General features: G+C 73.9%; 54 protein-coding genes, 1 tRNA gene and 1 pseudogene (1 of these 56 running past the window's edge). 21 read left to right on the top strand and 35 right to left on the bottom strand.

Going from position 1 to position 55,151, the window contains the following annotated elements; translation table 11 throughout:
* Positions 1-651 carry the 5' portion of a tryptophan 2,3-dioxygenase gene (locus SLP03_RS18280; protein ID WP_319461809.1) on the bottom strand. It extends 252 nt beyond the left edge of the window, so the window shows 651 of its 903 coding nt (coding positions 1-651); the start codon lies at positions 649-651; its stop codon lies beyond the left edge, outside the window.
* A 144-nt stretch (positions 652-795) separates the two neighbouring features.
* Here SLP03_RS18280 and SLP03_RS18275 point away from each other — a divergent pair, with 144 nt between their 5' ends.
* The 3 genes from SLP03_RS18275 (at position 796) to SLP03_RS18265 (ending at position 2,946) form a co-directional block, all read left to right on the top strand.
* The gene (locus SLP03_RS18275) at positions 796-1,269 is read left to right on the top strand and encodes an Lrp/AsnC family transcriptional regulator (protein WP_319461808.1); all 474 of its coding nucleotides are present in this window, start codon (positions 796-798) and stop codon (positions 1,267-1,269) included.
* A gap of 87 nt (positions 1,270-1,356) precedes the next feature.
* A complete protein-coding gene (locus SLP03_RS18270) occupies positions 1,357-1,866 on the top strand; it encodes a hypothetical protein (RefSeq protein WP_319461807.1) in 510 nt (169 codons plus the stop codon).
* Positions 1,867-2,025: 159 nt separating this feature from the next.
* A complete protein-coding gene (locus SLP03_RS18265) occupies positions 2,026-2,946 on the top strand; it encodes a class F sortase (RefSeq protein ID WP_319461806.1) in 921 nt (306 codons plus the stop codon).
* A 7-nt stretch (positions 2,947-2,953) separates the two neighbouring features.
* Here SLP03_RS18265 and SLP03_RS18260 read toward each other — a convergent pair whose 3' ends face one another.
* Entirely contained in the window at positions 2,954-3,490 is a 537-nt protein-coding gene (locus tag SLP03_RS18260; protein ID WP_319461805.1) for an HNH endonuclease, read from the bottom strand.
* A gap of 313 nt (positions 3,491-3,803) precedes the next feature.
* Between SLP03_RS18260 and SLP03_RS18255 the strand changes: the two genes are divergently transcribed.
* From SLP03_RS18255 to SLP03_RS18245, 3 genes are all read left to right on the top strand, one after another.
* The gene (locus SLP03_RS18255) at positions 3,804-4,838 is read left to right on the top strand and encodes a mechanosensitive ion channel family protein (protein ID WP_319461825.1); all 1,035 of its coding nucleotides are present in this window, start codon (positions 3,804-3,806) and stop codon (positions 4,836-4,838) included.
* Positions 4,839-5,085: 247 nt separating this feature from the next.
* Positions 5,086-6,474, top strand: a complete 1,389-nt coding sequence (locus SLP03_RS18250; protein ID WP_319461804.1) for an MFS transporter — start codon at positions 5,086-5,088, stop codon at positions 6,472-6,474.
* 101 nt (positions 6,475-6,575) lie between these two features.
* On the top strand, positions 6,576-6,965 hold the full coding sequence (locus SLP03_RS18245) for a globin (RefSeq protein ID WP_319461824.1): 390 nt from the start codon (positions 6,576-6,578) through the stop codon (positions 6,963-6,965).
* Positions 6,966-6,988: 23 nt separating this feature from the next.
* Here SLP03_RS18245 and SLP03_RS18240 read toward each other — a convergent pair whose 3' ends face one another.
* The 4 genes from SLP03_RS18240 to ettA all read right to left on the bottom strand — a co-directional run bounded on the left by SLP03_RS18240 (position 6,989) and on the right by ettA (position 10,491).
* Positions 6,989-7,573 (bottom strand): YbjN domain-containing protein, encoded by a 585-nt coding sequence (locus tag SLP03_RS18240; protein WP_319461803.1) that lies wholly within the window; start codon positions 7,571-7,573, stop codon positions 6,989-6,991.
* Positions 7,574-7,704: 131 nt separating this feature from the next.
* Complete coding sequence (locus tag SLP03_RS18235) at positions 7,705-8,379, bottom strand: hypothetical protein (protein ID WP_319461802.1); 675 nt, start codon at positions 8,377-8,379, stop codon at positions 7,705-7,707.
* A complete protein-coding gene (locus SLP03_RS18230; RefSeq protein WP_319461801.1) occupies positions 8,376-8,822 on the bottom strand; it encodes a thioesterase family protein in 447 nt (148 codons plus the stop codon). The genes SLP03_RS18235 and SLP03_RS18230 overlap by 4 nt, the downstream gene beginning before the upstream one ends.
* The gene (gene ettA, locus SLP03_RS18225; protein WP_319461800.1) at positions 8,815-10,491 is read right to left on the bottom strand and encodes an energy-dependent translational throttle protein EttA; all 1,677 of its coding nucleotides are present in this window, start codon (positions 10,489-10,491) and stop codon (positions 8,815-8,817) included. Before ettA ends, SLP03_RS18230 begins: the two co-directional genes overlap by 8 nt.
* Before the next feature lie 319 nt (positions 10,492-10,810).
* On the opposite strand from ettA, the gene SLP03_RS18220 reads away from it, so the two are divergent.
* On the top strand, positions 10,811-12,211 hold the full coding sequence (locus tag SLP03_RS18220) for a trehalose-6-phosphate synthase (RefSeq protein ID WP_319461799.1): 1,401 nt from the start codon (positions 10,811-10,813) through the stop codon (positions 12,209-12,211).
* 35 nt (positions 12,212-12,246) lie between these two features.
* Entirely contained in the window at positions 12,247-14,808 is a 2,562-nt protein-coding gene (gene otsB / locus SLP03_RS18215; protein ID WP_319461823.1) for a trehalose-phosphatase, read from the top strand.
* A 196-nt stretch (positions 14,809-15,004) separates the two neighbouring features.
* On the opposite strand, the gene cobA is transcribed toward otsB, so the two are convergent.
* The 3 genes from cobA to cobC are packed head-to-tail and all read right to left on the bottom strand — an operon-like array spanning position 15,005 to position 18,454.
* Complete coding sequence (cobA, locus tag SLP03_RS18210) at positions 15,005-16,273, bottom strand: uroporphyrinogen-III C-methyltransferase (protein WP_319461798.1); 1,269 nt, start codon at positions 16,271-16,273, stop codon at positions 15,005-15,007.
* Positions 16,274-16,292: 19 nt separating this feature from the next.
* The gene (gene cobT / locus SLP03_RS18205; RefSeq protein WP_319461822.1) at positions 16,293-17,369 is read right to left on the bottom strand and encodes a nicotinate-nucleotide--dimethylbenzimidazole phosphoribosyltransferase; all 1,077 of its coding nucleotides are present in this window, start codon (positions 17,367-17,369) and stop codon (positions 16,293-16,295) included.
* Positions 17,369-18,454, bottom strand: coding sequence for an Rv2231c family pyridoxal phosphate-dependent protein CobC (cobC, locus tag SLP03_RS18200; RefSeq protein ID WP_319461797.1), 1,086 nt, complete (start codon positions 18,452-18,454; stop codon positions 17,369-17,371). Before cobC ends, cobT begins: the two co-directional genes overlap by 1 nt.
* Positions 18,455-18,587: 133 nt before the next feature.
* Between cobC and SLP03_RS18195 the strand changes: the two genes are divergently transcribed.
* Positions 18,588-20,720: a transglycosylase domain-containing protein gene (locus tag SLP03_RS18195; RefSeq protein ID WP_319461796.1), complete on the top strand. Its 2,133-nt coding sequence runs from the start codon at positions 18,588-18,590 to the stop codon at positions 20,718-20,720.
* A 149-nt stretch (positions 20,721-20,869) separates the two neighbouring features.
* Here SLP03_RS18195 and SLP03_RS18190 read toward each other — a convergent pair whose 3' ends face one another.
* The gene (locus tag SLP03_RS18190; protein ID WP_319461795.1) at positions 20,870-21,439 is read right to left on the bottom strand and encodes a GNAT family protein; all 570 of its coding nucleotides are present in this window, start codon (positions 21,437-21,439) and stop codon (positions 20,870-20,872) included.
* The gene (locus SLP03_RS18185) at positions 21,436-22,812 is read right to left on the bottom strand and encodes a cobyrinate a,c-diamide synthase (RefSeq protein WP_319461794.1); all 1,377 of its coding nucleotides are present in this window, start codon (positions 22,810-22,812) and stop codon (positions 21,436-21,438) included. Before SLP03_RS18185 ends, SLP03_RS18190 begins: the two co-directional genes overlap by 4 nt.
* A gap of 178 nt (positions 22,813-22,990) precedes the next feature.
* Here SLP03_RS18185 and SLP03_RS18180 point away from each other — a divergent pair, with 178 nt between their 5' ends.
* On the top strand, positions 22,991-23,815 hold the full coding sequence (locus SLP03_RS18180; RefSeq protein ID WP_319461793.1) for an SURF1 family protein: 825 nt from the start codon (positions 22,991-22,993) through the stop codon (positions 23,813-23,815).
* 27 nt (positions 23,816-23,842) lie between these two features.
* On the opposite strand, the gene SLP03_RS18175 is transcribed toward SLP03_RS18180, so the two are convergent.
* The 4 genes from SLP03_RS18175 to SLP03_RS18160 form a co-directional block, all read right to left on the bottom strand.
* Positions 23,843-25,435 (bottom strand): ATP-dependent DNA ligase, encoded by a 1,593-nt coding sequence (locus tag SLP03_RS18175; RefSeq protein ID WP_319461792.1) that lies wholly within the window; start codon positions 25,433-25,435, stop codon positions 23,843-23,845.
* Between the two features lie 86 nt (positions 25,436-25,521).
* Positions 25,522-25,728 carry a hypothetical protein gene (locus tag SLP03_RS18170; protein WP_319461791.1) on the bottom strand — a complete coding sequence of 69 codons (207 nt, stop codon included), beginning with the start codon at positions 25,726-25,728 and terminating at the stop codon, positions 25,522-25,524.
* Positions 25,729-25,797: 69 nt separating this feature from the next.
* Positions 25,798-27,159, bottom strand: a complete 1,362-nt coding sequence (locus SLP03_RS18165; RefSeq protein ID WP_319461821.1) for a dipeptidase — start codon at positions 27,157-27,159, stop codon at positions 25,798-25,800.
* Between the two features lie 115 nt (positions 27,160-27,274).
* A complete protein-coding gene (locus tag SLP03_RS18160; RefSeq protein ID WP_319461790.1) occupies positions 27,275-27,898 on the bottom strand; it encodes a hypothetical protein in 624 nt (207 codons plus the stop codon).
* A gap of 227 nt (positions 27,899-28,125) precedes the next feature.
* On the opposite strand from SLP03_RS18160, the gene SLP03_RS18155 reads away from it, so the two are divergent.
* Positions 28,126-28,527 (top strand): rhodanese-like domain-containing protein, encoded by a 402-nt coding sequence (locus SLP03_RS18155; RefSeq protein WP_319461820.1) that lies wholly within the window; start codon positions 28,126-28,128, stop codon positions 28,525-28,527.
* Between the two features lie 127 nt (positions 28,528-28,654).
* On the opposite strand, the gene SLP03_RS18150 is transcribed toward SLP03_RS18155, so the two are convergent.
* The 3 genes and pseudogenes from SLP03_RS18150 to ssb all read right to left on the bottom strand — a co-directional run bounded on the left by SLP03_RS18150 (position 28,655) and on the right by ssb (position 32,109).
* On the bottom strand, positions 28,655-30,193 hold the full coding sequence (locus tag SLP03_RS18150) for a cobyric acid synthase (RefSeq protein ID WP_319461789.1): 1,539 nt from the start codon (positions 30,191-30,193) through the stop codon (positions 28,655-28,657).
* On the bottom strand, positions 30,190-31,248 hold the full coding sequence (locus tag SLP03_RS18145; RefSeq protein WP_319461788.1) for a cobalamin biosynthesis protein: 1,059 nt from the start codon (positions 31,246-31,248) through the stop codon (positions 30,190-30,192). Before SLP03_RS18145 ends, SLP03_RS18150 begins: the two co-directional genes overlap by 4 nt.
* Before the next feature lie 91 nt (positions 31,249-31,339).
* Positions 31,340-32,109, bottom strand: a pseudogene (ssb, locus tag SLP03_RS18140) (single-stranded DNA-binding protein).
* Between the two features lie 342 nt (positions 32,110-32,451).
* Between ssb and SLP03_RS18135 the strand changes: the two are divergent.
* Both SLP03_RS18135 and SLP03_RS18130 read left to right on the top strand, forming a co-directional pair.
* Positions 32,452-32,892, top strand: a complete 441-nt coding sequence (locus SLP03_RS18135; RefSeq protein WP_319461786.1) for an HPF/RaiA family ribosome-associated protein — start codon at positions 32,452-32,454, stop codon at positions 32,890-32,892.
* An 81-nt stretch (positions 32,893-32,973) separates the two neighbouring features.
* The gene (locus tag SLP03_RS18130; protein ID WP_319461785.1) at positions 32,974-34,002 is read left to right on the top strand and encodes an alpha/beta hydrolase; all 1,029 of its coding nucleotides are present in this window, start codon (positions 32,974-32,976) and stop codon (positions 34,000-34,002) included.
* Position 34,003: 1 nt separating this feature from the next.
* Here SLP03_RS18130 and SLP03_RS18125 read toward each other — a convergent pair whose 3' ends face one another.
* A complete protein-coding gene (locus SLP03_RS18125; protein WP_319461784.1) occupies positions 34,004-34,741 on the bottom strand; it encodes a hypothetical protein in 738 nt (245 codons plus the stop codon).
* A 167-nt stretch (positions 34,742-34,908) separates the two neighbouring features.
* Here SLP03_RS18125 and SLP03_RS18120 point away from each other — a divergent pair.
* Positions 34,909-34,984, top strand: a tRNA-Arg gene (locus SLP03_RS18120).
* Between the two features lie 317 nt (positions 34,985-35,301).
* Here the strand turns inward: SLP03_RS18120 and SLP03_RS18115 are convergent.
* Together SLP03_RS18115 and SLP03_RS18110 are read right to left on the bottom strand one after the other, a co-directional pair.
* Complete coding sequence (locus SLP03_RS18115; protein WP_319461783.1) at positions 35,302-36,174, bottom strand: class I SAM-dependent methyltransferase; 873 nt, start codon at positions 36,172-36,174, stop codon at positions 35,302-35,304.
* Positions 36,175-36,330: 156 nt separating this feature from the next.
* Positions 36,331-36,939 carry a GNAT family protein gene (locus SLP03_RS18110; RefSeq protein ID WP_319461782.1) on the bottom strand — a complete coding sequence of 203 codons (609 nt, stop codon included), beginning with the start codon at positions 36,937-36,939 and terminating at the stop codon, positions 36,331-36,333.
* Between the two features lie 95 nt (positions 36,940-37,034).
* On the opposite strand from SLP03_RS18110, the gene SLP03_RS18105 reads away from it, so the two are divergent.
* Positions 37,035-37,880, top strand: a complete 846-nt coding sequence (locus SLP03_RS18105; protein ID WP_319461781.1) for an alpha/beta hydrolase — start codon at positions 37,035-37,037, stop codon at positions 37,878-37,880.
* A gap of 176 nt (positions 37,881-38,056) precedes the next feature.
* Here the strand turns inward: SLP03_RS18105 and SLP03_RS18100 are convergent, their stop codons facing one another.
* On the bottom strand, positions 38,057-38,575 hold the full coding sequence (locus tag SLP03_RS18100; RefSeq protein WP_319461780.1) for a hypothetical protein: 519 nt from the start codon (positions 38,573-38,575) through the stop codon (positions 38,057-38,059).
* A 428-nt stretch (positions 38,576-39,003) separates the two neighbouring features.
* Between SLP03_RS18100 and SLP03_RS18095 the strand changes: the two genes are divergently transcribed.
* Positions 39,004-39,906, top strand: coding sequence for a septum formation family protein (locus SLP03_RS18095; RefSeq protein WP_319461779.1), 903 nt, complete (start codon positions 39,004-39,006; stop codon positions 39,904-39,906).
* Here SLP03_RS18095 and SLP03_RS18090 read toward each other — a convergent pair.
* Positions 39,869-40,114: a hypothetical protein gene (locus tag SLP03_RS18090; RefSeq protein WP_319461778.1), complete on the bottom strand. Its 246-nt coding sequence runs from the start codon at positions 40,112-40,114 to the stop codon at positions 39,869-39,871. The two genes, SLP03_RS18095 and SLP03_RS18090, sit on opposite strands and share 38 nt — an antisense overlap.
* A gap of 97 nt (positions 40,115-40,211) precedes the next feature.
* Between SLP03_RS18090 and SLP03_RS18085 the strand changes: the two genes are divergently transcribed.
* Positions 40,212-40,619, top strand: a complete 408-nt coding sequence (locus tag SLP03_RS18085) for an SgcJ/EcaC family oxidoreductase (RefSeq protein ID WP_319461777.1) — start codon at positions 40,212-40,214, stop codon at positions 40,617-40,619.
* Positions 40,620-40,697: 78 nt separating this feature from the next.
* Positions 40,698-41,498, top strand: a complete 801-nt coding sequence (locus SLP03_RS18080) for a class I SAM-dependent methyltransferase (protein WP_319461776.1) — start codon at positions 40,698-40,700, stop codon at positions 41,496-41,498.
* A 32-nt stretch (positions 41,499-41,530) separates the two neighbouring features.
* On the opposite strand, the gene SLP03_RS18075 is transcribed toward SLP03_RS18080, so the two are convergent.
* The 4 genes from SLP03_RS18075 to SLP03_RS18060 all read right to left on the bottom strand — a co-directional run bounded on the left by SLP03_RS18075 (position 41,531) and on the right by SLP03_RS18060 (position 44,990).
* Entirely contained in the window at positions 41,531-42,412 is an 882-nt protein-coding gene (locus tag SLP03_RS18075; protein WP_319461775.1) for an NAD(P)-dependent oxidoreductase, read from the bottom strand.
* Positions 42,413-42,616: 204 nt separating this feature from the next.
* A complete protein-coding gene (locus SLP03_RS18070; protein WP_319461774.1) occupies positions 42,617-43,549 on the bottom strand; it encodes a GlxA family transcriptional regulator in 933 nt (310 codons plus the stop codon).
* A 3-nt stretch (positions 43,550-43,552) separates the two neighbouring features.
* Entirely contained in the window at positions 43,553-44,155 is a 603-nt protein-coding gene (locus SLP03_RS18065; RefSeq protein ID WP_319461773.1) for an isochorismatase family protein, read from the bottom strand.
* Between the two features lie 85 nt (positions 44,156-44,240).
* Positions 44,241-44,990, bottom strand: coding sequence for a lysophospholipid acyltransferase family protein (locus SLP03_RS18060; protein WP_319461772.1), 750 nt, complete (start codon positions 44,988-44,990; stop codon positions 44,241-44,243).
* Positions 44,991-45,123: 133 nt separating this feature from the next.
* On the opposite strand from SLP03_RS18060, the gene SLP03_RS18055 reads away from it, so the two are divergent.
* Both SLP03_RS18055 and SLP03_RS18050 read left to right on the top strand, forming a co-directional pair.
* On the top strand, positions 45,124-45,771 hold the full coding sequence (locus SLP03_RS18055; RefSeq protein ID WP_319461771.1) for an alpha/beta hydrolase: 648 nt from the start codon (positions 45,124-45,126) through the stop codon (positions 45,769-45,771).
* 18 nt (positions 45,772-45,789) lie between these two features.
* The gene (locus SLP03_RS18050; RefSeq protein ID WP_319461770.1) at positions 45,790-46,182 is read left to right on the top strand and encodes a VOC family protein; all 393 of its coding nucleotides are present in this window, start codon (positions 45,790-45,792) and stop codon (positions 46,180-46,182) included.
* Positions 46,183-46,230: 48 nt separating this feature from the next.
* Here SLP03_RS18050 and SLP03_RS18045 read toward each other — a convergent pair whose 3' ends face one another.
* Both SLP03_RS18045 and SLP03_RS18040 read right to left on the bottom strand, forming a co-directional pair.
* Complete coding sequence (locus SLP03_RS18045; RefSeq protein ID WP_319461769.1) at positions 46,231-48,294, bottom strand: glycogen debranching N-terminal domain-containing protein; 2,064 nt, start codon at positions 48,292-48,294, stop codon at positions 46,231-46,233.
* Entirely contained in the window at positions 48,294-48,665 is a 372-nt protein-coding gene (locus SLP03_RS18040; RefSeq protein ID WP_319461768.1) for an SCP2 sterol-binding domain-containing protein, read from the bottom strand. The genes SLP03_RS18045 and SLP03_RS18040 overlap by 1 nt, the downstream gene beginning before the upstream one ends.
* A gap of 153 nt (positions 48,666-48,818) precedes the next feature.
* Here SLP03_RS18040 and SLP03_RS18035 point away from each other — a divergent pair, with 153 nt between their 5' ends.
* Positions 48,819-49,931: a DNA glycosylase AlkZ-like family protein gene (locus SLP03_RS18035; RefSeq protein ID WP_319461767.1), complete on the top strand. Its 1,113-nt coding sequence runs from the start codon at positions 48,819-48,821 to the stop codon at positions 49,929-49,931.
* An 88-nt stretch (positions 49,932-50,019) separates the two neighbouring features.
* Here SLP03_RS18035 and SLP03_RS18030 read toward each other — a convergent pair whose 3' ends face one another.
* The 6 genes from SLP03_RS18030 to SLP03_RS18005 all read right to left on the bottom strand — a co-directional run.
* Positions 50,020-50,436, bottom strand: coding sequence for a CBS domain-containing protein (locus tag SLP03_RS18030; protein ID WP_319461766.1), 417 nt, complete (start codon positions 50,434-50,436; stop codon positions 50,020-50,022).
* A complete protein-coding gene (locus SLP03_RS18025; protein ID WP_319461765.1) occupies positions 50,433-51,188 on the bottom strand; it encodes a TMEM175 family protein in 756 nt (251 codons plus the stop codon). Before SLP03_RS18025 ends, SLP03_RS18030 begins: the two co-directional genes overlap by 4 nt.
* Before the next feature lie 143 nt (positions 51,189-51,331).
* On the bottom strand, positions 51,332-51,772 hold the full coding sequence (locus SLP03_RS18020) for a PPOX class F420-dependent oxidoreductase (RefSeq protein WP_319461764.1): 441 nt from the start codon (positions 51,770-51,772) through the stop codon (positions 51,332-51,334).
* A 173-nt stretch (positions 51,773-51,945) separates the two neighbouring features.
* Positions 51,946-52,971 carry an aspartate-semialdehyde dehydrogenase gene (locus tag SLP03_RS18015; protein ID WP_319461763.1) on the bottom strand — a complete coding sequence of 342 codons (1,026 nt, stop codon included), beginning with the start codon at positions 52,969-52,971 and terminating at the stop codon, positions 51,946-51,948.
* An 81-nt stretch (positions 52,972-53,052) separates the two neighbouring features.
* Entirely contained in the window at positions 53,053-54,399 is a 1,347-nt protein-coding gene (locus SLP03_RS18010; protein WP_319461762.1) for a M16 family metallopeptidase, read from the bottom strand.
* Positions 54,396-55,151, bottom strand: a 756-nt coding sequence (locus SLP03_RS18005; protein WP_319461761.1) for a M16 family metallopeptidase, incomplete at its 5' end; no start/stop codon positions are given. The genes SLP03_RS18010 and SLP03_RS18005, both read right to left, overlap by 4 nt.

The following is a 55,151-nucleotide window of genomic DNA, read 5'->3' as shown; positions in this document are numbered from 1 at the left end:
GTGCGACTCGTGCTCGGTCGCCACGTCCCGGTCGAGCAGGTCGGCGGGGAGGTCGAAGCCGCGCCGGGCGAGCAGGGCGACCACGTCGTCCCAGAGGCTCGGCGCGGCGAGGCCGGCGGTCAGCTCGGCGTACACCTCGGCCTGCCGGCGGAACGGCCGGATCAGCGCCGGGTCGCGGAGGCCGAGCAGGAACTCCAGCTGCCGATACATCGCCGACTGGAAGCCGGAGCCCTCGCCGAGCAGGTTGCGGAACCGGTTGAAGTCCGCCGGGGTCATCCAGCGCAGCCCCTGCCAGGCCGCGTTGAGCCCCTCCAGGTGCAGGGCGGCGCGGCGCAGCGACGGCAGCGCCTCCCAGATCCGGTTCGCCCGCAGCTCCCGCTGGGCGTGCCGCAGCTCGTGGCAGGTCAGCCCGAAGTACAGCTCCATGATCTGGCTGACCATCAGGAAGGACATCTCGCCCGGGTCGTCGCTGAGCGGCTGCTGCAACCCGTGCAGCGTGCTCGCCCGCACGTACGCGTCGTAGGGCACCCGCTCGGTGAACTCCAGCGTCGGTTCGCCGCCGTTGCGCGCCGCCCGAGCCGCCCGCTGCTGCGGGGTGACCGGACGCACCGCCGCGGTCACCGTCGGTGCCCGCAGGTCCGTCTGTTCCACTGTCATCTCCCTCCGTACGCCGGGTACCGTCATGATCCCGCGGGTGGATCGGCGAATGGAATGCCTGTTCAACGGCGGTATGACCGGTCGACCTGTCGGTCTGAAGGCTAGACCGGGTCCGGGTTCACGAAGGAAAGGTCACGCATGGACGACATGGACTGGGCGCTACTGCGGGAGCTCCAGGCCGACGCCCGGCTCTCGTTCAGCGAGCTGTCCCGGCGGGTGCACCTGTCACCGCCGGCGGTGGCCGAGCGGGTCCGCCGGCTGGAGGAGTCCGGCGTGATCACCGGCTACCACGCGCACGTCGACCTGACCCGGGCCGGCCGCAGCGTGGTCGCGCTGATCCGGATGTCCTGCTACGGCCCGCGCTGCATCCTGCACGACCCGGAGGTGGCGGGCTGGCCGGAGATCCGGGAGATCCACCGGATCACCGGGGACGCGTGCAGCATGCTCAAGGTGGCGGCCGGGTCGATCGACGAGTTCGAGGGGGTCATCGACCGCCTCGCCCCGTACGGCCAGCCGTCCAGCACGATGGTCCTCTCGACCCCGCTGGAGTGGCACCCGCTGACCCCGCTCCCGCCGCCGGCCGGACCGACCCCGCTCGGCCGCCACCGCTGACCCGGGGTTTGCCCCGACGCCAGGGGGAATGCATGCCCCACTGCCCGTCAGCAGGATTCCGGTGCGCCGCACCGGGAGGGGGGAATCATGCGAGGGCTTGTGTCACATCGCGCCCTGTCGGCCGTGCTGAGCGTGCTCGCGCTGGTCGGGGCGTTCGTCCTGATGACCGTCACGCCGGCCCGGGCCGGGGAGAACACCTTCGTCGAGGTCACACCGAACCCCGCGCAGGCCGGCACCCGGGTGAACATCCGGGCCAGCTGCGACAACGCCAACAACCGGCAGGCCGAGGTGAACTCGGACGCGTTCGGTCGGGTGATGCTGCGCCCGAACAACGGCTTCCTGACCGGCGCGGTCACCATCCCGGGCAACAAGCAGCCCGGTGACTTTCCGGTCGACCTGCGCTGCTCCAACGGCAACACCGCGTCGACCATCCTCACCGTGCTGAACATGGCCCAGCCGAGCAAGGGCCCGGCGACCGGCGGCGGTGGCACCGCGACCGGCCGGGGCGCAGGTTCGCTGCTGCTGGTCGGTGGGCTGGTCACGGTGGCGGTGGTGGCCGGTGTCAGCGCCCGTCGCAGGGCCGGCTCCCGCGGCTGACGAGGTGCGGCCATGGCCCGCTCACGTGACCGGGACGACCGGGCGACACCGGACCGGAACATAGCGGCACGAGGCCGGATCACCGGAACCGCACAAGGCCGGATGGCCGGGACGGCACCAGGCCGGACGGCGGGGACGGCCCGAGGCCGGATCACTGGGATGGCACGAGGCCGCAAGGTCGGGGCCGGACCTGACCGGAACAACCGGGCGACCCGGCTCGGGGACGACCAGACCACGCCGGGTCGGGCGCGGCGGCGGCCGTCCGCCGGCCGGAAGCGGGAGCACACTCGGGCCGGAAGCCGCCTCGCGGCGGGGGCCCGGTTGCTCTCCCGGGCCTCACGCCGGTTCGCCCGGGCCACCGGGCACGCCTTCTCGGCCAGCGTCACCACGGCCGACCCGCAGGCCCGTCCGGTGCCCGCCGCGGCGGCCCACCGCGCGGCGGGCCGGTGGCAGTCCCTCGGGCAGCGGGGGCCGGGCGTCCCGGTGCTGGTGATCGCGGCGCTGATGGTGCTGATCGTGGCGATGCTCGGCGTGGAACGGGTCACCGGGATCAGCGTGCTGCCGGACCGGCTCAGCGCCGGCCTGCGCCCGCCGCCGAAGAAGTTCCCGGTGCTGCCGGGGAGCCCGCCCACGGACATCACGATCGGCAAGATCGACCTGCGGGCGCCGGTGCACCGGGTCGGCATCGCCCCCGACGGCAGCATCGCCGTGCCGGACGTCCGCCAGTCCGGCGAGGCCGGCTGGTACGACCAGGGGCCGACCCCCGGACAGTACGGACCGGCGGTGATCGTGGGGCACGTCGACACCACCACCGGACCGGCGGTCTTCCACGACCTGAAGAGCCTGGACGACGGCGACCGGGTCGAGGTGACCCGGGCGGACCGGTCGGTGGCCGTCTTCGAGGTCACCTCGGTGCAGCGGTACGGCAAGGACCGACTGCCGGCGGACGAGATCTTCGGCGACTTCAGCCGGCCCAACCTGCGCCTGATCACCTGCGGTGGCCGGTGGGTGGGCGGCGAGACCGGGTACGCCGACAACCTGGTGGTCTACGCGTCCCTGGTCAAGGCGCGCGGCCCGTGACCGGGCCTCAGGCCGCCGCCTCGGACTCGCGCAGGTCGAGCCAGTCCGCCCAGCGCGGGTCGGGCGCCCGGTGGCCGAGCACCCGCCAGGCCGTGCCCTTCGGGGCCGCGGGCAGGCTGTGCAGCCGCCAGCCCAGCTCGGCCGGGGTCTTGTCGCCCTTGGTGTGGTTGCAGCGGGCGCAGGCGGCGACGACGTTCTCCCAGGCGTGCCGGCCGCCCCGGCTGCGCGGGAAGACGTGGTCGATGGTCTCCGCCGGCCCCCGGCAGTAGGCGCAGCGCCAGCCGTCCCGGGCGAAGATCGCCCGGCGGGAGAGCCCGACGTGGGTGCGGTAGGGCACCCGCACGAAGCGGGTCAGCCGAACCACCGAAGGCACCGGCAGCGCGTTGCGGGCGCTGTGCAGAACGCCGTCGCCGTCGGCGACGCAGACGGCCTTGGCCGAGAGCACGAGGATCGCGGCTCGACGCACCGATACGACACACAGCGGCTCGTAGGTGGCGTTGAGGACCAACGCGCCGGAGCCCGCCGTGGGTCGTATGTCAGGCATCGTGCTCACCCTCCCGGTCCAGCTGCTCCCGCCGCTGTCGCACCGGCGCCCGCCCCGCGGGCAGCGGGGAGCCGCACCGGCGCCGGCCGGATCACCGACGTCCGTTGCGCCAATCGTCCCTGATCGGACCCCGGATTGCACGCACTAATCCGGGGTACCCCTTGGAACCTTCCGTGGCCCGCGCCGACATGACCGGTTCCGCCCGGGTTGATCGCCGCGGGCGACGGCCGCCCGCCCGGTGGTCACCGTCCGGAGGGTCGGCAGCGGCCGTCCAGGAGCGTTGCGGTACGAAGACAGGGTGAGTGCCAGCCTGATGTTCCTCGCCCTGAGCGCCGTGGGCCCGAGCCCCACGCCGTCCGTCGACTGCCGGACGGACCCCTGGTGCAAGAACGTCTACGACCTGACCGGCTCGGCCTGGTTCGCGGAGGGCAGCTACTGGATCCTGCTGAAGCCGCTGCGGGTCATCCTGATTCTGCTGCTCGCCATCGTCGCCCGCTGGGCGATGCACCGGACGATCGACCGGCTGGTGCGGACCACCACCCAGGGCGCGGTGCCCACCATGCTGCGGCCACTGCGGGAGCGGATCCCGAGCGCCACGCTCGAGCCGGAACAGTTCGTGCCGGAGCGGCGGCGGCAGCGGGCCGAGGCGATCGGCTCGGTGCTGCGCAGTCTGGTCACCGCGTTCATCTTCGGCATCGCGCTGCTGATGGTGCTGAAGGAGTTCAGCTTCGACCTGGCGCCCCTGCTGGCCAGCGCCGGCATCGCCGGCGTGGCGCTCGGCTTCGGCGCGCAGAGCCTGGTCAAGGACCTGATCGCCGGCCTGTTCATGCTGATCGAGGACCAGTACGGCGTCGGCGACAACGTCGACCTGGGCGAGGCGAGCGGGGTGGTGGAGTCGGTCGGCCTGCGGGTCACCACCGTGCGGGACGGGCGGGGCGTGCTCTGGTACATCCGCAACGGCGAGATCGTCCGGGTCGGAAACAAGAGCCAGGGCTGGGCGCTGGTCGTGGTCGACCTGCCGATCGGCTTCGCCGGCACGGAGCAGGCGACCGCGGTGCTGCGGACGGCGGCGGCCTCGCTGGCGATGGACCCGGAGCTGGCGACGCAGATCGTCGAGGAGCCCGAGGTGCTCGGCGTCGAGCAGATGACGGTGGACGGCGCGGTCATCCGCACCGTGGTCAAGACGACCGCCGACGGGCAGTTCGCGGTCGCCCGGGAACTGCGCCGCCGGCTCGCCGAGGCGCTGGAGAACTCCGGCATCACCGCCCGGATCGCCGCCCGGCTCTACCCGGGCGTCCCGGCCCCGGCGCCCGGCCGGGGCGAGACCGGCACGGGTGGCGCGACCTGAGCCTGATCGGGCCCCTCCGGGCGATACGGACGATCCGGGGGTCGCGGACCGCGCAGCCCCTCGGGTATCGTCCGTTCGTTCAGTCGGAGATGCGACGATCAATCCGTTCGCCCTAGCCAGTTGTCAGACGATCGGGCAGAATCCGGTGCAACACGCCCCCTTGGGGGCGTGCTCGTGTCCTCGCTGATCCGTAGATCTGACGACGGTTCCCGGGCAGGTCATCACGAGTGGCCGACCTTGGGGAACGATGGAGGCGACGGTGTCCGACGAGCGACCCGCCCGGGAGGGCCCTGCCACCTTCCGTGAAGTGTTCGCCCAGGTCGAATACCGCACGATCTTCACGGCCAGCGCGCTTTCCTGGATCGGCGACTACATCGCCAAGGCCGCGGTGACCGTCCTGGTGTACCGGGAGACCGAGTCGGTGGCGCTCTCCGCCGCCGCCTTCGCGGTCAGCTACCTGCCCTGGCTGGTCGGCGGTCCGCTGCTCGCCACCCTCGCCGAACGGCACCGCTACCGGCAGGTCATGGTGACCTGCGACCTGGTTCGGATGGCGCTGATGGTGCTGGTGGCCATTCCCGGCAACCCGCCGTGGCTGATCCTCGCCCTGCTCTTCGGCACCACGCTGGCCAACCCACCGAGCCAGGCCGCCCGGTCCGCGCTCATGCCGCTGATCCTCACCGGCGACCGAGTGGTGGTGGGCCTCTCGATCAACGCCAGCACCGGCCAGGCCGCCCAGGTCCTCGGCTACCTGATCGGCGCGGGGATCGCCACGGTCAACCCGACCGCCGCGCTGCTGATCAACGCGGCGACCTTCGGCGCCTCGGCCGTCCTGGTCCGGTTCGGCATCAAGGACCGGCCGCCCGCGATGACCGCCGCGCACCGCAGCCACCTGCTGCGGGAGACCGCCCAGGGCTTCCAGATCGTCTTCGGCCAGCCGGTGCTGCGGGCCATCGCCGTGCTGGTGTTCAGCGCGATGCTCTTCTCCATCGTGCCGGAGGGTCTCGCCGCGGCCTGGGCCGCCGACCGGGCCGGGGGCGACCTCGACACGGGCGTCGCACAGGCCGTCATCATGGCGGCCAACCCGGTCGGCTTCATCCTCGGCGGCCTGCTGGTCGGCCGGGCGTTCTCGCCCGTCCGCCGGCTCACGCTGATGCGACCGCTGGCGGTCCTCGCCCCGGCGGCGCTGGTCCCTGCGCTGCTCGACCCGCCGCCGGCGGTGGTGGCGGTCCTCGCCGCCGCCTGCGGTTTCGCCGTCGCCGGTCTCCTGCCGGTGGCCAACGGCCTTTTCGTGCAGGCCCTGCCCGACGGCTACCGCGCCCGGGCGTTCGGCGTGATGGCCAGCGGAATCCAGATCATCCAGGGCGTCGCGGTGCTGACCACCGGGTTGCTCGCCGAGCGGTTCCCCATCCCCCTGGTGGTGGGCACATGGAGCGCCGCGGGGGTGGTGCTGATGGTCGCGGCGGCGCTGGCCTGGCCGAGCCGGGAGGCGGTGGACGCCGCCGTCGAGGCGGCCGGCCGGGCTGGAGCCACCGGGATGGTCCCGCACACGCGGCGGCCGACCACGCCGGCCCAGGGGGCCGGGACGGTCGACGACCGGCCGGGCGAGCGGGGTCGACGCAGTCACGCGGTGACCTGAGCCACCCGCCCGCCGGGCGACGGGCCCGGCAGTGCCGCCGCGGCACCTGGCAGGATGGAACGGTGACTTCCGCAGGCGAATCCGACCGGCCCGGCACCTCGATGACCCTCTTCGAGGCGGTCGGCGGCGAACCCACCTTCCGCAGGTTGGTGGGCGAGTTCTACGCCGGCGTCGCGACCGACCCTTTGCTGCGGCCGATGTACCCGGAGGAGGACCTCGGCCCCGCCGCCGACCGGTTCACCCTCTTCCTGATGCAGTACTGGGGCGGCCCGAACACCTACTCGGCGCAGCGCGGCCACCCGCGGCTGCGGATGCGGCACGCGCCCTTCCGGATCGGCGCGGCGGAGCGGGACGCCTGGCTGCACCACATGCGGCGCGCCGTCGACCGGCTCGACCTGCCGCCGGAGCTCGCGGGCGCGCTCTGGGACTACCTGGAGCGGGCCGCGTACTTCATGGTCAACATGCCGGAGGACCCGGCCGACAGGGCCTGACGGCGCGCGACCCCCCGGCGCCGTCAGAGCAGGGCGCCCTCGTCGTGCAGCCAGTCCACGAAGGTGGTGGCGACCGCCGCGCCGCAGTCGAGCATCTCGACCAGCAGCGCGTCGTGGGTCCCGGCGCCGAGCGGCACCTGCAACTCGGCGTAGATCGGCAGCTGGCCGCGCTCGGTCGGGTCGCCGATGTACGCCTTGCAGAACCGTCGGGTGTGGTTCCACTCGTTGACCACCCGGTAGGCCCGGTCCGCCCAGTCCGGCGGCACCGTCGCGTGTGGACGGGCCCGCATCACCAGGATCTCGTCCTCCGGCCCCTCGAGGGTGACCAGCACCGCGTGCCGCTCCCACATGGCCAGCAGGTTGCCGCCGCCGTCGGCCAGGTAACGCACGTCGAGCAGGTCGAGCGCGTCGCAGACCCGGCGAAGGGTGACCGGGGCGATGGTGGCCGGCATCTCCGCGATCACCGGCCGTTCGGCGGCCGGCGCGTCGTCCCCCGGCTGACGGGGGGCCGGTGGTCCGACCCGGACGGTGTCATCCACTGTGATCCCGCTTCGAGTTTCCGGATCGCCGCCACCGACGGGATCTGGGCGCCATGACCACCACGGCATCGCTCGCGCACCTCACTCCCCAGCGGATCCAGTCGCCTACGGTGCGTTGGATCCGAGGATGGACGGTACCCGGACAGCCGGGTTGAAGCATCCCCCCAACGGCTGCCCCAGCCCGGAAGAATGAACCCGGGTCATCCGTTCGGCTGACCGCCCGCAGGACTCAGGGTGAGCCCGGCAACCTTCCGCGACCACGCGGCTCCGTACGGTCCGACCAGGCCGACCCAACGGCCTGCGAGGCGTACCTGCACGTCGCCGGGGCCGAGGAAGCCCATCCGGACCAGCCCCTGCACCAACCGCTGCGGCACCTCCACCGGGGTGTCCGGCGAGTCGTCGGGCGTGACCACCACCGCGACGTGGTCGAGCAGGGCGTCCCGCAGTGCCCGCTGCCCGACCGCGCGCCCACCCACGCCCTGGGTGGACGCCTCGCGCAGCGCACCTGCCGCCGCCGTGGCGATCCGGCGCAGCTCCTCGGCCGGCAGCGTTTCCACGGCCCGGCTCGCGGCCGGCGGCAGCGGCCATCGCCACTGGTCGTCCCGTCGGCGAGGTAGCGCCCCGCCGGCGGCCTCCAGCTCGGCCAGCAGCTCGGCCGCCGCGACGGTGACGTCACCGGGGGCGACCCCGGCGACCGTGCGAACCACGAGCACGCCCCAGGGCAGCCGGGCCCAGAGGGCGGTACGGCCCGCGCCGGGCACCGGGCGGAGCCGGACCACGGTGGCCGGGTCCAGCCGGACCAGCCGGGCCAGGAAGGCGCCCGCGTCGGCCACCCCCCGCAACCCGTGGCCCCCGGTCTCCACCGCCCCGGTCATCCGGCGTCCGCCGCCGGGGCGTACCGGAGCAGGAAGGCACGCTCCTCCGGGCTGATCCGCCGGGGTCGCTGCGCGGCCAGGTCGAACGGGACGAGCACCGAGCGGGCGCGGCTGGCCAGCACGTCGCCGTCGTACAGCTCGTAGGCGACGGTGAACGAGGCGGCCCGGATCTCCTCGACCCACAGCTCGATCCGGACGCTCGGGGCCGCCTCCGCGCTGGCCCGGCCGAGCGCGTAGTCGACCGGGCGCAGGTAGTCGACCTCGTGCCGACGGATGACCACCCCGTCGGCCAGCGAGCCCACTCCCCACGCCCGGCCGCCGGCGAACATCAACGCCACCCGCGCCTCCTCGTACAGGGTGAGGAAGCGCGAGTTGTTGACGTGGCCGTACGCGTCCAGGTCGGACCAGCGCAGCGCGCAGTGGTAGACGAACCGGTCAGTCACGGGTCAGCTTGCGGTAGGTCACCCGGTGCGGACGGGCGGCCTCGGCGCCGAGCCGGTCGATCTTGTTCTTCTCGTACGCGTCGAAGTTGCCCTCGAACCAGAACCACTTCGCCGGGTTCTGGTCGTCGCCCTCCCAGGCCAGGATGTGCGTGGCGACCCGGTCCAGGAACATCCGGTCGTGGGAGATGACCACGGCGCAGCCGGGGAACTCCAGCAGCGCGTTCTCCAGGCTGGAGAGGGTCTCCACGTCCAGGTCGTTCGTCGGCTCGTCGAGCAGGATCGCGTTGCCGCCGATCTTCAGCGTCAGCGCCAGGTTGAGCCGGTTGCGCTCGCCACCGGAGAGCACCTTGGTCGGCTTCTGCTGGTCCGGCCCCTTGAAGCCGAACGCCGCGATGTACGCCCGGGACGGCATCTCGACCTTGCCGACCATCAGGTAGTCGAGCCCGTCGGAGACGACCTCCCACACGGTCTTGTCCCCGGCGAGGCCCTGCCGGTTCTGGTCGACGTACGACAGGGAGACGGTCTCGCCGACCCGGACCTGGCCGTCGGTCGGCTGCTCCAGCCCGACGATGGTCTTGAACAGGGTGGTCTTGCCGACGCCGTTCGGGCCGATGATGCCGACGATGCCGTTGCGCGGCAGCGAGAAGCTGAGGTTGTCGATCAGCACCCGGTCGCCGAAGCCCTTGGCCAGGTTGTGCGCCTCGATGACCGTGCTGCCCAGGCGCGGGCCCGGCGGGATCTGGATCTCCTCGAAGTCCAGCTTCCGGGTCTTCTCCGCCTCGGTGGCCATCTCGTCGTACCGGTCGAGCCGGGCCTTCGACTTGGTCTGGCGGGCCTTGGCGTTGGAGCGGACCCACTCCAGCTCCTCGGTGAGCCGCTTCTTCATCTTGGCGTCGCGGCGACCCTCGACGGCCAGCCGGGCGGCCTTCTTCTCCAGGTAGGTGGAGTAGTTGCCCTCGTACGGGTAGGCCCGGCCACGGTCCAGCTCGAGGATCCAGTTGGCCACGTTGTCGAGGAAGTACCGGTCGTGGGTGATCGCCATCACCGTGCCGGCGTACTTGGCCAGGTGCTGCTCCAGCCAGGAGACGCTCTCCGCGTCCAGGTGGTTGGTGGGCTCGTCGAGCAGCAGCAGGTCGGGCGCCTCCAGCAGCAGCTTGCAGAGCGCGACCCGGCGGCGCTCACCACCGGAGAGCTGGGTGACGTCGGCGTCCGGCGGCGGGCAGCGCAGCGCGTCCATGGCCAGTTCGAGCTTGGAGTCGATGTCCCAGGCGTCGAGGTGGTCCAGCTCCTCCTGGAGCTTGCCCATCTCCTCCATCAGCTCGTCCGAGTAGTCGGTGGCCATCTGCTCGGCGATGTTGTTGAACCGCTCCAGCTTGGCCTTGGTCTCGGCGACCGCCTCCTCGACGTTGCCGAGGACGGTCTTGGCGTCGTTGAGCGCGGGCTCCTGGGCGAGCATGCCGACCGTGTAGCCGGGCATGAGCCGGGCCTCGCCGTTGCTCGGCCGGTCCCACCCTGCCATGATCTTGAGGAGGCTGGACTTACCGGCGCCGTTCGGACCGACCACACCGATCTTGGCCCCCGGCAGGAAGTTCAGCGTCACGTTGTCGAGCACGACCTTGTCGCCGTGCGCCTTGCGCGCCTTTTCCAGGACGTAGATGAACTGGGCCACGGTGCGGGCTACCTCCGTAGGTTGCGATCGCGGGTCTGGGCGGCGCGGGCGCGGGCGGCGACTTCCGCCCGCCGCTGCCGACCGGGGGCCGGCCGCGCGCACGCCATCGTCAATCCTGACAGGTACGGCCCGCTTCGCCCACATCACCCCGCCCGGGCGTACGGTGTCCCCGCCCACCGTCCCTGCTGTCGACAAGATCACTGACCCGGTTGAGCTCACGTGGGACGGGTAGGGAACTCCGGCACGGGGCATCAGACGCCGCAGCTACGCTCAGTACGCTCATCGCGGTGGACCCGTCAGCACCCGGAGGTGGCCGATCGTGACCGTCCGTAGCTCCTTTGTCGTAGTGGCGAACCGACTGCCGGTCGACGAGGTGAGCACACCCGAGGGACGGCAGTGGCGACGCAGCCCGGGTGGGCTGGTCACCGCCCTGCACCCCGTCCTCGCCGAACAGCAGGGCACCTGGGTGGGCTGGGCCGGCGGCACCGGCGCCGCCCCCGAGCCGTTCGACCTGGAGGGGATCCGGCTGCATCCGGTGCCGCTGAGCGCGGAGGAGCTGGAGCGTTACTACGAGGGCCAGTCCAACGCGACGATCTGGCCGCTCTACCACGACGCGGTGGAGACCCCCGCCTACAAGCGCCGGTGGCGCGAGGCGTACCGGCTGGTCAACGCCCGGTTCGCGGAGGCGGCGGCGGACGTCGCGGCCGAGGGCGCGACGGTCTGGGTGCAGGACTACCAGCTGCAACTGGTCCCGGCGATGCTCCGCGAGCTGCGGCCGGACCTGAAGATCGGCTTCTTCCTGCACATCCCGTTCCCGCCGATCGAGCTGTTCATGCAGATGCCGTTCCGGACCGAGATCCTGCGCGGCCTGCTCGGCGCCGACCTGGTCGGCTTCCAGCAGCGGCTGGCCGCGCAGAACTTCGTCCGGCTGGCCCGGCACCTGCTCGGCCTGCGCTACGAGGGGCAGATGATCCAGGTCGACGGTCGGGAGGTGAAGGCCGGCGCCTTCCCGATCTCCATCGACACCAGGGAGATGGAGCGGCTGGCCGAGGACCCGGCGATCCAGGCCCGGGCCAAGCAGATCCGGGAGGAGCTGGGCAACCCGAAGACGATCATCCTGGGCGTCGACCGGCTCGACTACACCAAGGGCATCGAACTCCGGCTGAAGGCCTTCCGCGAACTCCTCGCTGACGGAAAGTTGACAGTTCCGGACGCGGTCATGGTGCAGGTCGCCACCCCGAGCCGGGAGCGCGTGGAGCACTACCAGGCACTTCGCGTCAAGGTCGAGCGCGAAGTTGGTCGGATTAATGGCGAATTCGGACGGGTCGGCGTGCCGGCGGTGCATTATCTGCATCAGTCGTACAGTCGCTCCGAACTGGCCGCGATGTACGTCGCGGCAGACGTGATGATGGTGACCCCGCTGCGAGACGGAATGAACCTGGTGGCCAAGGAGTACGTCGCATCGCGCGCCGACCAGGGCGGCGCGCTCGTGCTCAGTGAGTTCGCCGGCGCCGCGACCGAGCTGCGCCAGGCCTTCCTGTGCAACCCGCACGACCCCGACGCGGTCAAGGACGCGCTGCTGCGCGCCGTGCACGTCGAGAAACCCGAGGCCCGCCGCCGGATCCGGGTGATGCAACGCCACCTGCGCACCCACGACGTGGGGCACTGGGCAAAATCCTTCCTGACCGAACTCGGCGTGCCCGATACGGAGGCCGCGTGAACGCGCCCGCACCCGCCACCCCGCACGGCGGTGTGATGGACCCCGAGCTGCGCGCCGCCATCGGCCGCATCGCCCGGATCCCCCAGCTCCTGGTCGCCTGCGACTACGACGGCACCCTCGCGCCGATCGTCGAGGACCCGAGCAAGGCGGTGCCGCTGCCCGAGTCGGTGGCCGCGGTCCGCGCCCTCGCCGCGCTGCCGCAGACCAGCGTCGCGGTGGTCTCCGGGCGGGCCCTGCGCGACCTGGCCGCGCTCTCCCGGCTGCCCAGCGAGGTCCACCTGGTCGGCAGCCACGGCTCCGAGTTCGACATCGGCTTCGTCGAGCGGCTCTCCCCCGAACTGATCGCGGTCCGCACCCGGCTGCGCAACGAGCTGCGCGAGATCGCCGCGGCCCACCCCGGGGTACGCCTCGAACGCAAGCCGGCCAGCGTCGCCGTGCACACCCGCGGGGTGGACCCGCAGGTCGCCGCCGTCGTCATCGAGGCGGTCCGGAGCGGCCCGGCCACCTGGGAGGACGTCACCGTCACCCAGGGCAAGGAGGTCATCGAGCTGTCGGTGGTGGCCACCCACAAGGGCACCGCGGTCGACCAGCTCCGCACCCAGCTCGCGGCGAGCGCCGTGCTCTTCATCGGCGACGACGTCACCGACGAGAATGCCTTCGGCAACCTGCACGGGCCGGACGTCGGCATCAAGATCGGCCCGGGTGAGACCCGGGCCGACTACCGGGTGGCCGAGCCGATCGAAGCCGCCCGGGCGCTGGGCCTGCTGCTGGAGACCCGGCGGCACTGGCTCTTCGGCGAGCGGGCGGTCCCGATCGAGCGGCACTCGATGCTGGCCAACGGCCGGACGGTCGCGCTGCTGACCCCCGAGGCCAAGGTCACCTGGCTGTGCCACCCCAAGCCGGACTCCGCGGCGATCTTCGCCGACCTGGTCGGCGGCAGCCCGGCCGGGCACTTCAGCGTCGCCCCGGAGCGCGGTGGCATCCCGCTCGGGCAGCGCTATCGCAACGGCACCATGACGGTGGAGACCCGCTGGTCCGGGCTGACGGTCACCGACTGGCTGGACCTGCCGGCGAAGGAGACCACCCCGGACGGCCCGGCCATCGTCACCGGCGACTCCACGCTGGTCCGGGTGCTCACCGGGTCCGGCCGGGCCCGGGTGGAGTTCGCCCCCCGGCCCGAGTTCGGCCAGGTGGCCGTGCAGCTGCAACCGCTCGACGACGGGCTGCTGGTGCTCGGCTCCAACGAGCCGGTGGCGCTGCACTCCCCCGGCGTCAGCTGGGACGTCACCAACGACGGCGGGTACGAGACCGCCCGGGCGTTGGTCGACCTCTCCGCCGCCGGCGGTCAGGTGGTGCTGGAGCTGCGCTTCGGCACGCAGAGCCTGGAACCCCACCTGGTGCCGGTCCACGAGCGGCAGGCCGCGGCCGAGCAGCCCTGGAAGGACTGGGTGGCTGGGCTGCGGCTGCCCACCACCGCCCGGGACCTGGTCGCCCGCAGCGCGCTCACCCTGCGGGGGCTCTGCCACGAGGCGTCCGGCTCGATCCTGGCGGCGGCGACCACGTCGCTGCCCGAGGAGCTGGGTGGGGTCCGCAACTGGGACTATCGCTACTGCTGGCTGCGGGACGCGGCGATGACCGCCCGCGCGCTGGTGGACCTGGGCTCAATCGAGGAGGCCGAGGCGCTGCTGCGCTGGGTCGACGGCTGCATCGAGCGCACCGGCGGGCACCCCGAGCGGCTGCACCCTCTCTACACGGTCGACGGGTACGAACTGGGCGCCGAGGCGGTCATCGACACCCTGCCCGGGTACGCCGGCTCCCGGCCGGTCCGGGTCGGCAACCTCGCCAACCACCAGCTCCAGCTCGACGTCTTCGGCCCGATCGCCGACCTGATCGCCGCGGTGGCCGATGCGCGTGGCTCGGTCCGCGACGACGAGTGGCGAGTGCTGGAGAACATGGTCGAGGCGGTCCGCCGCCGCTGGCACGAGCCCGACCACGGCATCTGGGAGGCCCGCCTCCCCCCGCGGCACCACATCTTCTCCAAGGTCATGTGCTGGATGACCGTCGACCGGGCGCTGCACGTGGTGCGGCAGCACGGCCACGAGGACCGGCCGGAGTGGGTGGAGCTGCGCGACCGGATCGGCGCGAACGTGCTGGAGTACGGCTGGCACGACGAGGCCGAGGCGTACAGCGTCGCGTACGGGCACGACGAGATGGACGCCTCGTCGCTCTGGATCGGCATCTCCGGGCTGCTCCCCGGCGACGACCCGCGCTTCCTGTCGACCGTGCTCAAGATCGAGGCGGACCTGCGCAGCGGGCCGGTCGTCTACCGGTACCACTGGGACGACGGCCTGCCCGGCCGGGAGGGCGGCTTCCACATCTGCACGGCGTGGCTGATCGAGGCGTACCTGCGCACCGGTCGGCGCACCGACGCCGAGGAGCTGTTCACCCTGATGGTCGACACGGCCGGGCCGACCGGACTGCTCCCCGAGCAGTACGACCCGCTCGCCGAGCGCGGCCTGGGCAACCACCCGCAGGCGTACAGCCACCTCGGCCTGATCCGCTGCGCCCTGCTGCTGGACAACATGCTCAAGCAGTAACTGAAGGGTGACGACGGCGGCGGCGGACCTCGGTCCGCCGCCGTCGTGCTACCCGTCCCGGTCCGACGGGCCACGGCGGCCACCAGCACCGCCTTTGCTCTGCTGCAGCGGAGGCCACAGTGAGGGCTGCCCGGTGTTGCGTGGGCTGCAGCAGAGCAAAGGGCGTGAGCCGACTGGTCCGGGGGCGGGCGGCGGATCAGTAGGATGTCAGGGCGTCGACCACGTCGCCGACGACCACCACGGCCGGCGGCCGCAGCCCGGCGGCGACCACGTCCTGTGCCACCGCGCCGAGCGTCGACCGCAGCAGCCGCTGACCGCCGGTGGTCCCCTCCTGCACCACGATGGCCGGGGTGTCCGCCGGGCGGCCGTGCGCGACGAGCGTCGCGCTGATGGCGGCCAGGTTCTTCAGGCCCATCAGGACGACCAGCGTGCCGCGCAGCCCGGCCAGGGACTCCCAGCGGACCAGCGAGGCCGGCGAATCCGGCGCGACGTGGCCGGAGACCACGGTGAACTCGTGCGCCACCGCCCGGTGGGTGACCGGGACGCCGGCCACCGCCGGCACGGCGATCGCACTGGTCACCCCCGGCACGACCGTCACCGGCACGCCGGCCCCGGCGCAGGCCAGCAGCTCCTCGCCGCCGCGGCCGAACACGTACGGGTCGCCGCCCTTGAGCCGGACCACGGCGTTCCCGGCCAGGGCCCGGTCGACCAGGATGCGGTTGATCTCCTCCTGAGCCCGGGACGGGCCGTAGGGGATCTTGGAGGCGTCGACCAGCTCGACGTCGGGGCGCAGCTCGTCGAGGAGCAGCCCGGGCACGAGGCGGTCGGCGACCACCACGTTCGCCTCGGTGAGCAGCCGCCACCCCTTCACGGTGATCAGCTCCGGATCCCCCGGCCCGGCGCCCACCAGCGCCACTCGACCCGGTGCGCCCCCGCCCCGCGCCGACCCGGCCGCCGCCGGGCCCCGCCCGGCCGAGCCCGCCGTGGTCCCACCCGCGGGTGCCCGGCCGGTGCGGGCGCTGAGCAGGTCACGGACGGCGTCGCGCACAGTCATCGCGCGGCGCGGGTCGCCTCCGCCGAGCACGGCGACGGTGACCGGGCCGTGCCGGGTCACCGCCGGGGTCCACGCGGTGGCGGCGGCGCGGTCGTCGGCGCGTACGCAGAAGATCCGGCGCTCCGCGGCGGCGGAGCTGACCACCGCGGCGGCGGCCCGGTCGTCGACGGCGACCTGGACCAGCCACGCGCCGTCCAGGTCGGCCGGGACGAACCGGCGCGGCTCCCAGCGCAGCCGGCCCGCGTCGACGTGCGCCCGCAGCGCCGGGGTCAGCTCCGGCGAGACCAGCAGGACGTCCGCGCCGGCGTCGAGCAGCGCCGGCACCCGCCGGGTGGCGACCGCTCCCCCGCCCACCACGACCACCGGTCGCCCGGCGAGCCGCAGGCCGAGGGGGTACGGGTTGGCGCTCACGCCGCCTCGCTTCGCTCGCTCACTTCTCGGCCACCCCGGCCGAGTCGAAGGTGGCCACCTCGTGCAGCACCCGGACCGCGCCGGTGACGACCGGCAGCGCGAGCAGCGCGCCGGTCCCCTCGCCGAGGCGCAGCCCGAGGTCGATCAGCGGATCGAGGCCCAGGTGCCGCAACGCCGCGGTGGCCCCCGGCTCGGCGGAGCGATGCCCGGCCACCATCGCCCCGACCGCGTGCGGCGCGAACGCGGCGGCGGCGAGCGCGGCGCTGACCGCGATCACGCCGTCCAGCAGCACCGGGACCCGCCGGGCGGCGGCGCCCAGGATCAGCCCGGCCAGGGCGGCGTGCTCCAGCCCACCGACCGCGGCCAGCACGCCCAGCGGGTCGGCCGGGTCGGGCGCGTGCCGGTCGAGCGCGGCCCGCACCACGCCGACCTTCCGCCGGTACGTCTCGTCGTCCACCCCGGTCCCGCGCCCGGTCGCCTCGGCCGGGTCGACGCCGGTGAACGCGGCGATCAACGCGGCGGCCGGCGTGGTGTTGCCGATGCCCATGTCGCCGGTGAGCAGGATGCCGGCCCCGGCGTCGACCAGCTCGTCGGCGATCCGGATGCCGGTCTCCACCGCCGCCCGCGCCTCGTCCCGGGTGAGCGCGGCGCCAACCGTCATGTCCCGGGTGCCGGGCCGGACGTTCGCGGCCACCAGCCGGGGTCCGGCCGGGTCGGCGGCCTCATCCGGGTCCGCCGGCAGCGGGGTGGCCACGCCGACGTCGACCACGGTTACCGAGGCGCCGGCCTGCCGGGCGAACGCGTTGACCACCGCCCCGCCGGCCAGGAAGTTGCCGATCATCTGCGCGGTCACCTCCTGCGGCCAGGGCGTGACCCCCTGGGCGTGCACCCCGTGGTCACCGGCGAAGATCGCCACCGCGGCCGGCTCCGGCAGCGGTGGCGGGCAGTTCCCGGCCAGCCCGGCGAGGCGTACCGAGAGGGGTTCCAGGGCGCCGAGCGAGCCGGCGGGCTTGGTCAGCCGGCCCTGGAGGTCGCGGGCGGCCGCCATCGCCGCCTCGTCCAGCGGGCCGATCGCCGCGACGGTGGACTCCAACATCATGCCTCCAGGATTTCCGCAAGTATCTCGGTGAACGCGTCGGTGGTGGCCGGGTCGCGCACCGCGATCCGCAGCCAGTCCGGGCCGAGCCCCGGAAACGTGTCGCCCCGGCGAACCGCCCAGCCGCGCTCGCGCAGCCGTTCGCGGACCCGGTCGGCGCCGGGCCGGTGGATCAGCACGAAGGCGCTGGCCGGGTGGCCCACGACGCGTACGCCGGGCAGGCCGGACAGGCGGGCCACCAGGTGGTCGCGGTCGGCGGCGAGCCGCGCGGCGATGGCGCGCTCGGCCGCGACGGCGGCCGGACCCGCGCAGGCGGTGGCGGCGGCGAGCGCCGGGGTGGAGACCGCCCACAGCGGCTGGGCCGCGGCGAATCGGGCCAGCAGCCCCGCCCCGCCGAGCAGGTAGCCGATCCGCAGGCCGGCCAGGCCCCAGGTCTTGGTCAGGCTGCGCACCACGACCAGGCCGGGCAGGTCCCGGCGGGCCGCGAGGGACTCGGGCTCGCCCTCGACGCCGGGCGTGAGCGTGGTGTCGGCGAAGGCCTCGTCGACCACCAGCACCCGGCCCGGCCGGGCCAGCGCGGCCAGCGCGGCGGCCGGGTGCAGCACCGAGGTCGGATTGGTGGGGTTGCCGATCATGACCAGGTCGGCGTCGGCGGGCACCCGGGCCGGGTCGAGCCGGAAGTCGTCGGCCGGGTCGAGCAGCACCCGTTCGACGGCGTGCCCGGCGGCGCGCAGCGCTGCCTCCGGCTCGGTGAACTGCGGGTGCACCACCACCGGTCGCCGGGCGTCGCGGAGCGCCCGGGCGATCAGCACGAAGGCCTCGGCGGCGCCGGCGGTGAGGAGTACCTCTTCCGGGGGACGGCCGTGCCGGGCGGCGACGGCGGCCCGGGCGGGCGCCGGGTCGGGGTAGGCGGCGAGGTCGCCGAGGGCGGCGATCACCGGGTCGGCGAGCCAGTCGGGCATCGGGGCCCGGCGGACGTTGACGGCGAGGTCGACCAGGCCCGGGGTCGCCTCGGCGTCCCCGTGGTGCCCGAGGTCGGGTTCGGTCCCGGTGTCCGGCGGCGTTCCGATCAGCTGACCACGCATGTCCGCGATCCTGCCGGGTAGCCGCCGCGCGGGACAGCGGATCCCGGCGTGGGCCGCGTCACCACCCGTCGACCCGCTCGCCCGTTTATGAATTCTTCTCATTTCCGAATCGGAAATGTCATAGCTTGACCACGTGAGCAACCGACCCCTCGCCTCCGCTGGTCGCGCCATTCCCCTCCTCCGCGCCGGGCTGATCGCCGGCATCGTGGTCGCCGCCGCGGCGTACCCGTTGGCCGCCTTCACCGGCATCGGCGCCAAGGCCACCGCGCACGCAGTGGAGCAGAAGACGGGCATCCTGAGGACCGCGCTGCCCGCCGAGACTTCGTACCTGTACGCGCCGGACGGCAAGACCGTGCTGACGATGTTCTACGAGGAGTACCGCCAGTACACCAAGATCTCCGACATGTCCCCGAACATCCAGCAGGCGATCGTCGCCGCCGAGGACAACCGCTTCTACCAGCACCAGGGCGTCGACCCGAAGGGCGTCGCCCGTGCCTTCGTGTCCAACGCCCGCTCCGGCGGCGTCTCCCAGGGCGCCTCCACGTTGACCATGCAGTACGTCCGGATGGCCCTGCGGGACAGCGCCAAGACGCCGAAGGAGGTCCAGGAGGCCACCCAGCAGACCAGCCTGCGCAAGGTCAAGGAGATGCGGATGGCGCTGGACGTCGAGAAGGAGCTGAGCAAGGAGCAGATCCTGGAGCGCTACCTCAACTCGGCCTACTTCGGCCACCGCGCGTACGGGATCTACGCCGCCTCGCAGATCTTCTTCTCCAAGATCCCGGCCACCCTCACCCCGGCCGAGGCGGCCACCCTCGCCGGCCTGGTCAAGTCCCCCTCCGAGTACGACCCGATCACCTCGGACCAGAAGGACGCCACCGGCCGGCGCAACTACGTGCTGGACAAGATGTCCCAGCTCGGCTACCTCTCCCCGGACGCAGCCGCGGCGGCGAAGTCCCAGCAAATCCAGCTGAAGCTCACCAATCCGCCGAACGACTGCGCCTCGATCGACGAGAAGCACACCAGTTGGGGCTTCTACTGCGACTACCTGAAGAACTGGTGGAGCACGCAGCCGGCGTTCGGCGAGAACCGGCTGGAACGGATGGACAAACTGCGCCGCGGCGGATATCGGATCGTGCTGGCCCTCGACCCGAAGATCCAGGACGCGGCCGAGAAGAACGTCGGGGCCAAGGATGCCACCGGCAGCCCGTTCGCCAACGGGATCGTGGTCGCCGAGCCGGGCACCGGCCGGATCAAGGCGATGGCGGTGAACCGGAACTACTCCCTGGACCTGAGCGAGAACGGCCCCAGCTCCAATCCGGAGGCCGGCCCGAAGACCAAGGCGAACTACCCGAACACGGTCGCCCCGCTCCTCGGCGGCGGCACCCTCCCGGGCTACCAGGCCGGATCGACGTTCAAGATGTTCCCGATGCTGGCCGCCCTCAACTCCGGCATGACGCTCTCCACCGCGATCGACTCGCCGTACAGATACCAGTCGGCCATCTACAACGGCTGGGCGCCGTCGAACGCCAGCGCCGCGATGACCGGGCGGCAGACCATGTGGTCCGGCTTCGGCAAGTCGGTGAACACCTACTTTGTACAGTTGGAGGAGCGGGTCGGCGCGGACAAGGCGGTCCGCCTGGCCGAGCAGCTCGGGCTGCGCTGGCGGACCGACGTGGACCGGGACCAGGCGTCCCCAGGCAAGGCGAAGAAGTGGGGCGCGTTCACCCTGGGCGTCTCCGACGCCACCCCGCTGGAGATGGCGAACGCGTACGCGGCGGTCGCCGCCGACGGCCGGTACTGCGAGGCGATCCCGGTGAACTCGATCCTGAACCGGGACGGCACGCCGGCCATCTACACCACCGCCGGCGGGGTGCAGCGGGAGGTCGCCAAGCCGCGCTGCCGGCAGGTGGTCAGCGCGGACGCGGCCCGGGCCGCCACCGACGCGGCCCGCTGCCCGACCGGCGACACCCCGGCGCGGGGCGGCTGCGGCGGCTGGTCGACCGCCGACAGCGTCCGGGGCACGGTGGGCCGCCCGGTGGCCGGCAAGACGGGTACCACGGACAGCACCCGGTCCGCGTGGTTCGTCGGATACACGCCGGAGCTGGCGGCGGCGAGCTTCATCGCCGACCCGGACAATCCGTTCAACGCGGTGGGCGACGGCCAGTCCGAGGTCCCGGTGGACGCGGTGGCGACGACCCTGCGCGACGCGCTCAAGGGTCAACCCACCCGCCAGTTCACCCCGCCGTCCGACCAGATCGTCGGCTGACCGTCCCGTCGATCACCCACCACCGGACCGCCCGGGGGTGCGCCCGGGTTAGTTGATCAAGAGGCTTGCGTCCGGATCCTGGCGATCCTCGACGCAAACCTCTTGATCGACTCGACGGGCGGGCGGTGGTGGGTGGGTGGCGGTCCGGGTCAGCGGAGGTCGGCGGCGACGAAGGACCAGACCTCGAGGTCGACCCGGGCGCCACGGACGAAGCCGGCGTTACGCAGCAGGCCCTCGTAGCTGAACCCGGCCTTCTCGGCCACCCGCCGGGACGCCACGTTCCCCGGCGCGACCCGCAATTCGACCCGCTGGAAGCCGTGCTCCAGGATCAACGCGATGGCCAGCGCGTCCACCGCCTCGGCAGCCAGCCCGTAACCGCGGGCGTGCGGGGCGATCGCATAGGAGACCTCGGTCAACGGGGCGCCCCAGTCGGTGCGGCGGGTCCACAGGCAACCCACCACCCGCTGATCCTCCCGGCGGAGCACCCCGTAGTGGTCGCCGTCGCCGCTGTCCCGGCGCTGCCGGGCCAGCTCGGTGCACCAGGACCGCCCCTCGATCTGCCCGGACGCCTCCGCCAGCGGCAGCCAGCGCTGGGTCCGCCGGTCCGCGAAGACCTCGTCGACCGCCTCGGCATCGGCCGCGGTGAGCTGCCGGACCTCGGTGCGCGGCGTCGAGACGGTCAGCGCCGGGAAGCGGCGCACGGCCACCTGCCCGATCATGCCGGGGCCTCCGCGGTCGCCGGCTCCACCGCCGCGGCGGCCACCAGCCGCACGGCGATTTCCGGGTACGCAGCCCAGTGCGGGACGAGCTGCGAGGCGTGCACGCCCCGCCAGACGAAGCCCTCCGGCGCGCCGCCGTCCCAGCTCCACGCCGGCCGCTCGCCGGACCGCGGGGTGAGCACCGCGCTGTGCTGCTTGTGCCCGACCACCACCGTGCCCGCGGCGGCCACCACGCTGTCCGTCCGGGCGGTCGCCTCCCGGTAGCCGATCACCATGCCGTCCCGGCTCGCGCCGATCGCATCGAGCACCCCGCACATCGGCAGCCCGTCCAGCTCCCGGGCCAGCCAGAGCAGGCCGGCGCCCTCGGCGATCACCGGGCGGCCGGTGCGGGCCAGCTCGGCGACGGCGATGCAGAGCCGGCGGTTGGCGGACAGCTCGTCCGCGTACGACTCGGGGAGCCCCCCACCGACGACCAGCGCGCGGGTGCCCGCGGGCAGGGCCTCGTCGCGCAGCGGGTCGAACGTGACCACCTCCGCGCCGGCGGCGCGGAGCAGCTCGGCCGTCTCCGGGTGGCTGTAGCTCCCGCCCGGGCCGCCGGCCAGCGCGACCACCGGGCGTGACCCGCCCGGCGCCTGCGCCGTCGGCTCCGGCGACCACGGGTCGACGGTCAGCGCCGGCGCCGACCGGGCCAGCACCAGCAGCCGGTCCAGGTCGACCGTGGCGGCCACCGCCTCACCCAGCCGGCGCACCGCGCGCACCGCCTCACCGTCCCGCGTGATCGCAGGCACCAGGCCGTGCCGGCGGGCGGGCAGCACCGGGGGCAGCTCGTGCCGGCGCAGCGCGCCGTAGACCGGCACCCCGATGTCGTCGAGGGCCTCGCGCAGCATCGCCTCGTGCCGGGGCGACGCCACCCGGTTGAGGATCACCCCGCCGAGCCAGAGCTGCTCGTCGTACGCCCGGAAGCCGTGCACCAGGGCGGCCACCGACTGCCCCATCGCGGCCACGTCCACCATCAGCACGACCGGGCTGCGCAGCACGGCGGCGACCGCCGCCGTGGACTCGGTCTCCGGCCGACCGTTGACCGAGTCGTAGAGCCCCATGGTGCCCTGCACCACGGCGAGCCCGGCCCCCGCGGACCCGTGCGCGAAGAGCGGGGCGATCCGCTCCGGGCCGACCAGCCGCGGGTCCAGGTTGCGTCCCGGGCGGCCGGCGGCCAGGCCCAGGTACGCCGCGTCGACCTGGTCCGGCCCGATCTTGAAGCCGGCCACGTCGAGCCCCCGGTCCGCCAGGGCGGCGAGCAGCCCGAGGGAGATGGCGCTGGTGCCGTGCCCCGAGGAGGGCGCGCTCAACAGGACGCGCGGCACGTCGGTCATCATCGACTCCTCGCAGGCGACGGGACGTACGTGGTGGGGGTGGTGCGCGACGGCCGACCGGTCGGCCCGGTCCGCCGGCGTGACCATACCCGGCCGGACCGACGGGTGCCGGCCGCCGACCGGCCGGTTCGGTGCCCGCGCAGCTCAGTGGCCCCGCTCATACGGGTAGCCTCGACGCGTGTACCGGTTCCTGCTGACCCCGCGCTGGCTGGGCGGTCTCGCGCTGACCCTGGTCGCCGCCGCGGTGATGGTGTTCCTCGGCAACTGGCAGCTGGACCGCTACCGGGGACGGACAACGATCAACGAGCGGATCGACGCGGGCGCGACCATGGCTCCCGCGCCGGTGCGCGACGCGATGCCCGCCCCGACCGGCGGCCCCGGCACCGCCGGCCCCGCCCCCGCCGACCGGCTCACCTGGACCCGGGTCACCGCCACCGGCCGGTACGACCCCGCGAACGTGGTCCTGGTCCGCGGCCGCACGGTCGACAGCTCGGTCGGCTTCGAGGTGCTCAGCCCGCTGGTGCTCACCGACGGGACCGCCGTGCTGGTGGACCGGGGCTGGATCCCGCCGGCCCCCGGCGCCGGCGCCACCGCCCAGCCGCAGGTGCCGGCCGCGCCCACCGGCGAGGTGACCGTCACCGGCCGGGTGGTGGCCAGCGAGAGCGGCGCAGGCGCGGTGGACCGGCGCGACGGCAAGCTGGAGACCCGACGGATCGGCGTCAGTCGGCTCGCCCGGGAGCTGCCCTACCCGATCCACGGCGGCTACCTGCTGCTCGACCAGCAGACCCCGGCCGCCGACCCGGCCTTCCAGGCGGTGCCGATCGGGCACACCAACAACTGGCAGAACTTCGGCTACGTGGTGCAGTGGTGGCTCTTCGCCGGCATGAGCCTCTTCGGCTACGGCTGGGTGGCCCGGCGGGAGGCGCGCCGGGCGGCCGGGCTGGACAAGCCCCGCCCGCCCGTCGACCGAGCCGCCGAACCGGCGCCCAGCGCGTCGGCCTGACCGGGGCGGACCGCGCCGGACGACCCGTCAGCCGGTGACCCGACCGGCGTGGATGGCCCGGACCGCGTCGATGGTGTCGGCCTCCGCCGCGGACTTGTCGTCCCGGTACCGCACCACCCGGGCGAACCGCAGCGCCATCCCGCCCGGGTAGCGGCTGCTGGTCTGCACCCCGTCGAACGCGATCTCGACGACCTGCTCGGGGCGGACCCGGACCACCCAGTCGCCCTTCTCCACCGCCAGACCCAGGAAGCGCTCGGTCTGCCAGCGCAGCACCTCGTCGGTGAGCCCCTTGAACGTCTTGCCGAGCATCACGAAGTCGCCGGTACGCGGATCCCGGGCGCCCAGATGCAGGTTGGAGAGCCACCCCTGCCGGCGCCCGCTCCCCCACTCCACCGCAAGCACCACCAGGTCGAGGGCGTGTCGGGGCTTGACCTTGACCCAGGCCGACCCGCGCCGGCCCGCGTCGTAGGGGGCCGCCGGGTCCTTGACCACCACCCCCTCCTGACCAGCGTCGAGCGCGGCGGCGAACGCCTCGCCGGCCTGCTCGGGCCCGTCCACCTCCATCCGGCCGACCAGCAGCGTCGGGTCCACCGCGCTGGCCAGCGCGGCCCACCGCTCACGGCCCGGCAGGTCGATCAGATCCGCGCCGTCGAGGTGCAGCAGGTCGAAGAAGTACGGCGTCAGCACGGTCTCGCCGGTGGTCTCGGCGGCGGCCAGCACGGCCGGCGCGACCGGGGTGGCACCGGTGACGCTGGGTGTGGTGCGTCGGGCGGCCCGGCTGGAGGTCTGCTGGAAGGGCAGCGGGCGGCCGGCGGCGTCCAGCCCGATCGCCTCGCCGTCGAGGACCAACTCCCGGGCGGGCAGCGCGCGCACGGCGGCGACCACCTCGGGCAGCCGGGAGGTGATCTCGTCCAGGCTGCGGGTGAAGACCGCGATGTCCTGACCGGACCGGTGCACCTGGATCCGGATGCCGTCGAGCTTGACGTCGACCACCGCCGGGGTGCCGGTCGCGGTGAGCGCCTCGTCCACCGAGGGGGCGCTCTGCGCCAGCATCGGAGCCAGCGGGCGGCCGACCTGGAGCCCGAAGCCGGCCAGCGCGGCGGCACCGCCGGAGAGCGCGGCCACCGCGACGGCCCGCAGGTCACCGGCGAGCAGCAGCGCCCGGCGTACGGCGGCCACGGGCACCTCGGCGGCCCGGGCCACCGCGTCGGCGAGCAGCCCGGCCTGGGCGCCCTGCCGCAGCTCGCCGCTGAACAGGCCGACCAGCATCCGCTGCTCGTCGGCGGTGGCCGCGGCGAAGAGCCGGCCGAGCAGCTCCCGGCGACGGGCCTGCGAGCCGGTGCCGCGGACCGCCGCGATCTCGTCGATCGCCGCGTCCACCCCGGCCACGGTCAGCGTGGGCTCGGCGGCCGGCGGTGGCAGGTCACGCAGGCTGGCCCAGCCCACCCCGGTCTGCCGCTGGCGAAGCTCGCCGGCGAGATGGCCGGAACCCGCCGGCACCTCGGCCGGGTCGAGCGCCCGGAGCGCGGCGGCGAGCAGCTCCACCTTGGCCCGCCGGCCGCTGGTGGCGCCCACCGCGGCGGAGGTGGCCGCCAGGTCGAGGAACCGCACGGATCCCATCCTGCCAGCCACCCCCGACACCGCGGCGGATCCCGGCCAGGCGACGGATCCCGCGCGCCACCCAGCCAGGTCAGGGCCGGAGCCGATCAGGCTGAGACGGGCTCCTCGATCCGCAGGCCGCGCCCGCGGACCTCGTCGGCGACCCGGGTGAGCAGCGTGTCGAGCGCGACCAGCACGGCGGAGAGCTCACCGAGCTGATCCTTGAGCGTGTCCTCGGGCCACGCGGAGACGTCGACGTCCCCCAGAGCACTCACCGCGGCCTGGAGCCGCACCATCTCGTCGTTCGTACGCATGTTCGAAAGGCTATAACACCCCTGCGTCCGACACACCCCAAACTCCGACATCGACCCCGAAGTTACGGTTCAGACACCCTGGCTCCGGTTCGCGCCCACCTCGGCGACCTTCGCCAGCAGCAGCGCCTCGGCGAGGCAGACCCGGGCGAACTCGCCCAGGTGCAGGCTCTCGTTCGGCCCGTGCGCCCGGGCGTGCGGGTCCTCCACACCGGTCACCAGGATCGCCGCCCGCGGGAACATCTCCTGGAAGGTGGCGATGAAGGGGATCGACCCGCCGACGCCGATGTCCACCGGGTCGGTGCCGTCCCAGGCGGTACGGAACGCGGCGCGGGCCGCGTCGAACATCGGGCCCGAGGCGTCGATGACGCACGGGTCACCGTCGTGCTCGAAGGTGACCGTCACCTGGGCGCCCCACGGCGCGTGCTTCTCCAGGTGGGTGCGGAGCGCATCGTACGCGCGCGTCCGGTCGTCGCCCGGCGCCAGCCGCACGCTGAGCTTGGCCTTTGCTGCCGGCACGAGCGCGTTCGGCGCCTCGGCGGTGGCCGGGGCGTCGATGCCGAGGACGGCGAGCGCCGGCTTGGTCCAGAGCCGGTCGGTGATCCGGCCGGTCCCGAAGAGGGCGGCACCCGCGACCAGGCCCGCCTCGGTGCGGAACCGGCCTTCCGGGTAGTCGACGCTGGCGCCCTCCCGGCCGACCAGCCCCTCGACGGCGACGTCACCGGCGTCGTCGTGCAGGGTGGCCAGCACCCGGACCAGCGCGGTCAGCGCGTCCGGCACCGCGCCGCCGAACATGCCGCTGTGCACGGCGTGGTCCAGGGTGCGCACCTCGACGAAGCAGTTGACGATGCCGCGCAGCGAGGTGGTCAGCGCCGGCACGCCGATGTCCCAGTTGGTGGAGTCGGCGATCACGATGACGTCGGAGGCGATCTCCCCGCGGTGCTCGGCGAGCAGCCGCTCCAGCGAGTCGGAGCCGTACTCCTCCTCGCCCTCGATGAAGAGGACCACGCCGACCGGCAGGCGGTCGCCGAATGCGCGCAGCGCGGCGACGTGCGCCATGATGCCGGCCTTGTCGTCGGCGGCGCCCCGGCCGTAGAGGCGGCCGTCCCGCTCCACCGGCTCGAACGGGTCGGACTCCCACAGCGACAGGTCGCCGACGGGCTGCACGTCGTGGTGCGCGTACAGCAGGACGGTGGGAGCGCCGGGCGGCGCCGGCTTCTTCCCGATCACCGCGGGCTGGCCGCCGGAGCGCACCACCTTCGTGTCGAGGCCACAGCCGCGCAGCAGCTCGGCCACCGCATCCGCGGAGCGCTCCACGTGCGAGTGGTCGAAGCCCTCGAAGGCGATGCCGGGGATCCGGACGAGGCGTTCCAGGTCGGCACGGACACCGGGCAGTTCCCGCTCGACGGCGGCCCGTACCTCGGACTCGGACATGATCGGTGTGGTCATGACCGGCATCGTATGCCGGCCTTACCCCGCGGCACCCCCGAGCCCGCCCCGCCCGATCCGCCGCTCCCCGCCGCCGGCCAGGATCCGCGCAGCAGCCCGGTCAGGGCCGGCGGACGTAGTAGCGGGTGGGGTCGTGCGGGAAGGTGGGCGAACCATCCACCACCAGGTCGGCCGCCGCCTCGATGCCGTCGGCGGCGAAGTGCGCGCGCTCGCCGGCGTGCCAGCGACGCAGCTCGGGCAGGATCTCCGGCCCGTCCCGGTCGAGCGCGCGGGACAGCCGCAACGGCCCCGGCGCGGTGACGAAGACCGACAGGGTCAGCTCGGGACGGACAGCCGCCCGCGCCGCGCTCACCCCCTCGACCACCAGCACCGGACCGACCGGCACCGGCACTTGCTGGGGCAGGAAGCAGCGCCGCACCCAGCTGTACCGCCGGTACGCCCCGGGCCGCCCGGCCCGCAGCGGCGCGAGCACCCACTCCTCCAGCCGCGGCCAGAAGGTGAGCTGGTCGTCCCAGCCGTCCAGCAGGTCGTCGGTACGCACCACCGGTGGTCGCCCGCCGCCGGGCAGCGCGGCGAGGGCGTCCGCGAGCCGCGTCGCGAAGACGCTCTTCCCCGCGCCGCTCGGCCCGTCGACGGCCACCATCCGGGTACGCCCCAACCGCGGCGGCCCGGCGAGCACCCGCTGGGCCAGCTCGGCGTACGCCTCGACCACTGCCACCGTCACCCGCCCGACGCTAGCGCCCACCACCGTCGCCGACCGCCGCCCCCCGCCTACCTGCTGCCTCCCACCGTCGTTGTCCGCACTCCTTGTCCTCGCAGGATCTCCTCGGCCGTCGGCGTCTTCCGGGTGGCCGGTGGTCCCCCGTCCGCTGGATCCTGCGGGCCGGCAGGGCCGTTCACCGGGCGGACCGGCGACGCCCCCGGCATCATCGGGAGGTGCTGCATGACGTGATGAGTCCGGGCGTCGACGCCCTGCTGGAACAGGCCCGGGCCGGGCTGGGCCGGCTCACCCCGCACGAGACCGTCCAGGCGGTCCGCGCGGGCGCGCTGCTGGTCGACACGCGTACCGAAATGCAGCGCCGCGAGCAGGGCGAGCTGCCCGGCGCGATCGTGATCGACCGGACGGTGCTGGAGTGGCGCCTCGACCCGGCGAGCGTCTGGCGGGTCCCCGAGGCCACCGGGTACGACCGGGAGATCGTGGTGGTGTGCCGCGAGGGCTACAGCTCCAGCCTCGCCGCGGCCGGTCTCCAGGCACTCGGGCTGCGCCGGGCCACGGACATGATCGGCGGCGTACAGGCCTGGCGGGAGGCGGGACTGCCGATGTCCGACCGCCTCGCCGACGTCCGCTACTGACCGTTCACCGCGCCCTCCGCCCGGCCGCCCCGGGCGACGTGATCGACGTCGGCCGGCGACGTCTCGCCGACCTGCGCGGATGCCCGCCTCGCAAGGCAGGCCGACCGGGGCCGCCGGAGCAAGGGGGTCAGGCGGGTGGGGCGCCGGGTGGGATGAAAGGGAGGCTGGCGGGCGGGCCGGACTCGATCAGCCGCCAGAGGGCGGCGGTGTCCAGGTGTTCCTCGACGAGGTCGCCGAGCAGGTCCAGGGTCCGCTCCCGGGCGGCGGCGAACGCGGTGTCCGGGGCGACCCGGAAACCGGTCCGCCCGGCGAGCCGGGCCACCTCGGTGAGGAAGCGGCGGCGGAACCCGTCGGACTCGAAGGCCCCGTGCCAGTGGGTGCCGTGCACCGCGCCGAGCAACGCGCCCTCGGCGCTGCCGTCGGTATGGCGGAGCAGCGGGGGCAGGGCCGGGTCGGCGGCGGAGACGTACCCGTGGTGGATCTCGTAGCCGCGGACCGGGACGTCGCCGACGGTGCCGGTGGACTGGCGGACGGTCTTGCGCGGGTCGAAGGTGATCTCGATGGGCAGCAGGCCCAGCCCGGGGACGCTGCCGCGGCGGCTCTCCACCGGGTCGTGGATGGCCTGGGCGAGCATCTGGAAACCGCCGCAGATCCCCAGCAGCGGCTTGCCGGCGGCGGTGTGCGTCAGCACGGCGTCGGCCAGCCCGGTCTCGCGCAGCCAGGCCAGGTCGGCCACGGTGGACTTGGAGCCGGGGAGCACGACCAGGTCGGCGGCGGCCAGCTCGGCGGGTTCGACGGTCAGCCGGACCCGGACGCCGGGCTCGGTGGCGAGCGCCTCGACGTCGGTGGCGTTGCTGATCCGGGGCAGCCGGACCACGGCGACGTCCAGCCAGTCGGTGCCGTGCGGGGCGCCCGGCCGACCGAGCACCCGGCCGTAGGCGAGCGAGTCCTCGGCGTCCAGCCAGAGGTCCAGCTCCCAGGGGAGCACCCCGTAGGTGGGTCGGCCGGTGGCCCGGGTCAGCATGTCCAGCCCGGGCTGGAGCAGCCCGAGGTCGCCGCGGAACTTGTTGATCACGAAGCCGGCGATCAGCGCCTGGTCGGCCGGGTCGAGCAGGGCGACCGTGCCGAACATCGAGGCGAAGACGCCGCCGCGGTCGATATCGCCGACCACGATCGCGGGCAGTCCGGCGTGCCGGGCCAGCCCCATGTTGACGTAGTCGCCGGCCCGCAGGTTGATCTCCGCCGGGCTGCCGGCCCCCTCGCAGATCACCACGTCGTACGCCTCCCGCAACTCGGCGAGCGCGGCGAAGGCGGTCCCGGCGAGCCGGGGACGCAGTTCGCGGTAGTTGCCGGCGGTGACCGTGTCGACGGCCTCGCCGAGCAGCACCACCTGGCTGGCGTGGTCGCTACCCGGCTTGAGCAGCACCGGGTTGAAGCGCAGGTCCGGGGGGAGACCGCAGGCGGCCGCCTGCATCGCCTGCGCACGGCCGATCTCGCCGCCGCGCCCGTCCGCGCCCACCACGACCGCCGAGTTGTTGGACATGTTCTGCGCCTTGAACGGCGCGACCTTCACGCCCTGCCGGTGCAGCCACCGGCAGATGCCGGCGGTGAGCACGCTCTTCCCGGCGTCCGAGGTGGTCCCGGCGACCAGCAGCCCACCGCTCACCGCCCCCTCCTCAGCCGGTTGCCCGAGCCGACCGCGGCGCGGGACGCGACCCGGGCGGCCAGGACGCCAGGGACGCCGCGCAGCGCGGACCGCCCCACCGCGCCGACCAGGCGCCCCACCGTGAGCGGATACGCCGCCGCGATCCCCAGGGCGGCCAGCCCGACCGCGCCGGAGATTCGGGCGGCCCGTTTGAGGTGCCGCGCCTCGGGGCGCGGGCCGTCGCCGAGGAACGGCCGCACCTCGGATCGTCCGAAGTAGACGTTGCGCCCGCCCAGCCGGACGCCGAGCGCGCCGGCCATCGCCGCCTCGCACTGGCCGGCGTTCGGGCTCGGGTGGTCGTTGCGGTCCCGACGCCAGACCTGCCAGGCCCGGCCACGGTCGCCGTGCGCGGTCGGCGCGACGGCGATGGTGAGCAGCCCGGTCAGCCGGGCGGGCACCAGGTTGAGCAGGTCGTCCAGGCGGGCGGCCGGGGTGCCGAACCGGGCGTAGCGGGGCGAGCGGTGCCCCACCATGGCGTCGAGCGTGTTCGCCGCGCGGTAGCCGAGCAGGCCGGGCAGCCCGGCGACCGCGCCCCAGACCAGCGGCGCGACGACCGCGTCGGAGGTGTTCTCGGCGACCGACTCGACGGTGGCCCGGGCCAGTTCCGGCTCGTCCAGCGCGGACGGGTCCCGACCGCAGAGGTGGCCGAGCCGGCGGCGGGCGGCGGGCAGGTCGCCCCGGCGCAGCGCCCGGCCCATCACCCGCGACTCGTGCCGCAGCGTGCGACCGCCCAGGACGGTCCAGGTGCCGGCGGCCACCAGCGCCGCCCGCGCCACCGGGTGCTGCCGGGTGGCCAGCGTGGCGGCTACCCCGAGCAGCATCGGGGCGCCCACGGCCAGGGTGGTGAAGGCCACCCCGACCGCCCGGTCCGGCCGGTAGATCCGCTGCTCCAGCGCGCCGGCCGCCCGACCGAAGCCGGCCACCGGGTGCCAGCGGCGGGGGTCACCGAGGAGCGAGTCCAGGGCGTCACCCACCACCAGTCCTGCCGCGTTCGCCGTCGCGGTCGCCTGCCGCACCCGTCACCACCTCCGGCCGGCCAGCCTAGCCGCACGGCGGGGTGACCACTGTCGCGTCGCCACCCCGCTCCCCCGTGCACGACTCCAGGGCTCAGGCGGGCACCGGCGTCCGCCCCCGACCCCGCCGGCCCCGACCGGTCGGGGTGACGCCGGTGGCGCTGTCGTCCACGACCGGGTCGAGCTCGCCGGGGTCCCGGCGTCACCGGGCTCGGCGGCCAGCTCGTCACCTTCCTCGTCGTCTGCACCGGCGCCGTCGGCCCGTTCGTCGAAGGGGTCGCTCTCCGCACCGAACTCACCGCTGGACGGACCGTCCAGGTCGAGGTCCGGCAGGCCGTGCCCGGCGCTCCGGGCGGCGAACTCGGGCAGCTCGAACTCGTCGTCGAACGGCCGGTCGTCGGGCGAGGCGGGCGCCTGCGTCGACGGCACCGGCTCGGTGGCCTCACCGTGCACCCGGCGCTCCCCCTCCGCGTCCTCGACGCTGCTGGTGGTCACGCTGGGCCGGTTGCGCAGGAACCGGCCCCGACCGCGGGACAGGTCGTGCCCGACCGCGACGGCCTCCAGCTCGTAGAGGGTGCGGTGGTTGCCGGCGTCGTCGGTCCAGTCGCGGGTGTAGAGACGGCCGGCGACGACCACCGGGTCGCCGACCATCACCGAGGCGGCCACCCCCTCGGCCAGCTTCCGCCAGCAGTTGACTCGGACCCGCAGGCTGTTCCCGTCGACCCAGCGACCGCTGTCCCGGTCGAGGCGGCGGGCGGTCGAGGCGACCTTGAAGTTGGCCACCAGGGTGTTGCTCTGGGTGGTGCGGCGCCACTCGGGCGCGGTCAGCACGTTGCCGACGATGGTGACGTACGTATCGAACATCGTCCCTCCAGGGGAGATTCGGGCTTGCCGTGGCGAGTCGACTCGACACCAAGCCTCGGCCCCCGGACGGGCCGCCGACACCCCACCGGTGCGGGCTGTGGACGACGCGGCCGGCTGTGGACAACGACCTGATCAAGGCCCGGCCTGCTAGGGCCGACCGGCCCTGGGGCTTCCACCTGGGCCGCAGCATGATCCGAATTGCCGGCGCCCCGCCGCGGCGGGGCGGTTCCGGAACGGCGCCGACTGGGTATGGATTTGATCAACCGAGAGAAGGGCCAGCGAGATGATCCACTGCTCACTCCGTACGACCGGTTCCGCCCGCGCCGAGGGTGAGGTCCGGCGATGAGCGCCGTGGCGAACCCCGCGACCGTCGCCGAGTGCCTGCGCGTCGGCGCCGGGTTCTCCCAGGGCGACCGGACCTGGATCGCGGAGCAGTTCGCGACCCTGGACGCCCGGCTGGCCGGGTTCCACGCCGACGCCACCGAACTGGAGGTGTCGGTCAAGGACCGGGAGGCCCGGGGACAGAAGGTGACCCTGGAGTGCTGGGTCGCGGGCCGGCAGAAGATCGTCACCACCTCCGGCGAGGAGGACCTGCACGCCGCGCTCAACGACGTCCGCGACGACCTGCGCCGGCGGCTCAACGACGCCAAGACCCGGCAGGAGCCGCGCCACAACAAGCACCTGCGGGACAACGGCCAGCCCGACGCCGACGCCGCGCGGGCCGAGGAGCGGGACGAACTGCCCGCCGCGGAGCCGGCCCGGGCCGACGCGGAGACCGTCTGAGGGACCCCGCCCCGTCCGCGTGAGGCGAACGGACGGGGCGGGGGCTACCGCCGGGTAGCGTCGCGGCGTACCGTCGCGGTCGTGGAACCCGACGTGCTGGGACCGCCGTACGAGCGGCAGACGATCGACCTGGGCTCCGACGCCGAGGGACCGGTCGTCGCGACCCTGGTCCGCCGGCGGGCCGAGCGCCCGACCGGGCGGGCGGTGCTCTACGTGCACGGCTTCGTCGACTACTTCTTCCAGACCCACGTCGCCGACTTCTTCGCCGAGCGTGGCTGGGACTTCTACGCCCTGGATCTGCGGAAGTACGGCCGCAGCCTGCTGCCGCACCAGACCCCGAACTTCTGCCACGACCTGAGCGAGTACTTCCCGGAGCTGGACGCCGCCGCGAAGATCATCCGCGAGGACGACGGGCACGACACCCTGCTCGCCATGGGCCACTCCACCGGCGGCCTGATCATCTCGCTCTGGGCGGACGCCCGCCGCGAGGCCCGTCTGGTCGACGGACTCTTCCTGAACAGCCCGTTCTTCGACATCAACGCGCCCTGGCTCGTCCGTCGACCCCTCGCGGCCGCCGTGTCCCGGCTGGGCCGCAGGGCGCCGCACCGCATCCTCCCCTTCGGGCTCGGCACCGTGTACGGCGAGAGCCTGCACGCCGACCACCGCGGCGAGTGGCGCTACGACCTGGCCTGGAAGCCGCTCGCGGGGTTCCCCGTCCGGGCCGGCTGGATCAACGCCATCCGCAGCGCCCAGCGGCAGCTCCGCGCCGGGCTGGACATCCCGGTGCCGGTGCTGCTGGCCTGCTCGACCCGAAGCTTCCGGGGCACGAAGTGGCACGAGTCGGCCACCCTCGCCGACGCCGTGCTCGACGTGGAGCACATGGTCCGCTGGGCGCCCCGGCTCGGCCGGCACGTCACCCTCGCCCGCTTCGACGGCGGGCTGCACGACCTGACGCTCTCCAGCCCCGCCGTACGGGAAAAGGTCTTCACCGAGGCCGGGCGGTGGGCGGAAGCTTTCCTCGCCGCCGGCCCCACCGAGCCGGAGCCGGACGGCCTGCCGGCGGCCCGGCGGCCGATCGACGACCGGGCCGGGACGACCGCCGACGGCTGACTCAGGCGTTCGGCGACAGCGCCGCGAGCGCCGCCCGGATCCGGTCGAAGGTCGCGATCCGGTGACTGCCACCCTCGCCGGGCAGCACCAGACCCAGACAGTGCACCATCAGGACGTCGCCGGCGGTGGTCTCGACGCCGAAGACCGGCGCGCCGACGTAGCCGGCGGGCAGCTCGGTGGTGACGCGGATGTCGTCACCGTCGCGGACCAGCCGCTCGATCACCGCCTCCAACGGCCGTGAGCCGTCCTCGGCGACGCCGAGCGCGAGCACGAACGCCGACGCGGGGGCCGCGCCGACCCGGGCGACGGTGTCCGCCGGCGCGGCCACCCGGTCGGTAACCTGCTGCGTCCGCCACCGCCACCCCCGACCCTCGGCGTGCTCGTGCAGGCCCTCGGCGAGCATTGCGGCGGCCCCGACCCCCGGCAGGTGGACCCACCGCGCGGCGAAGTCCGGCAGCAGGATCCCGTCGGACGCCGCGCCCGGCGGCTCGGTCACGCTCGGCCGCAGACCGATCTCCCCGTACGGCGTGCGGGTGATCGTGTCCGCGGTCAGCAGGAACTCACGCACCAACTGCCCGCCGTCGGCCGCCCCGATCAGCTCGGTGAAGAAGAAAGCCGTCCCGAAGCCCCGGGCGGTGCCCCCCGGCCGGTCGAGCTGACCGACGGGCAGGATGGCGCGGCCGAGGAGCTTGCAGAGCTCGGAGGCGATCTCGTTCTCGGTTTCCGGGTCCAGCAGCACGACGCCGAGCGTACGGATCGCCGGTACCGCCCGTCTGCCGACCCGGGTAACCCGGGTGCCACCGAGGGGTGGGCCGTGCGACCCTGATCGGCGACGTGGCCGCGACCACCCGTTCCCCCGCGCACCCGGGAGGCGGCGGTACCCTCGTGGCGCGACACCCACTACGCGCGCCCGTAGCTCAGCGGATAGAGCAGGGGACTTCTAATCCTCAGGCCGCAGGTTCGAATCCTGCCGGGCGCACCACCGCCACCGCAGCTCGGCGGCTTCCCGCTCCCGGTTCGGACGATCACCACGGCTCCTGTACAGCCATTCGTACAGCCCAGTCATCCGCTTAGGGTCTCGCGGCAGCGTTCCGACCTTGGGGGGAAGACCAGGCCGTGATCCTGCCACCGCTCCTCCGCCGCAAGTCGGTCCGCAGCTTGCTGCCGGCGGTGAATCTGGAAGAGTGCGAAGGCCGCGGGCGGATCGCCTCGCCGGGCACCACAAGGGCCACCAGCATCCCCGACGAGGAGTGCATGTCGGGTTCCATGCGATCTACGTGCAAGAAGAGGTGGCGCACGTCAAGGCCGCAGCGCGCGCAGGAACGCCGTGGCCATCGTGCGGCGCGTCGGCGTCTCGGCCGCCGTCAGGAAGGTCATGTGCGCGTCGAGGCGATCGCGCTCCTCGTCGGTCAGCGCCGCAGCGATCGCCTCGCCATACGTCGGCACCAAGGGGTTGGGCGCCACGCGCTTGAGCGTCTCCCAGTCGGTGATCGGCTCGGCCGGCACGTCGAGCTGGGCGCGGTAGTCCAACTCCACCGCCTCGAAACCCGCCGCCGCTGCCCAGGCGATCAGGTCTCGCTCGTCGAAGTCGACCATCGGGCGCTCGGCCTCCTCGGTGTGGCCCCGGTACACGTCGCGGACCTTGGCCAGCAGGTCGTCAACCGGCGAGCTGCCCAAGCCGAACAGGTCGTCGGGACGGTGCTGCAGCGGGAAACGGTTGATGGGCTCAAAGAGGGAAAGCCGTCCGCCGGGCCGTAGCACGCGGGAGAACTGGGCGAACGCGGTGGCCTTGCGGTCGGAGTAGATGAGCACCGACCGGGTGGTGACGATGTCGACGGAGGCGTCCGCGATGCCGGCAAGGTCCTCGGCCGACGCCTGCACGAAGCTGCACCGCTTATCGCCGCCGGCGGTGCGCCGGCAGTGGTCAAGCAGGTGCTGCGACACGTCGCTGAAGATGACGCGCCCATCTGGGCCAAGGCGTTCGAGCGCACCGAAACCGATCAGCCCAGTTCCACAGCCCACGTCGAGGAGCACGTCGTCTGGCTTCAGGCCGGCTCGGTCGAGGACACCGTCGCGGAAGAACTCCAAACCGGAGGTTTGCCGGGCGCGCAGGTCCTTGCTGTCGCCGTCCCGGCGAGTCAGCAGCCACTGTGTCCACTTGTCCGTCGTCATCGGACCACCGTACTTTTTCACTCCACCCTGACCCCAACGGACCGCCATCGGCCGCCATCGCTGGAACGCTGGCCGTGATTCGGCGACCAGGGTGCAGCGACATGACCAGCCATCCGTAATCTTCTTCTGATCCCAAGGCCGCAGACGGCGCCCCCGCTAACCGTGCCACTGCTCGGCGAGCAGTCCATAGATCACGCTGTCCGTCCACTCGCCTTTCGCCCAGTGGTCCTGGCGCAGGTGCGCTTCCCTGACCATGCCCACCCGTTCGCACAGGCGCGCCGATGCCTCGTTCCGGGCGTCGACCTGTGCGAACACGCGGTGCATGCCGCAGTGCTCGAAGGCCACGCCGATGAGCGCGCGAACCGCTTCGGTGGCGAAGCCGCGGCCCGACACCGACGGATGGAAGGCCCAGCCCATTTCTCCGCGGGACAGCGTCTCGTCGGCCGGCCACAGGACGACATCGCCGACGACATCGCCCTCGTGCTCCACCACCAGCGACACGCGGGACTCGATCCCGGTGATGCCCGAGCTGTGGATGCGCTTGGCGACCATCTGGGCCGCGAACTCGCGCGACCACGGCTCCCACGGGATGTAGCGGGCGACGAGTGGGTCGCCGTAGTAGGCGAGCAGGGCATCCACGTCGTCGACCCGGTGCCGGCGAAGGAGCAGTCGTTCGGTGCGGATCGGCAGTGCCAACTCAGACATGCCCCCCAGTATCAGCACCTGGTCGTCGTGGAGGTGCAGGAGCCGTTCGCGGGTCGCCATACAGCGGATTCTGGCAGTCGGATCAAGCGGTTTCTCCGGGCCGGACCGCCCGCGGCCGGGGCGGTTCCGTCCGCCGGTGCGACTAGTCTCCGGCCATGGTGACGGAGCTGGATCTTCGGCTGGACGACGGCCGCACGCTGCACGCGTACGACACCGGCGGAGCGGACCGCCTCGCCGTCTTCTGGCACCACGGCACCCCGAATATCGGCGCGCCGCCCGCGCCCCTGTTCGCGGCGGCCGACCGGCTCGGCCTCCGCTGGGTCTCCCACGACCGTCCCGGGTACGGCGGCTCCACGCCCCGGGCCGGCCGCGACATCGCCTCGGCCGCCGGCGACGTGGCGGCGGTCGCCGACGCGCTGGGCATCGACCGGTTCGCGGTGGCCGGGCACTCCGGTGGTGGTCCGCACGCCCTGGCCTGCGGCGCGCTCCTGCCGGACCGCGTGCTCGCCGTGGTGAGCGGCGCCGGGATGGCCCCGTACGACGCGGCGGGGCTCGACTGGTTCGCCGGCATGGTGCCGTCCGGCGTGGCGTCGCTGCGCGCCGCCGCCGCGGGGCGCGAGGCGAAGGAGAGGTTCGAGACCTCCGGCGCGGAGTACGACCCGGGGTTCACCCCGGCCGACCTGGCCGCCCTCAGCGGCGAGTGGTCCTGGTTCAGCGACGTCGTCGGTCCGGCGACGGAGGCCGGCCCGGGCGGGTTGATCGACGACGACCTGGCGTACGTGTCGCCGTGGGGGTTCGATCCGACGCGGATCGCCCCGCCGGTGCTGCTGCTGCACGGCGGCCGGGACGGGGTCGTGCCGGCGACGCACAGCGAGTGGCTGGCGCGGCACTGTCCGGACGTGCAGCTGCGGCGGTACCCGGAGGACGGGCACATCTCCGTGCTCACTCACGCCGAGGCGGCCCTGGAGTGGCTCCGCGAGCGCGCCACCGGCCGTCGGTAGCAGAGCGGGTGCCCGGGAGGTTGGGGTGAGGCGGCGGCCGCGGGAACCGGCCGCCGCCTCGCCGCGCCGGTGAGGGCGCGGATCGCGTCGCCGTACGGATGACCGGGGGGAGGTCGTCCGGTGGACGTCGCGGTGCCGGCACCGGGCGGAGGGGGTGTGCCGCCCGGTGCCGGGGGTCAGTTGGTCGGCGGGGCGGTCGGCCGGTGACCGCCGGGCGCCTCGGGGCGGTCGGTCTTCGCCTGGGTCGGGCGGGTCTGCGGCCGGCCAATCGGGTGGCTGGGGGTGGCCGTGGGCCGGGCCGCCTTGCCGGGGCCGCCCTTCTCGTTCGCCAGGAGCGTGTCGCAGTACGCGGCCACCCGCTCCTTGGTGCCGGCGGTGGTGGTCAGCACCCGGAACGCCGGGTTCTCCAGCGCCTTGCCCGGGTTGTCACCGACGCCGGCCCGGTAGGCGTGGCAGAGGCCGACCAGGTTCGGCGACGGGGTGCCTTTCGACTCGGCCGGCGAGCCCTTGCCCCGATCCCCCGCGTGGGCGGGCTTGCCGGTGGCGTGCGCCGACGGCTTCGCGGTCGGCGCGGTGAGCGGGTCGGGCAGCGTGCCGGTCGCGGCGGCGAGCGCCACCCCGCCGGTGGCGGCGACGGCGAGCGCGGTGGCGCCGACCTTCAGGGTGAGGAGTTTCGCGAGGGCGGTCTCAAGCATCGAGCAGCTCCATCTGGTGGATGAAAGCGCGGACTTGCCACCCGGCGTGCCTCCGGTGCAGCGGTGTCCCGGGCGGGGGTGCCGGGACGGGAGATGGGCGTACGCGGCGACCCGCGGCCGGGCGGGGGTGACCGGCCGCTGCCGAGGGCCCACGGTGCCACCGCTGAGTGATCAGCCGGCGACGCCGCAGGTCCGCTGGTGGCAGGGACTGCGCATGCATCTCGTGCCTCTCAGCGCCGGGTTCCCGCCAGACGTCACACCGTCACCGTGGGAGGGCCGGGCCGCGACGGACGGCGACGGCGGAGGGACGACGGGGGGAGCGGGCAGCGACGCCACGTCACCTCGTCGCCGCCGGGCACGGGGCCCCGGCCGGCCGGGGTGGGCACGTATGCTGCCCGCGTTTGCACGGCGGCCCTGGGGAGAGTGGCATGCGACGGTGGCGCGGCGTGGCGGCGGTGGCCGCCCTGCTCACGGTGGTGCTGGCCGGGTGTGGCACGCCGGCCGGCACGGACGGCGACCTGACCGACGACTGGCGGCCGGTGGCCCAGGCGCAGCAGTTCACCCCGAAGGCCGGCGACTGCCACCTGATCGCCGAATCGACCAGCTACCTGACCAGCTACCAGCCGGTGGAATGCGGCCAGGCGCACCTGGTGGAGACCATCCACCTCGGCACCTTCAGTGGCGCGCACGCCGAGCGGCCGACCCCGCCGCCGGTCGGCTCCGCCGCGATCCGTCCCGCGTTCGCCGAGTGCGACGCGAAGGTGACGGCGTTCGTCGGCGGCGACTGGCGGGGTGCCCGGCTGGCGGTGCAGGTGGTGCCACCGTCGCCCGGTAGCTGGAGGGGTGGCAGCCGGTGGTACCGCTGCGACCTGTTCGAACTGGACACCGTGGACGGTGGCACCTTCCGAGTACACCCCAACGACCATGCGATCCAGCACAGCGGCAGCCTGCGCGACGCGCTGAAGGGTCCGTCGCCGCTGGCGTTCGGCTGCCTGACCGAGGACCGTTGGGGCAACTTCCAGCAGCTCGGCTGCGCCCAAGCCCACCAGTTCGAGTACGTCGGCGCGTGGACCGCGCCGGACGGCCGGTACGCGGACGCCGACCGGCATCCCGAGACCGTCCACGCCGGATGCCGCACCCTCGTCGCCCGGTACGCCAAGGTCCCGGTCGACCGCATGCTGCCCTACCGCACGGGGACGTCGTACCAGCTGCCGTCGGAGGAGGCGTGGGCGCGCGGTGACCGGGGGGTGCGCTGCTTCTACTGGTCGAGCGGGAAGAAGGTGGCCCGGTCGATCAAGGGCGGCGGGACGAAGGCCCTGCCGGTCCGCTGACCGGCGCGGGGGCCGGCAGCGGGGCCAGCCCGAACGCGACGAACACCGCCCGGTCCTGGAACACCACGTTCCGGCTGATCCGGCCGCAGTCGACGGTGAGGACCTGGAGGGTGTGCGGGACGTACAGGTCCCCGTCGCGGACGTATGCGGCCAGCGCGGGCTGGCCGTTGGCGGCGGTGCGCAGCATCCACCAGTCGGTGCCGCGCATGGCGAAGACCCGGGCTATGAACCGGCCGTAGCGTTCCCGGCCTTCACCTCCGCCGCCGAGTAGGTACCGGCAAGGTCCACACCACGGAAGGACGACCATGACCGACACCGGGACCCTCCACACCCGCGACGACCGGGCGGTACGCGAGGTGCCGCACGCCCTCGTCGCCGCCCGGGCTGCCAACGACGCGAAGGCCTTCGCCGACCACTACGCCGACGACGCGACGGTGGTGCTGCCCGGCGGCGTGTTCCACCAGGGCCGGGCGGAGGTCCGCCGGTACATGACGGCCGCCTTCGCCGGCCCGCTGCGCGGCTCGACCTCCGTCGACGAGCCGGAAAGCGTACGGGTCGTGGACGGCGACACGGCGGTGGTGGTCAGCCGCAGCGGTTTGCTGCTCCCGGGCGGGGAGACGCTGCCGGCCGACCGGCTCCGCCGGGCCACCTGGGTGCTGTCCCGACGGGGCGACGCATGGCGGGTGGCGGGGTGCCACAACTGCCCGGCCTGACCGGGGTTCCGGGCGCCCGCCCGGGCGGGCGGCCGGAAACCGGGTGACGTGACGCGCGCCGTCGTCCACCATCGACGAATGCCACAGCATCGACCGGCCGAGCCGGACATCCGGCGCTACTACACCGAGGTCTACGTCGAGGCGGAGCGGTTGCACCGTAAGCCCCAGGGGCGGCTGGAGGCGGCGCGTACCCGGGAGTTGCTCTCCCGGCTGCTGCCCCCGCCGCCGGCGACGGTGCTGGACGTCGGCGGCGGCACCGGCGCGTACGCGGGCTGGCTCGCGGCGGCCGGCCACCGGGTGCACCTGGTCGACCTGGTGCCGGCGCACGTGGCCGCCGTCCGGGACGCTCACCCGGAGGTCACCGCCAGCGTGGGGGACGCGCGGGACCTGCCGCTGCCGGACGGCTCGGTCGACGCGACCCTGCTGCTGGGCCCGCTCTACCACCTCACCGAGCGGGCGGACCGGGTGACCGCGCTGCGCGAGGCGGCCCGGCTGACCCGTCCCGGCGGGCCGGTGGTCGCGGCGGTGATCAGCCGCAACGCCGCGCTGATGGACCTGACCCGGCAGGGCCTGGTGGATGAGCGCACCCGGCCGATCCTGCTCGCCACGTACGCCAGCGGGGTGAACGACCCGGAGACCGGCTTCACCACCGCCTACTTCCACCGCCCGGAGCAGGTGGTGGACGAGTTTATCGCGGCCGGCCTGCCGGTCCCCGACCTGTACGGGGTGGAGGGTCCGCTCTGGCCGCTGCTGGACGCGCTCGACGCCGGGCCGGACGACCAACTCTTCCGCGACGCGGTCGCCTGCGCGGCGGCGTTCGAGCGGGACCCGGCGGTGCTCGGCGCCAGCTCGCACCTGCTCGCCGTCGCCACCGCCTGACCGGCCGAGCGGCCGGTCAGGCGGGGCGCCGGTCAGGACGCGTCGCGCATCCAGAGCGGCAGGGCACGGGTGTCGTCCTGGCCGTGGCCGGCGGCGTGCGCCGCCTCCCCCACCGCCCGGGCGGCGTCCACCAGCGGCAGCCGGGGCTCGGCGGCCAGGCAGAGCCGCAGGTCCTTGGTGAGCATGTCGACGGTGAAGCCGGCGGTCCGCGGCGGCCCGGACGCGAGGATCTGACGGACGGGCGGGAAGGCCGCGCCGAGCGGGCCGGCGGCGATCAGCTCGTCCACCACGTCGGGCGGGAGGTCGAGGGTGGCGGCCAGCCGCAGCGCGTCGCCGATCCCGGCGAGGGCGAGGCCCAGGGTGAGGTTGCGGACCAGTTTGGTCGCGCTGCCGGCGCCGACCGGCCCGACGTGCCGCACCTGCCCGGGGTCGCCCCAGAGCTCCAGCAGCGGCCGGGCCGCCGCGACGTCCGCCTCCTCCCCGCCGGCCAGCACGCCCAGGGTTCCCTCGGTGGCCGGGCCGACCGAGCCGTAGACCGGCGCGTCGACGTAGCGCAGCCGGTGCTCCCGCAGCCGGGTCGCCATCCGCCGGGAGGCGTCAGGGCCGATGGTGCTGCCGTCCACGACCAGGGTGTCCGGGTCGGCGCCGGAGGCCACCCCGTCCGGGCCGAGGAGCACCTGCTCGACCGCCTCGGGGTCGGCGAGCATCAGCACCACCACGTCCCGGCCGCGGGCCGCGGCGGCCGGCGTGGGGGCCACCGTCGCACCGTCGGCTGCGAGGGCGTCGGCCTTGTCGCGGGTACGGTTCCAGACGGTCAGGTCGTGTCCGGCTTTCAGCACGTGGCAAGCCATCGGGGTGCCCATCCGGCCGAGTCCGAGGAAGGCGACCCGGAGTCGCCGCATGTCGCTGCCCATGTCGGCAGTCAACCGCACGGTCGCCGGGCGCGCGCGGCAATGCGCGGCCAGCGACCGCCCGGCGGTACGCGCTGGTTCCCGCCGGCTCTCCCCCACCGCCCCGGCCCCGCCTGCTGACCCCACCGCCTGGACCGCCCGCCGATCTGGGACGGAACCGGCTCCCAGAGGGACCGAACCCTTCCAAGATCGGCAAAGGGGGCGGGGTCAGCTTGCGAGAGGGAGGGTGGTGCGGGTGGTGCGGGTGCGGAGGCGGCGGAGCATCCGGGCGTCGGTGAAGCCGACCGCCCGGGCGGCCGACTCCACCGTGGCGCCGTGCCCGATCAGGTGCTCGGCCCGCTCCACCCGCAGCAGTTGCTGGTAGCCGAGCGGGGTCAGCCCGGTGGCCTGCCGGAACAGCCGGCTCAGGGTCCGCTCGGACACCCCGCAGGCGGCGGCCAGCCCGGCCAGCGGCAGCGATTCCGAGTAGCGGGCGTCGATCAGGTCCTGCACCCGGTGCACCGCGTCGGAGAGGTGCGAGCGGTGCCGCATCATCGCGCTGGCCTGCTGTTCGTGGCCGTTGCGCCGGGCGTACACGACCAGGGTGCGGGCGATCCGGGCCGCCGCCGACGGACCGTGCCGGGTGGCCACCAGGTGCAGCGCCACGTCGATGCCGCTGGCGATGCCGGCCGAGGTGACCACCCGGTCGTCGACCACGTAGAGCACGTCGCGGACCACCCGGGCTGCCCGGTGCCGCCGGGCCAGCTCGTCCTGCACCTCGTGGTGGGTGGTGCACCGCCGCCCGTCGAGCAGGCCGGCCCGGCCGAGCGCGAAGGCCCCCGCGCAGACACTCGCCACCGTGCCGCCGCGCACGTGGTGGTCGGCCAGCCGCCGCAGGTCGTCTGCCCCGACCGGCCCCGCCGGCCCGTGCGCGGCAGGCCGCCAGCCGGGTACGACCACCAGGTCGTCGCGGTCCAGCTCGGGCCACCCGGTGTCGGCCCGCAGCGACACTCCCTGCACGGTCGGCACCTCGGCGGCCTCGGCGACGTAGTGCAGCCGGTAGTCGTACCCGAGGTCGGCGGCGCTGGAGAAGACCTGGGCCGGCCCGGCGAGGTCCAGCAGGTGCAGCTGCGGGACCAGCAGGAAGACGACCCGGGCCACGGCTCAGGCCCCGGCCGGGACCATGCCGGTCAGCTCAGCGACGGTACGGATGGTGGCGAACCGGCCGGCGAGGGCGTACTCGGTACGGGTGACGACGTCCCCGACCGACAGGGTGCGCGGGTCGGCGAGGATCTGCTCCGGCGACGCGTCCGCCGGCAGGTCGCGGTGCGGGATGGGGAAGGTGACCGTCGCGTCGGTCACGAAAGTCATCTCGTAGCCCAGGTCGGCGCCCACCCGGGTGGTGGTCTCCACGCACTGCTCGGTGCGGATGCCGCAGACCGTCACGTCGCGGACGCCCGCCAGGGTGAGCAGCTGCTGCAGGTTGGTGGTGGTGAACGCGTTGTGCGAGGTCTTGACAAGCGTCGGCTCCCCCTCCACCGGGGACAGCCCGTCGATCAGCCGGACGTGACCGAGGGCCGGGTCGAAATCCGTGCCGGTGCCGGGCTCGGCGTGCAGGACCCAGACCACCAGGTCGCCCCGACGGCGGGCGGCCCCGACCAGCCGGTCGACCTGACCGACGATGTCCGGCTGCGAGGCGTACGCCCACAGCGGGCGCTGGCGGAACGACTCCTGGACGTCGATGACGACGAGTGCGGCTCTGTTCATGGGCTCGATCCTGGCCCGGCGGACGCCCGGGCGGCAGGCACCATCATGACCGGATGCGGAACGATCCGGTCACCGCCGGCGCAGGTCAGGCGGTGGAGGCGCGGCGGCCCCGGCGGTCCAGCTCGGCGGCCTCGTCGAGGGTCGGCGCGCTGCCACCGAGGTGCAGCGGCTGCCACCAGCTGTCGTCGGCGCCGGCCGGGGCGTCCGGATACTCCTGCTGAGCGCGGTCCACCAGCGCGCTCAGCCGGCTCTTCAGCTCCGCCGTCATGGTGTTGACGTCCGGGTACGCGGCCGGGTCCATCGGCTCGCCGATCAGGATGGTGATCGGGGTGTGCCGGCGGGTCAGGGTGCGCGGCCGACCCTTGGTCCAGAGGCGCTGGGTGCCCCAGAGCGCGACCGGGAGCAGCGGCACGCCGGCCTCCTGCGACATCCGGGCGGCCCCGTTCTTGAGCTCCTTGACCCGGAACGACCGGCTGATCGTGGCCTCCGGGAAGACGCCGACCACCTCGCCGCGCCGCAGCGCCTCCACCGCGGTGTTGTACGACCCGGCACCGGCCGCCCGGTTCACCGGGATGTGCTTCATGCCGCGCATCAGCGGCCCGGAGACCTTGTGCGCGAAGACGTCGTGCTTGGCCATGAACCGGACCAGCCGCCCGGACTCGTGCGCGCCGTAGCCGCAGAAGATGAAGTCCAGGTAGCTGACGTGGTTGCTGGCCATGACCGCGCCACCCGTACGCGGCACGTGGTGAACGCCCTCCACGGTCAGGCGCAGGTCGAGGACCCGGAACATGGTCTTGGCGGCGGCGATCACGGGCGGGTACAGGAGTTCCGGCATTCGGCAACTTTACCCCGCGTAGGTTACGGAACCGTAGGGGCGGAGCGTCCCCTCGGACACCCGGGCGGACGGGCCCTTCTGCCGTCGGCAGAGGCGGCTCGCGAGCGGCGGCGGAAACGGACACGATGGCGGGATGACCGAACGCGCGGTGCTGCTCTGGATCCACGGCGGCGGCTGGCGGGGCCGGTACCACGAGGACGGCGCTGCGCTGGCCCCGCTCGGGCTGCGGTTGCTCGCGGCGACCTACCGCTTCGTGGACGAGGCGCACTGGCCGGCCCAGCTCGACGACGTACGGGCGGCAGCGCGGGCGGCCCGGGCGGCGGCCGCCGGGCTGCCGCTGCTGGTCGGCGGCGACTCGGCCGGCGCCACCCTGGCCCTGCACCTGGCCCTGCGCGGCGTCGACCGGCCCGGCGACGTGGCGGCCGCGCTGGCGTACTGGCCGCCGGTCGACCCCCTCGACCCGGACTGGCGGCGGCTGCGCGCCCACGACGATCCGTGGGCCGGCCTGCTCGGCCACCCGCCAGCCGCCGGGGACCCGACCACCGTCGACGCGACCGTCGCCACGCACCTCGGTTCCGGCGTGCCGGTGCTGCTGGTGCACGGGCGCGACGACGGGTCCGTGCCGGTCGGCCAGTCGGTCGAGCTCACCGGGCGGCTGCTCGCCGCGGGGCACCCGGTACACACCTGGATCACCCACGGCGGGCACGCCCTCGACCTGGACCGCCCCGACATCCGGGCGGTCACCGCCGCGTTCCTGGACAGCGTCCTGCCCACCGATTGACGCGGCTAGCGTCAGGGCATGCCCGACCTCGCCGCGATCGTGATCCACTGCCGCGACCCGTACCTGCTCGCGCCGTTCTGGAGCGCCGTCACCGGGCTGCCCATGGCCGAGGCGGACCGGGTCCGGCTCGTCGACCGCTCGCTCGGGCCGACCGAGGCGGTGCTGCTGCGCGAACCGTCCGGGCACCGGCCCGACGTCTGGATCAGCCCGGTGGAAGCCCTGCCCGCCCCCGGCCGGATCCACCTGGACCTGGTCGGCGACGCCGAGGAGCGGGCCGCGGTGCTGGAGGCCGGGGCCACCGTGGTCCGCGAGCTGCCACGCTGGACCGTGCTGGCCGACCCGGAGGGCAACGAGTTCTGCCTGCTCCCTCGCGGCGAGGCACACGGAGACCGGACGCCGCCGGGGCACTGAAAAGGTGGCGCCGCCGGGGCACGGGCCGGCGGCGCCAGGACCGGACAGCTAGGAGGCGGCCAGATTGTGCATGTCCATCCGGCCCCGGGCGAAGGCGTCCACCCGGCCCCACCGGCCCGGGATGTCCAGTACCTCGATCCGGCCCATGCCGATCGGCAGCCGCGGGTCGACCGCGAGGTGCCCCTCGTGCGGCTCCAGCCCGAGCATCGTGCGGATCAGCAGCAGCGGGGTACCCGTCGACCAGGCCTGCGGGCGGCACGCCGTCGGATACTCCACCGGGAACTTGGTCAGCTCCCGCGGGTAGCCGCCGAACGCCTCGGGCAGCCGCCCGTCGAAGTACGTGGCCGCGTCCAGGATGCCGCTGGCGATGGTGGCCGCCTCTTCAGCGAAGCCGTACCGGCGCAGCCCCCAGGCGATGAACGAGTTGTCGAACGGCCAGATCGTGCCGTTGTGGTAGCCGATCGGGTTGTAGCGGACCTCGCCCTCGGCCAGGGTCCGCACCCCCCAGCCGGAGAAGAGCCGCGGGCCGATCAGGTGCTCGGCGATCTTCGCCGCCCGTCCCTCGTCGACGATGCCGCTCCAGAGCAGGTGGCCCATGTTCGAGCTGAGCACGTCCATCTGCCGGCCGGTGGGGTCGAGACCGAGGGCGTAGTACTCGCCGTCGGCCACCCACCAGTCCCGGTTGAACCGCTGCTTCAGCTCGGCCGCCTCCCGTTCCAGCTGGTCGGCGTACGCCCGGTCGCCCCAGAACAGCCGGGCCAGCCGGGCGGCCCGCATCTTCGCGTCGTACGCGTACCCCTGCACCTCGCAGGTGGCCCGGGGGAACGGGGGCAGCGTCCCGTCGCGGTACGAGATCGAGTCCCAGGAGTCCTTCCAGCACTGGTTCTCCAGGCCGGTGTCGGTGTTGCGCCGCTCGTACCAGATGTAGCCGTTGCCGACCAGGTCGGCGTAGTCGTCGATCCACTTCAGCGCGGCCCGGCACTCCCGTTCCAGCTCCTTGACCAGCGCGACGTCGCCGGTCCACTTCTCGTACTCGTCGAGCAGCACCACGAACAGCGGAGTGGCATCCACCGAGCCGTAGTACGGCGAGTGCGGCTGCTCCTCGAAGGCGGCCGTCTCGCCGTACCGCATCTCGTGCAGGATCCGGCCCGGGTCCTCGTCGCGGAAGTCGTCGAAGCGGGTGCCCTGCAGGGCGCCCAGGATCCGCAGCGTCGTCTTCGACAGGGCCGGGGCGAACGGCAGCGCCTGGAGGCAGGTCAGGATGCTGTCCCGACCGAACATGGTCATGAACCAGGGCAGGCCGGCCGCCGGCAGCGTCTGGCCGCCGAGCGAGAGCGGCGAGAAGCGCAGCGCCGCCAGGTCGATCAGGCTGCGCCGGTACGTGTGGGCCACCCGGCCGTGCTCGCTGTTCACCTTGGGGGCCCTGGCGATCCACTCCTCCAGGTCCTGCTGGAGGGCCAGCCGCTCGGTGCCGTGCGCCCGCAGCCCCAGCCGCAGGTCGCGGCCGCCCGGGCCGACCGCGAACGTCAGCACGTCGATCGCGGTGTTCCACTGCTCGTTGGGTTCCAGATGGACGCTGAACGCGAAGCCGTTCCGGTCGTACCGGGCCGGCACGGAGGAGCTGATGACCGTCTCCCGCTTGAAGTTCCCGCGTCGGTAGCCCAGCCGCAGCCGTTCCGGCTCGACCTCGGCGTAGGTCTCGCCCTTCTTGTTGAGGATCTCGTCCTTGACCTGGAACAGGTCGGCGAAGTCGGAGTCGGCGTCCATCCGGATCTCCAGGTCGACCGCCTTCTCGTCGTGGTTGAGGATGGTCAGCGTTTCCCGGAAGCTGCCGCCCACCGCCCGCTCCCGGATGATCGACAGCTTCGCGTCGATGTAGTGCGTCGCCATCCCCGGTACCAGGAAGAACCGCGCCTCGTAGTACTGGAGGTCGTCGAAGGAGAGCGCGTTGAGCCGCTCACCGTTGACCGTCAGCACCCACTTGGAGAGGAACCGGGTGTCGATGGAGAAGAGCCCCGTCGGTTCGCTCGGGGTGGCCTCGATGTCTCCGGTGTCCTCGGAGACCACGAAGGTGTTGCCGTCCAGGATCCGGACGGTGTTGGCCGACGACATCAGCGGGCCTCCCTCGGAAAGGCGTGGCGCGGACCTCGGGAGTTCGGCGGGCCGGGAAAGATCCGTTCGACCTGGAGCACCAGGCGCAGGTCGCCCGAGACGGTCATGTCGCCCCGCAGCAGCGCCGCGATGGCGTTCTCACCGCCGGTGACCAGGTCACCGAAGAGCCGCGGCGCGGTACCCAGCACCGTGTCGGCCTCCCGGTCCTCCTGCCTCACCTGCAGGTTGCCCCGCTCGATCTGGAGCAGCCAGTGCGTCGTCTGCGCCCCTTCGTGCAGGTCGAAGCGCAGGGTTCCGGAGGTCTTCTCCAGAAGGGGTTCGAACCCCCGCCGGTCCAGGTCCTCGAAGAACCTCGTGGTCGCGTCCAGCATCCGGTTCCACTCCTCCCGCGATCCGCGGCGTCCGACGTCCGAGGAGGGGTCCCCATCGGGTACGACGTCAATCTCGCCCGGTTCGGGTGAGTCGGCGTCGCGGCGGTGTCGGGGGGCGGAGGTAGCCTCCGACTGGACGGGCGAGGAGGGCGGGTGTCGGGCGTACCGGAGATCGACCGGAAGCGGGTGCTGGCGTACCGGGTCGCTTCCCAGCAGCTCGACCGTCCCGGGCTGCGTCCCGCTGACCTCGACGCGCTGGCCCTGGGCGCGCAGGACACCCCGTACGGCTCGTCCCGGCTGGCGCTGGCCGCCCGCGTACCCGCGACCGTCGGGCTGGACGACGACCGGTTGGAGCTGGTCTGGTCCTTCCGGGGCGCGCCGCACCTGCACCGCCGGGCGGAGCTGCCGGCGCTGGCCGCCGCGCTCTGGCCGCTCAGCGACACCGACGCCGCCCGCCGCCTCCCCGGGCAGATCCGGGAGGGGGCGAAGCTGGGGCTGGCCGCGTTCCGGGCCGCCGCCGACGCGTTCCGGGCCGTGGTGACCGCCCCGATGGACCGGGGCGAGGTGAGCCGGGCGGTCACCGAGCGGATCCCCGCCGCGCTGAGCTACGACTGCCGCCCCTGCGGCGCCCGGCACGTCTCCGGCGCGCTCTTCCAGCAGGCCGGCCTGGCCGGCGGCGTACGCCTGGCGGTGTCCGGGCGGGCCGCGCGGCTCGCGCCGCTGGCCGAGCGCCCGGCGCCCCCCGCCGCGGCGAGCGGCACCGACGCGCTGGCCCTGGCCTACCAGCGGCTGCTCGGCCCGGCCACGGTCGGCGACGTGGCTGCCTTCCTCGGCACGAGCACCACCGAGCTGCGCCGGGTCTGGCCGGCGGACGCACAGGCGGAGGTCCGCGTCGACGGGCGCCCGGCCTGGGTGCCGGCGGACCGGCTCGACGCGCTCCGGGCGGTCGACCCGGCGCGGCTGGTCCGGCTGCTGCCGCCCGGCGACCCCTACCTCCAGGCCCGCGACCGGGCCCTGCTGGTCCCGGAGAGGGCCCACCAGCAGCAGCTCTGGCGGATGCTGGGCAACCCGGGCGCGCTGCTGGTCGACGGCGAGATCACCGGCACCTGGCGGGCCAAGCAGGCCGCCAAGGGGCGCTTGGAGCTGACCGTGACACCCTTCGCGCCCCTGCCGAAGCGGGTCGTCGGGGAGATCGGGGCGGAGGCGGAGACCGTCGGGGCGGCCCGAGGTGCGGCCGAGGTCCGGGTGGCCGTCGAAGCGGGCTGAGCCGGGTCCGCCTTCGCCGGATGTCCGGGCCCGGCAGCCGCGAACGCCGGCCCCCGAGCCGGGAGCCGGCGTCACCCCGGCGGACGAGTTAGTTGTTCGGCTCGTCGGCGCTGATGTCCGCCAGCACCGACTGGGGTTCCCGCTCGACGGCGAGGTCACCCATCGAGATCAGCCCGACCAGACGGCCGTCGTCCATCACCGGCAGCCGGCGTACGGCGTACGTCCGCATCAGGTCGGCGGCGGCCACCGCATCGTCGTACTGGCTGACCGTGACCACGTCCTTGCTGGTGATCTGGTTGAGCCTGGTCGAGCTCGGATCCATGTTCTCGGCGACCGCGCGGACCGTGATGTCCCGGTCCGTGACGATGCCGACCACGTTGTCGCCGTCGGTCACCACCACGTCGCCGATGGCGCTGTCGCGCATCTCCTGCGCCGCGGCGGTGAGCGTGTCGCTGCCGTCCATCGTCACCAACCGGGTCGTCATGAACTCTCCGACCGTTGTCATGGTGCTCCCCTCTCGGTGTCGGCACGGTCGTCTACCCGCCCCCGTCGAGCGGTAACGCCCGCCGCCCGCGCCCGGCGGCGCATCCACCGCCGCAGGTCGTAGAAGCCGTTGCTGGACAGACCGTAGAAGAGTGGCAGCAGGAGCAGGACCACCAACGCCACCGGCACGCTGACCAGCCAGCCGATCAGGCCGGCGACCGCGAACGCCACGATGCCGAGTACGGCCCGCAGCCGCTCGACGGCGAAGAACCGGGGCGAGATGTGCGGTTCAAGGAGGTCCCGATATCGGCTGAGGTGGTGGTACAACCCCAGCCAGGCCGCCGAGAGCACCATGCCGACCAGCCCGTAGAGCGCGATCCCGACCCGCTCGTCGTACCGGTCGCCCAGCTCCACGGCGCGGGAGACCACCGCGGTGACGAACGGCAGCAGGGCGACGCTGAACAGCACCCCCAGGTTCGCCCACTGCAGCCCACGGTCGGCGCAGCGGACCCGGTAGAAGGTCCCCTTGTGGTTCAACCAGTTCACCGCCACCTGGAGGTACGACGTGACGTACGCCACGTAGACGGGCCACTGGGCCAGCAGGGCACGCAGCACCCCACCCGGCGGCACCTCCGGGGTGCGCAGATCGAGCACCAGCAGCGTGATGATGATGGCGAAGACGGCGTCGCTGAACCCGATCGCCCGGCCGGTGTCCGAGCGCAGGCCGGCGACCTCGGCGTCCTCGTCGTCCCGCCGCTCCGGGTCGGCGTCCATCGGCTCCCCTCGTCCCCACCACCGGCAATGGGGGCCGGGGCGGCGCGCAGGAGCCGCGTATACCCGTCATCGGCGCGATGGTGCGGACCGGTGGTTACCACGCCCGGACCGCGGTGGGGTCGCGGCGGGAACCCGGCCGGTGGTCAGCCGCGTGGGGGCATGCCGTAGACCCGCTCCACGTGCAGCCGCAGCACGAGGCGGCGCTCGGCGACCATGGCGGCCCGGAAGTCGTCCCAGTCCGGGTGTTCGCCCTGCACCGCCCGGTAGAGCCCGACCAGCTCCTCCACGGTCGCGTCGTCCGGCCGCTCGGCCACCGGGGTCAGCTCCGCCCGCGCCTCCGCCACCGCATACGCCCACCCGTCGTCGCTGCTGACGTGGAAAGTCGCCCGGGGGTCGCGGCGCAGGTTGGCGGTCTTGGCCCGGCCATCGGTGACCGAGACGCGGATCAGGCCCCGCTTCCGGTCAAAGGAGTAGACCACGTTGGACAGTTGGGGCCGGCCGTCCCGCTTGATGGTGGCCAGCACGCCCAACCACCGGCCGGCGATCAGGTCGGTCAGGGCCCGCTCGGTCTTCTCGTCCGCCATGGTGTCCTCCGCGTCGATGCGTCGCTTCCGCCTCCCATCTCACCGCATGGACCGCCCGCGCGCGGGCCATTGCCGCCGCGGCGGGGCGTGCGGCCGGCAGACCAGCCGCCGACCACACCCGGCGCTCACCAGGCAGCTGCCCGACGAGCATCGGCCGCGCCGCCTGAGCGGGGTCAGCGACGCTCGGCGGCGACCAGCTCGGCGAGCTGCACGGCGTTGAGCGCGGCGCCCTTGCGCAGGTTGTCGTTCGAGCAGAACAGGGCCAGGCCGTGCTCGACGGTCTCGTCGGACCGGATCCGCCCGACGTACGTCGGGTCCTGGCCGGCGGCCTGCAACGGGGTGGGCACGTCGGACAGCGCCACGCCGGGCGCGGCGTCGAGCAGCTCGCGGGCGCGGGCCGGGGTGATCGGGCGGGCGAAGCGCGCGTTGATCTGGAGCGAGTGACCGGTGAAGACCGGCACCCGGACGCAGGTGCCGGAGACCTTCAGCCCGGGGATCTCCAGGATCTTGCGGCTCTCGTTGCGCAGCTTCTGCTCCTCGTCGGTCTCGAACGAGCCGTCGTCGACGATCGAGCCGGCGAGCGGCAGCACGTTGAAGGCGATCGGTCGGGCGAAGGACCGTGGCGCCGGGAACTCCACGGCGGCGCCGTCGAAGGCCAGGCCGCTGGCGTGCTCGGCGACCTTGCGGACCTGCTCGTCCAGCTCGGCCACGCCGGCCAGCCCGGCACCGGAGACCGCCTGGTACGTCGAGACGACGAGGCCGACCAGTTCCGCCTCCTGGTGCAGCGGGCGCAGCACCGGCATCGCGGCCATGGTGGTGCAGTTCGGGTTGGCGATGATGCCCTTCGGCCGGTTCGCGGCGGCGTGCGGGTTGACCTCGGCGACCACCAGCGGCACCTCCGGGTCCATCCGGAAGGCAGAGGAGTTGTCGATGACGACGGCGCCGGCCGCGGCGACCCGGGGGGCCAGCTCCTTCGCGGTGCCCTTGCCCGCGGAGAAGAGCACGATGTCCAGCCCGCGGTAGTCCGCGGTGGCCGCGTCCTCCACGGTGACCTCGCCGTCCCGCCAGGGCAGGGTGCGCCCGGCCGACCGCGCCGAGGCGAACAACCGCACCTGCTCCGCCGGGAACTCGCGCTCCGCCAGCACCTGCCGCATCACGCCACCGACCTGGCCGGTGGCCCCCACAATGCCGATCCTCATGCCCGCGAGGCTACCCAGGTCCCCGGCCGGGCGGGGAACACTTTCCCACCGCCCGGGCCGCGACCGCCGTCACACCGCCGGTCAGCCGGTGTGGTCGACCACCTCACCCAGGCCGGCGGCGACCAGCTCGTCCCGGACGATTGCCGCGTCGCCCTCCACGACCAGGGTGAGCGACTCCGGGTGCAGGTGCGCCGCGGCCGCCGCGGAGACCTGTGCGACGTCGGCGGCGAGCAGCGACTCCCGCAGCCGGGCGTGGTAGTCGTCCGGCAGGTCGTGCACCACCAGCGTGGTCAACGCGGCGGCGATCGCCCGAGGGCTCTGCAGCTCGACCGAGAGCTGGCCGGCCCGCCAGGAGCGGGCCACCGCCAGCTCGTCCTCGGTCACCCCGGTCACCTGGGTACGGGTGATCTCGCCGACCGCCTCGACCAGCGCGGGCGCGGTCACCGCGGTCTGCACCCCGGAGCTGACCGCGAACCGGCCGAACCGGCGGGACGAGGCGAAGTCGCCCCGGATACCGTACGTGTAGCCGCGCACCTCGCGGATCAGGTGGTTGAGCCGGGAGGTGAACGCCCCGCCGAGCACGGTGCCGGCGAGCGTCACCGGCACGTGATCCGGGTGGGCGCGGTGCGGGGACGGGTGGCCGAGCCGGAGCGTGGACTGCACCGAGCCGGGCCGGTCCACCAGGATGATCCGCCGGCGGTCGTGCAACGGCACCTCGATCGGGCCGCCCTTCTCCACCGGCCCGCCGCCGGCGCCGGCGAACGCCGCCGCGGCCAGCGCGTCCAGGTCGATCCGCTCCAGGTCACCGGCGACGATCAGCGTCCCGGGGCGGATGAACCACTCGGAGTGGAAGACCGTCACGTCGTCCACGTCGAGCCCGGCCACCGTCTCCGGGTCGCCGTACATCGGCCGGCCCCACCGCTTGTCGGCGCCGAACAGGTCGGCGCGGAGCGCGGCGTCCGCCCGCGGACCCGGGTTGGCCCAGTCCATCCGCAGCGCGGTCGCCTCGTCGTCGCGGACCCGCCGCACGTCGGCCGGGTCGAGCCGGGGCGTCCGCACGGCCTCGGCGAGCAGTGCCACGGCGGCGCTCAGCCGCTCGACCGGCACCTGCACGCTGACCTGGAAGGTGTCCCAGTCCAGCCCGGTCACCAGCTCGGTGCCGAGCGCCTCGATCGCCAGCGCGTACGAGGTGGCGTCCCGCTGCGCGGTCCCCTCCTCCAGTGCCTTGGCGAGCACCCCGCCGACGCCGTCCTTGCCGACCGGCTCCCGCCCGGCACCCGCGTCGAGCAGCAGCAGCGCGACGGCGAGGTTCTGCCCGGGCAGGTGCGCGGCGACGACCTGCCCGCCGGCGACGGCACGGCGGACCACCTGCGGGAACCGGTACGGGCGGGCGGCGCCCGGGCCGGGACGGTCGGCGATCAGCGTCATGAGGTCTCCTCGGGCAGGTAGGTCAGGGTCACCCGGTCGTCGGCCCGGAGCAGCTCGACGGCCTGTTCGGCGATCTGCTCGGCGGTGACCGCGAGCCAGGCAGGCAGCCGCTCGCCGGCCTTCGCCGGGTCGACGAACTGGGTGGCGTACCGGCCGAGGGTGTCGGCCCGGCCGTCCACGGTGGACATCTGCCGCCACCACATGGTGCTCAGGAGCGCCTTGGCCCGGTCCAGTTCGGCCGCGGTCACCGGCACGGTGGCCAGCTCGTCCACCACCTCGGCCAGCCCGGCGGCCAACCGTTCGGCGGTCACCCCGGGGCGGGCGGTGGCGGTGACGATGAGCGGGGCCGGCGCGTGCGCCAGGTCCACCGCGTACGCGCCGACCAGGTCCGGCTGGGCGATCCGCTCACCGTCGGCGAGGCGCTGGTAGAGCCGGCTGCCGCGCCCGCTGCCGAGGACGGTGGCGAGCACCGTGGTCACGTCGTACCCGGGGGTGCCGAACGAGTGGGTGCGGTGCGCGACGTAGACGCGCGGCGCGGGCACGTCGGCGACCACCGTCTCCACCGCCGGCCGCCCGAGCGCGGGCACGGTACGCCCGTCCGGCGCGGCCGGGACGTCGTCGCCGACCGGGATCGCGCCGAAGTACTTGTCGGCCAGCGCGAAGACCTCGGCCGCGGCGGCGTCCCCCACCACGGTGAGCACCGCGTTGTTCGGCGCGTAGTACATGGTGTGGAAGGCCTGGAAGGTGGCCAG

Source organism: Micromonospora sp. RTP1Z1 (assembly GCF_033804685.1).
In the GTDB taxonomy this organism is placed as follows: Bacteria; Actinomycetota; Actinomycetes; order Mycobacteriales; family Micromonosporaceae; genus Micromonospora.
The sequence above is the reverse complement of the archived record's forward strand: the minus strand, read 5'-3'. Positions and strand labels throughout refer to the sequence as shown.

Coding starts and splice junctions, on each gene's coding strand:
- SLP03_RS18075 (WP_319461775.1), bottom strand. CDS start 42,412: ATGGGCAGCGACATGCGGCGACTCCGGGTCGCCTTCCTCGGACTCGGC.
- SLP03_RS18095 (WP_319461779.1), top strand. CDS start 39,004: ATGCGACGGTGGCGCGGCGTGGCGGCGGTGGCCGCCCTGCTCACGGTG.
- SLP03_RS18155 (WP_319461820.1), top strand. CDS start 28,126: ATGAGTCCGGGCGTCGACGCCCTGCTGGAACAGGCCCGGGCCGGGCTG.
- SLP03_RS18185 (WP_319461794.1), bottom strand. CDS start 22,812: ATGACCGACGTGCCGCGCGTCCTGTTGAGCGCGCCCTCCTCGGGGCAC.
- cobT (WP_319461822.1), bottom strand. CDS start 17,369: ATGTTGGAGTCCACCGTCGCGGCGATCGGCCCGCTGGACGAGGCGGCG.
- SLP03_RS18190 (WP_319461795.1), bottom strand. CDS start 21,439: ATGATCGGGCAGGTGGCCGTGCGCCGCTTCCCGGCGCTGACCGTCTCG.
- SLP03_RS18030 (WP_319461766.1), bottom strand. CDS start 50,436: ATGACAACGGTCGGAGAGTTCATGACGACCCGGTTGGTGACGATGGAC.
- SLP03_RS18090 (WP_319461778.1), bottom strand. CDS start 40,114: ATGCGCGGCACCGACTGGTGGATGCTGCGCACCGCCGCCAACGGCCAG.
- SLP03_RS18165 (WP_319461821.1), bottom strand. CDS start 27,159: ATGTCCGAGTCCGAGGTACGGGCCGCCGTCGAGCGGGAACTGCCCGGT.
- SLP03_RS18080 (WP_319461776.1), top strand. CDS start 40,698: ATGCCACAGCATCGACCGGCCGAGCCGGACATCCGGCGCTACTACACC.
- SLP03_RS18010 (WP_319461762.1), bottom strand. CDS start 54,399: ATGACGCTGATCGCCGACCGTCCCGGCCCGGGCGCCGCCCGCCCGTAC.
- SLP03_RS18240 (WP_319461803.1), bottom strand. CDS start 7,573: ATGCCGTGGTGGTCATGGCGCCCAGATCCCGTCGGTGGCGGCGATCCG.
- SLP03_RS18015 (WP_319461763.1), bottom strand. CDS start 52,971: ATGAGGATCGGCATTGTGGGGGCCACCGGCCAGGTCGGTGGCGTGATG.
- SLP03_RS18050 (WP_319461770.1), top strand. CDS start 45,790: ATGCCCGACCTCGCCGCGATCGTGATCCACTGCCGCGACCCGTACCTG.
- SLP03_RS18085 (WP_319461777.1), top strand. CDS start 40,212: ATGACCGACACCGGGACCCTCCACACCCGCGACGACCGGGCGGTACGC.
- SLP03_RS18275 (WP_319461808.1), top strand. CDS start 796: ATGGACGACATGGACTGGGCGCTACTGCGGGAGCTCCAGGCCGACGCC.
- otsB (WP_319461823.1), top strand. CDS start 12,247: ATGGACCCCGAGCTGCGCGCCGCCATCGGCCGCATCGCCCGGATCCCC.
- SLP03_RS18260 (WP_319461805.1), bottom strand. CDS start 3,490: ATGCCTGACATACGACCCACGGCGGGCTCCGGCGCGTTGGTCCTCAAC.
- SLP03_RS18100 (WP_319461780.1), bottom strand. CDS start 38,575: ATGCTTGAGACCGCCCTCGCGAAACTCCTCACCCTGAAGGTCGGCGCC.
- SLP03_RS18045 (WP_319461769.1), bottom strand. CDS start 48,294: ATGTCGTCGGCCAACACCGTCCGGATCCTGGACGGCAACACCTTCGTG.
- SLP03_RS18170 (WP_319461791.1), bottom strand. CDS start 25,728: ATGCGTACGAACGACGAGATGGTGCGGCTCCAGGCCGCGGTGAGTGCT.
- SLP03_RS18245 (WP_319461824.1), top strand. CDS start 6,576: ATGACCCTCTTCGAGGCGGTCGGCGGCGAACCCACCTTCCGCAGGTTG.
- SLP03_RS18250 (WP_319461804.1), top strand. CDS start 5,086: ATGGAGGCGACGGTGTCCGACGAGCGACCCGCCCGGGAGGGCCCTGCC.
- SLP03_RS18025 (WP_319461765.1), bottom strand. CDS start 51,188: ATGGACGCCGACCCGGAGCGGCGGGACGACGAGGACGCCGAGGTCGCC.
- SLP03_RS18110 (WP_319461782.1), bottom strand. CDS start 36,939: ATGGCGACCCGCGAACGGCTCCTGCACCTCCACGACGACCAGGTGCTG.
- SLP03_RS18175 (WP_319461792.1), bottom strand. CDS start 25,435: ATGGGATCCGTGCGGTTCCTCGACCTGGCGGCCACCTCCGCCGCGGTG.
- SLP03_RS18270 (WP_319461807.1), top strand. CDS start 1,357: ATGCGAGGGCTTGTGTCACATCGCGCCCTGTCGGCCGTGCTGAGCGTG.
- SLP03_RS18020 (WP_319461764.1), bottom strand. CDS start 51,772: ATGGCGGACGAGAAGACCGAGCGGGCCCTGACCGACCTGATCGCCGGC.
- SLP03_RS18235 (WP_319461802.1), bottom strand. CDS start 8,379: ATGACCGGGGCGGTGGAGACCGGGGGCCACGGGTTGCGGGGGGTGGCC.
- cobC (WP_319461797.1), bottom strand. CDS start 18,454: ATGCGTGGTCAGCTGATCGGAACGCCGCCGGACACCGGGACCGAACCC.
- SLP03_RS18040 (WP_319461768.1), bottom strand. CDS start 48,665: ATGCTGGACGCGACCACGAGGTTCTTCGAGGACCTGGACCGGCGGGGG.
- SLP03_RS18265 (WP_319461806.1), top strand. CDS start 2,026: ATGGCACGAGGCCGCAAGGTCGGGGCCGGACCTGACCGGAACAACCGG.
- SLP03_RS18115 (WP_319461783.1), bottom strand. CDS start 36,174: ATGACGACGGACAAGTGGACACAGTGGCTGCTGACTCGCCGGGACGGC.
- SLP03_RS18255 (WP_319461825.1), top strand. CDS start 3,804: ATGTTCCTCGCCCTGAGCGCCGTGGGCCCGAGCCCCACGCCGTCCGTC.
- SLP03_RS18135 (WP_319461786.1), top strand. CDS start 32,452: ATGAGCGCCGTGGCGAACCCCGCGACCGTCGCCGAGTGCCTGCGCGTC.
- SLP03_RS18060 (WP_319461772.1), bottom strand. CDS start 44,990: ATGCCGGAACTCCTGTACCCGCCCGTGATCGCCGCCGCCAAGACCATG.
- SLP03_RS18055 (WP_319461771.1), top strand. CDS start 45,124: ATGACCGAACGCGCGGTGCTGCTCTGGATCCACGGCGGCGGCTGGCGG.
- SLP03_RS18105 (WP_319461781.1), top strand. CDS start 37,035: ATGGTGACGGAGCTGGATCTTCGGCTGGACGACGGCCGCACGCTGCAC.
- SLP03_RS18065 (WP_319461773.1), bottom strand. CDS start 44,155: ATGAACAGAGCCGCACTCGTCGTCATCGACGTCCAGGAGTCGTTCCGC.